At 30.4% G+C, this 57,671-nt stretch carries 50 protein-coding genes and 2 riboswitches (1 of these 52 running past the window's edge); of the genes, 43 read left to right on the top strand and 7 right to left on the bottom strand.

Going from position 1 to position 57,671, the window contains the following annotated elements:
• From EK368_RS12800 to tsaD, 20 genes are all read left to right on the top strand, one after another.
• Window positions 1-757 carry the end of a hypothetical protein gene (locus EK368_RS12800; protein ID WP_129600308.1) on the top strand. It extends 1,670 nt beyond the left edge of the window, so 757 of the gene's 2,427 nt are visible here — the last part of the coding sequence; its start codon lies off the left edge, out of view; the stop codon is at window positions 755-757.
• Between the two features lie 26 nt (window positions 758-783).
• Window positions 784-975 (top strand): hypothetical protein, encoded by a 192-nt coding sequence (locus EK368_RS12795; RefSeq protein WP_129600306.1) that lies wholly within the window; start codon window positions 784-786, stop codon window positions 973-975.
• Window positions 976-1,010: 35 nt separating this feature from the next.
• Window positions 1,011-1,496, top strand: coding sequence for a flagellar export chaperone FlgN (gene flgN, locus EK368_RS12790; RefSeq protein WP_129600304.1), 486 nt, complete (start codon window positions 1,011-1,013; stop codon window positions 1,494-1,496).
• 1,001 nt (window positions 1,497-2,497) lie between these two features.
• Window positions 2,498-3,025, top strand: coding sequence for a ribosome hibernation-promoting factor, HPF/YfiA family (gene hpf / locus EK368_RS12785; RefSeq protein WP_129600302.1), 528 nt, complete (start codon window positions 2,498-2,500; stop codon window positions 3,023-3,025).
• Between the two features lie 134 nt (window positions 3,026-3,159).
• A complete protein-coding gene (locus EK368_RS12780) occupies window positions 3,160-3,753 on the top strand; it encodes a DUF5317 domain-containing protein (RefSeq protein ID WP_129600300.1) in 594 nt (197 codons plus the stop codon).
• Window positions 3,754-3,815: 62 nt separating this feature from the next.
• On the top strand, window positions 3,816-6,494 hold the full coding sequence (gene secA / locus EK368_RS12775; protein ID WP_479722770.1) for a preprotein translocase subunit SecA: 2,679 nt from the start codon (window positions 3,816-3,818) through the stop codon (window positions 6,492-6,494).
• A gap of 17 nt (window positions 6,495-6,511) precedes the next feature.
• Window positions 6,512-7,610 (top strand): peptide chain release factor 2 gene (gene prfB / locus EK368_RS12770; RefSeq protein ID WP_129600296.1). Its coding sequence is split into 2 segments (ribosomal slippage): window positions 6,512-6,586 and window positions 6,588-7,610, totalling 1,098 coding nucleotides; the frame shifts between segments, so codons are not numbered across the junction.
• A 101-nt stretch (window positions 7,611-7,711) separates the two neighbouring features.
• Complete coding sequence (locus EK368_RS12765) at window positions 7,712-9,880, top strand: Tex family protein (RefSeq protein ID WP_129600326.1); 2,169 nt, start codon at window positions 7,712-7,714, stop codon at window positions 9,878-9,880.
• A gap of 1 nt (window position 9,881) precedes the next feature.
• Entirely contained in the window at window positions 9,882-10,523 is a 642-nt protein-coding gene (gene ppaX, locus EK368_RS12760; protein ID WP_129600294.1) for a pyrophosphatase PpaX, read from the top strand.
• Window positions 10,524-10,601: 78 nt separating this feature from the next.
• Window positions 10,602-11,762, top strand: coding sequence for an amidohydrolase (locus EK368_RS12755; protein ID WP_129600291.1), 1,161 nt, complete (start codon window positions 10,602-10,604; stop codon window positions 11,760-11,762).
• Window positions 11,763-11,844: 82 nt separating this feature from the next.
• Window positions 11,845-12,288 carry a hypothetical protein gene (locus EK368_RS12750; protein ID WP_129600289.1) on the top strand — a complete coding sequence of 148 codons (444 nt, stop codon included), beginning with the start codon at window positions 11,845-11,847 and terminating at the stop codon, window positions 12,286-12,288.
• A 70-nt stretch (window positions 12,289-12,358) separates the two neighbouring features.
• Window positions 12,359-12,476, top strand: a riboswitch (FMN riboswitch).
• 75 nt (window positions 12,477-12,551) lie between these two features.
• The gene (locus tag EK368_RS12745) at window positions 12,552-13,175 is read left to right on the top strand and encodes an ECF transporter S component (protein ID WP_243109421.1); all 624 of its coding nucleotides are present in this window, start codon (window positions 12,552-12,554) and stop codon (window positions 13,173-13,175) included.
• A 103-nt stretch (window positions 13,176-13,278) separates the two neighbouring features.
• Window positions 13,279-13,734: a tRNA (adenosine(37)-N6)-threonylcarbamoyltransferase complex ATPase subunit type 1 TsaE gene (tsaE, locus tag EK368_RS12740; RefSeq protein WP_129600287.1), complete on the top strand. Its 456-nt coding sequence runs from the start codon at window positions 13,279-13,281 to the stop codon at window positions 13,732-13,734.
• The gene (gene tsaB / locus EK368_RS12735; protein ID WP_129600285.1) at window positions 13,731-14,453 is read left to right on the top strand and encodes a tRNA (adenosine(37)-N6)-threonylcarbamoyltransferase complex dimerization subunit type 1 TsaB; all 723 of its coding nucleotides are present in this window, start codon (window positions 13,731-13,733) and stop codon (window positions 14,451-14,453) included. The genes tsaE and tsaB overlap by 4 nt, the downstream gene beginning before the upstream one ends.
• A complete protein-coding gene (gene rimI, locus EK368_RS12730) occupies window positions 14,434-14,880 on the top strand; it encodes a ribosomal protein S18-alanine N-acetyltransferase (protein ID WP_129600283.1) in 447 nt (148 codons plus the stop codon). Before tsaB ends, rimI begins: the two co-directional genes overlap by 20 nt.
• A 493-nt stretch (window positions 14,881-15,373) precedes the next feature.
• Window positions 15,374-16,612 carry an efflux RND transporter periplasmic adaptor subunit gene (locus tag EK368_RS12725; RefSeq protein WP_165000449.1) on the top strand — a complete coding sequence of 413 codons (1,239 nt, stop codon included), beginning with the start codon at window positions 15,374-15,376 and terminating at the stop codon, window positions 16,610-16,612.
• A gap of 1 nt (window position 16,613) precedes the next feature.
• On the top strand, window positions 16,614-17,327 hold the full coding sequence (locus EK368_RS12720) for an ABC transporter ATP-binding protein (RefSeq protein WP_129600279.1): 714 nt from the start codon (window positions 16,614-16,616) through the stop codon (window positions 17,325-17,327).
• Entirely contained in the window at window positions 17,324-18,538 is a 1,215-nt protein-coding gene (locus tag EK368_RS12715) for an ABC transporter permease (RefSeq protein ID WP_129600277.1), read from the top strand. The genes EK368_RS12720 and EK368_RS12715 overlap by 4 nt, the downstream gene beginning before the upstream one ends.
• Before the next feature lie 93 nt (window positions 18,539-18,631).
• Window positions 18,632-18,826 carry a hypothetical protein gene (locus EK368_RS12710; RefSeq protein ID WP_129600275.1) on the top strand — a complete coding sequence of 65 codons (195 nt, stop codon included), beginning with the start codon at window positions 18,632-18,634 and terminating at the stop codon, window positions 18,824-18,826.
• Between the two features lie 227 nt (window positions 18,827-19,053).
• Window positions 19,054-20,088, top strand: coding sequence for a tRNA (adenosine(37)-N6)-threonylcarbamoyltransferase complex transferase subunit TsaD (gene tsaD / locus EK368_RS12705; RefSeq protein ID WP_129600322.1), 1,035 nt, complete (start codon window positions 19,054-19,056; stop codon window positions 20,086-20,088).
• Between the two features lie 235 nt (window positions 20,089-20,323).
• Here tsaD and acpP read toward each other — a convergent pair whose 3' ends face one another.
• Both acpP and EK368_RS12695 read right to left on the bottom strand, forming a co-directional pair.
• On the bottom strand, window positions 20,324-20,554 hold the full coding sequence (gene acpP / locus EK368_RS12700) for an acyl carrier protein (protein WP_129600274.1): 231 nt from the start codon (window positions 20,552-20,554) through the stop codon (window positions 20,324-20,326).
• A gap of 152 nt (window positions 20,555-20,706) precedes the next feature.
• On the bottom strand, window positions 20,707-22,614 hold the full coding sequence (locus EK368_RS12695; RefSeq protein WP_129600272.1) for an ABC-F family ATP-binding cassette domain-containing protein: 1,908 nt from the start codon (window positions 22,612-22,614) through the stop codon (window positions 20,707-20,709).
• 193 nt (window positions 22,615-22,807) lie between these two features.
• On the opposite strand from EK368_RS12695, the gene EK368_RS12690 reads away from it, so the two are divergent.
• From EK368_RS12690 to EK368_RS12670, 5 genes are all read left to right on the top strand, one after another.
• Entirely contained in the window at window positions 22,808-23,446 is a 639-nt protein-coding gene (locus EK368_RS12690; protein WP_129600271.1) for a redox-sensing transcriptional repressor Rex, read from the top strand.
• Between the two features lie 471 nt (window positions 23,447-23,917).
• Complete coding sequence (locus EK368_RS12685) at window positions 23,918-25,057, top strand: acyl-CoA dehydrogenase (protein ID WP_165000448.1); 1,140 nt, start codon at window positions 23,918-23,920, stop codon at window positions 25,055-25,057.
• Window positions 25,058-25,103: 46 nt separating this feature from the next.
• Window positions 25,104-25,892 carry an electron transfer flavoprotein subunit beta gene (gene etfB / locus EK368_RS12680; protein ID WP_129600268.1) on the top strand — a complete coding sequence of 263 codons (789 nt, stop codon included), beginning with the start codon at window positions 25,104-25,106 and terminating at the stop codon, window positions 25,890-25,892.
• Between the two features lie 30 nt (window positions 25,893-25,922).
• The gene (locus EK368_RS12675) at window positions 25,923-26,972 is read left to right on the top strand and encodes an electron transfer flavoprotein subunit alpha/FixB family protein (protein ID WP_129600267.1); all 1,050 of its coding nucleotides are present in this window, start codon (window positions 25,923-25,925) and stop codon (window positions 26,970-26,972) included.
• Window positions 26,973-27,088: 116 nt separating this feature from the next.
• Window positions 27,089-27,553, top strand: a complete 465-nt coding sequence (locus EK368_RS12670; RefSeq protein ID WP_129600265.1) for a MarR family winged helix-turn-helix transcriptional regulator — start codon at window positions 27,089-27,091, stop codon at window positions 27,551-27,553.
• A 29-nt stretch (window positions 27,554-27,582) separates the two neighbouring features.
• On the opposite strand, the gene EK368_RS12665 is transcribed toward EK368_RS12670, so the two are convergent.
• Window positions 27,583-27,753, bottom strand: coding sequence for a DUF362 domain-containing protein (locus EK368_RS12665; protein WP_129600264.1), 171 nt, complete (start codon window positions 27,751-27,753; stop codon window positions 27,583-27,585).
• 171 nt (window positions 27,754-27,924) lie between these two features.
• Here EK368_RS12665 and EK368_RS12660 point away from each other — a divergent pair, with 171 nt between their 5' ends.
• The 3 genes from EK368_RS12660 to EK368_RS12650 all read left to right on the top strand — a co-directional run bounded on the left by EK368_RS12660 (window position 27,925) and on the right by EK368_RS12650 (window position 32,202).
• Window positions 27,925-28,758: an Asp23/Gls24 family envelope stress response protein gene (locus EK368_RS12660; RefSeq protein ID WP_129600262.1), complete on the top strand. Its 834-nt coding sequence runs from the start codon at window positions 27,925-27,927 to the stop codon at window positions 28,756-28,758.
• 243 nt (window positions 28,759-29,001) lie between these two features.
• A complete protein-coding gene (gene gdhA / locus EK368_RS12655; RefSeq protein WP_129600261.1) occupies window positions 29,002-30,363 on the top strand; it encodes an NADP-specific glutamate dehydrogenase in 1,362 nt (453 codons plus the stop codon).
• Between the two features lie 102 nt (window positions 30,364-30,465).
• The gene (locus EK368_RS12650) at window positions 30,466-32,202 is read left to right on the top strand and encodes a CAP and S-layer homology domain-containing protein (protein WP_129600259.1); all 1,737 of its coding nucleotides are present in this window, start codon (window positions 30,466-30,468) and stop codon (window positions 32,200-32,202) included.
• A 10-nt stretch (window positions 32,203-32,212) separates the two neighbouring features.
• Here the strand turns inward: EK368_RS12650 and cobT are convergent, their stop codons facing one another.
• A complete protein-coding gene (gene cobT / locus EK368_RS12645; protein ID WP_129600258.1) occupies window positions 32,213-33,241 on the bottom strand; it encodes a nicotinate-nucleotide--dimethylbenzimidazole phosphoribosyltransferase in 1,029 nt (342 codons plus the stop codon).
• A gap of 104 nt (window positions 33,242-33,345) precedes the next feature.
• Window positions 33,346-33,519: riboswitch (cobalamin riboswitch) on the bottom strand.
• Between the two features lie 133 nt (window positions 33,520-33,652).
• Here cobT and EK368_RS12640 point away from each other — a divergent pair.
• The 5 genes from EK368_RS12640 (at window position 33,653) to pepT (ending at window position 39,567) form a co-directional block, all read left to right on the top strand.
• Window positions 33,653-34,528, top strand: coding sequence for a DNA-3-methyladenine glycosylase family protein (locus tag EK368_RS12640; RefSeq protein WP_129600257.1), 876 nt, complete (start codon window positions 33,653-33,655; stop codon window positions 34,526-34,528).
• 41 nt (window positions 34,529-34,569) lie between these two features.
• Window positions 34,570-35,241, top strand: a complete 672-nt coding sequence (locus tag EK368_RS12635) for a Crp/Fnr family transcriptional regulator (protein ID WP_129600255.1) — start codon at window positions 34,570-34,572, stop codon at window positions 35,239-35,241.
• A 135-nt stretch (window positions 35,242-35,376) separates the two neighbouring features.
• Window positions 35,377-36,720, top strand: a complete 1,344-nt coding sequence (locus EK368_RS12630; RefSeq protein ID WP_129600254.1) for a M20 family metallopeptidase — start codon at window positions 35,377-35,379, stop codon at window positions 36,718-36,720.
• Window positions 36,721-36,732: 12 nt separating this feature from the next.
• Entirely contained in the window at window positions 36,733-38,250 is a 1,518-nt protein-coding gene (locus EK368_RS12625) for a YfcC family protein (RefSeq protein WP_129600252.1), read from the top strand.
• A gap of 96 nt (window positions 38,251-38,346) precedes the next feature.
• Window positions 38,347-39,567 carry a peptidase T gene (gene pepT, locus EK368_RS12620; RefSeq protein ID WP_129600251.1) on the top strand — a complete coding sequence of 407 codons (1,221 nt, stop codon included), beginning with the start codon at window positions 38,347-38,349 and terminating at the stop codon, window positions 39,565-39,567.
• A gap of 83 nt (window positions 39,568-39,650) precedes the next feature.
• On the opposite strand, the gene EK368_RS12615 is transcribed toward pepT, so the two are convergent.
• A complete protein-coding gene (locus tag EK368_RS12615; RefSeq protein WP_129600250.1) occupies window positions 39,651-39,965 on the bottom strand; it encodes a hypothetical protein in 315 nt (104 codons plus the stop codon).
• Between the two features lie 388 nt (window positions 39,966-40,353).
• On the opposite strand from EK368_RS12615, the gene EK368_RS12610 reads away from it, so the two are divergent.
• The 9 genes from EK368_RS12610 (at window position 40,354) to EK368_RS12570 (ending at window position 51,999) form a co-directional block, all read left to right on the top strand.
• Window positions 40,354-41,049, top strand: a complete 696-nt coding sequence (locus tag EK368_RS12610; RefSeq protein ID WP_129600248.1) for a DUF554 domain-containing protein — start codon at window positions 40,354-40,356, stop codon at window positions 41,047-41,049.
• 449 nt (window positions 41,050-41,498) lie between these two features.
• Window positions 41,499-43,031 carry a histidine ammonia-lyase gene (gene hutH, locus EK368_RS12605; protein ID WP_129600246.1) on the top strand — a complete coding sequence of 511 codons (1,533 nt, stop codon included), beginning with the start codon at window positions 41,499-41,501 and terminating at the stop codon, window positions 43,029-43,031.
• Between the two features lie 78 nt (window positions 43,032-43,109).
• Window positions 43,110-44,414 carry a Na+/H+ antiporter family protein gene (locus EK368_RS12600; RefSeq protein WP_341472798.1) on the top strand — a complete coding sequence of 435 codons (1,305 nt, stop codon included), beginning with the start codon at window positions 43,110-43,112 and terminating at the stop codon, window positions 44,412-44,414.
• A 75-nt stretch (window positions 44,415-44,489) separates the two neighbouring features.
• Window positions 44,490-45,329: a histidine racemase CntK family protein gene (locus EK368_RS12595; protein WP_129600242.1), complete on the top strand. Its 840-nt coding sequence runs from the start codon at window positions 44,490-44,492 to the stop codon at window positions 45,327-45,329.
• 131 nt (window positions 45,330-45,460) lie between these two features.
• A complete protein-coding gene (locus EK368_RS12590; RefSeq protein ID WP_129600240.1) occupies window positions 45,461-47,137 on the top strand; it encodes a formate--tetrahydrofolate ligase in 1,677 nt (558 codons plus the stop codon).
• A 17-nt stretch (window positions 47,138-47,154) separates the two neighbouring features.
• Window positions 47,155-49,191: a urocanate hydratase gene (locus tag EK368_RS12585; protein ID WP_129600238.1), complete on the top strand. Its 2,037-nt coding sequence runs from the start codon at window positions 47,155-47,157 to the stop codon at window positions 49,189-49,191.
• Window positions 49,192-49,204: 13 nt separating this feature from the next.
• A complete protein-coding gene (ftcD, locus tag EK368_RS12580; protein WP_129600236.1) occupies window positions 49,205-50,110 on the top strand; it encodes a glutamate formimidoyltransferase in 906 nt (301 codons plus the stop codon).
• A gap of 3 nt (window positions 50,111-50,113) precedes the next feature.
• Complete coding sequence (gene hutI, locus EK368_RS12575) at window positions 50,114-51,370, top strand: imidazolonepropionase (protein WP_129600234.1); 1,257 nt, start codon at window positions 50,114-50,116, stop codon at window positions 51,368-51,370.
• Window positions 51,371-51,381: 11 nt separating this feature from the next.
• Window positions 51,382-51,999, top strand: coding sequence for a cyclodeaminase/cyclohydrolase family protein (locus tag EK368_RS12570; RefSeq protein WP_129600232.1), 618 nt, complete (start codon window positions 51,382-51,384; stop codon window positions 51,997-51,999).
• Between the two features lie 66 nt (window positions 52,000-52,065).
• Here EK368_RS12570 and EK368_RS12565 read toward each other — a convergent pair whose 3' ends face one another.
• Both EK368_RS12565 and EK368_RS12560 read right to left on the bottom strand, forming a co-directional pair.
• Window positions 52,066-53,226 (bottom strand): dicarboxylate/amino acid:cation symporter, encoded by a 1,161-nt coding sequence (locus EK368_RS12565; RefSeq protein WP_129600230.1) that lies wholly within the window; start codon window positions 53,224-53,226, stop codon window positions 52,066-52,068.
• A gap of 117 nt (window positions 53,227-53,343) precedes the next feature.
• Window positions 53,344-54,132, bottom strand: coding sequence for a formate/nitrite transporter family protein (locus EK368_RS12560; protein WP_129600228.1), 789 nt, complete (start codon window positions 54,130-54,132; stop codon window positions 53,344-53,346).
• A gap of 281 nt (window positions 54,133-54,413) precedes the next feature.
• On the opposite strand from EK368_RS12560, the gene EK368_RS12555 reads away from it, so the two are divergent.
• Window positions 54,414-57,437, top strand: coding sequence for a BTAD domain-containing putative transcriptional regulator (locus tag EK368_RS12555; protein WP_129600226.1), 3,024 nt, complete (start codon window positions 54,414-54,416; stop codon window positions 57,435-57,437).
• The last annotated feature ends 234 nt before the right edge of the window (window positions 57,438-57,671 follow it).

Genomic DNA, 57,671 nt, shown 5'->3' with positions numbered 1-57,671 from the left:
AAAAGAAAAAATGGATAAACAAAATAAAGAGCAACATTTCAATGAATCTAAAGAAAATAGACATAGTTTGATAGAGGATATTTTATTGATGGAAAGGCAAGAAAATAAAATTATATCTTTATTGATGAAAAATAACCTAGATTTTTCATTAAAAGAAATCAATAAAATAGCATCCTTTTTAAAAAATCAAGATCAGATGGGTCAACAAATAGGAGAAATATTAAAAGTATTAGAAGATGCAGATCATCCTATATTAAAAGAATACAGAATGAAGCTAGAAAATCTATCTAAAACTTTTTCTCAAAAATTAAAAGAAGGAGTTTTTGAAGAAAAAGATTATGATGAGTTTATAGATGATATGAAAAATTTCTCTGAGAATATGAGCTTTGGGGAAGGTCATAAAGATTTAGACCAACATATGAAAAGAATGATAGAAATGATAGAGCTTCAAAAAAATTTAAAAAAGAATAATGTAGCTATTCAGGTACCAGTATGGATGAATCACGAATGCAAAAATCTTCAAATATATTCTACACAAAAGAATATAGACTCCAATAAGATACCACTTAGTACGTTAATTCAACTAGATACAAATACACTAGGGCAAATCAAAATGGAGATGTTTATTAAAAAAGATACAATAGATGTAAAAATTTATACGAATCAACAAGATAAATTTAAAAACCAACTTTCTTTTTTGAAAGATCATTTTAAAGAAGTAGGCTATGATTTAGGAGAGGTTTCTTTTATTATTTAGATATGAAAGTATAGGAGTATAAATGTATGGAAAAAAGAGATGTATTTTCTAAAATAAAGATCAATGAAAATAGATTAAGAAAAGCATATTTTTTAGAAAATAGTATACCTATAGAAGAAAATAATGAACAAAGCGAGGAAGAAAAAATGGATTTACCAAAGGATTTTTATAAAATTCTAGGGAAAATGCTTATTTTTGTTGAGAAAATAGATCGATGATAAAATAAGCTATTAAATAGTGGTGAGGGGATTATATGCATATAAACGATTTGATAGATATACTTGTAGAAATTTCAATCAAAAAAGAAGGAGTACTTAAGAAACTTCTACATTTAACTATTGCTCAAGAAACACTAAGTAAAGATGGAGATATAGAGAAAGTTAAAGATACCATTGAACAAAAGAAAAAGACAATTCATCAAATTCATCAAATGGATATAGATTTTTTAAGTAGTTATAGTAAGTTGAAAAATGAGTTAAAAGTAGAATCCTTAGCACAGATTCATACAAAAAAATATCCAGCTTTAAAGGAACTCAAAAGAAGCATAGAGGATATTACAGGATTTATAAAAAAAATTGAAGAAATAGATCAAAGGAATACAATTCAGATGAAAACTGATTTTGAAAAATTAAAAAAGGAAATGAAAGATTTAAATACAAAACAACAAGGATCTAAAATTGCGTCTATTTATGCAAAAAAATATGCTCAAATACAAAAAAATTTTCCTCCCAAGAAATAGATATTGAAAAATTCTTAAAAACAATGTATAATACTAAAGCATACTTTAGGTCTGTGGTTGAAAGTCCATGCCAGTCGCAGGCAAAGGGATCCACGTAAGGTAAGCTTTAAAAAAGAAGCTGCTGAGCATGGTGCGGCTTAGAAGTAAGACCTGCCAGATATTAAAATTTGAGAGAGGTAATAGTGATAGTAACCCTAGAGCGAACCCTCCAGCAGGCGAGTGTGGGGGCAAAGACCAGGTCAGCTAAATATGTAAAAAATCTTGATGATAAATCAAGATTTTTTTGTTTTTGGTAAAAATTTTAATGCAAATTTTGTAGATGAAAATTCTTTCAAAATTCTACAAAAATAATATGAAAAAATATGTTGTCAGTAAAAACTGCAAAATAATCAAGATGAAATATGTAAAATTATAAATAAATATGCTTCTGTTTATTGTATGATTCGTCAAAAAAATACTTGTCCACTTAAAACACACATTGTTTTCCACAGCTAGAATATTGAAATATAGGTTATCAACAATATTGTCCACATTATCCACAGAAAAATACTAAACAGGCACTGAATATGTTAATAACATGTGGATATTCACAAGTTTACATAGTATGTATAAAATTTAAGGAGAATTTTAAAAGTAAAAACAACAAGAAAATGAAAAATTAGAAAATTCTGTGGATAAAACAGTGGATACTGTTGAAAACTTTTATAAATAAAAAGACAAAATATTTGTTTTAGAAAATATAAGATGGGTAAAATATAGATATAATCGTTGTACTTAAATTTTCTATAATACACATTAAATTATATACTTAATTAAATGTAATATAAGTTTATAATTTCTGTTATTTATTTGAAAAAAGTATATTTATAAATTTTTAAAAGAAATACTTTTTTCAAATAGAGGAAATATCAGTGTGAATATAGAATAAATATAATAATAAGCAATGAAATTTGAGTTGATTTTAACTCATTCATTATATTTGCTGGAAGGAGCTGAAGTATATGATAGTAAAAGTAAGTGGAAAAAATTTAGAGGTTACAGATGCTTTAAGAGATATGATTGAAGGAAAATTAGAAAAATTCGGCAAATATTTCAAGGAAGATGTAGAAGCTCAAGCTACATTGAGTGTAGAAAAGAATAGACAAATTATAGAGATCACAGTTCCTATTAACGGATCTATGATTCGAGCAGAAGAGTCAACAGAAGATATGTATTCATCAGTAGATAAAGTTGTAGATAAACTCAATAGACAAATTAGAAAGCATAAGACAAAACTTCAAAAAAGATACAAAGGACATGACACGATTCGCTTTGAAAATATACCAACTTTAGAAGGAAATAGAGATGAAGCAAAAATTGTAAAAACAAAGAGATTTCCAGTAAAACCAATGGATCCAGAAGAAGCAATTTTGCAAATGGAGCTTTTAGGACATAGTTTCTTTGTATTTACCAATAGTGAAACTGAAGAAGTAAGTGTAGTATATAAAAGAAAAGATGGAAATTATGGATTGATAGAGCCAACCTTTTAAAAGAACAGCAAATGCTGTTCTTTTTTTTCTGGAGGAAACAAATAAAGATTGATTCCTATTGAGTAATAAGTTTATAATAGACTTATTCAACAATGTAAAATCACAATAGAGATAGGACTAGGGAGTGAGAGGATATGTTTGAAGGAGCATTAATCGGATTTTTATTAGGAAAGTTAAGGGGAGGAAGGTTATCAAATATTAGATTTTTACATATTAAATGGTGGCCTGTTCTTATTTTTGCCTTTGGATTGCAGATTTTAGGATTTTTATTTTCTGATTTTACGTGGGTATGTTATTATGGGGGGCTTTTAGACGTTGTATCTTTATTAGCTATAGCAGGGGTAGTAGTGCTGAATAGAGAGAAAAAAGGAGCTATAGCATTGTTTATAGGAGTGGTATTAAATTTATTGGTGATTTTTATTAATAAAGGAAGAATGCCGATTTCTATAGATGGTTTAGAATTTGCTGGGAATGAATTGTTGGCTGAGCAAATAAAAAAAGGAGAAATGATTCGATATATTGCATCTGGTGAAGCGGTAGGTTTTAGTAGAGGATTAGCAAAATATATTGTAGTACCAAAGCCTTATCCGTTTGCAAAGGTTTTGAGTATAGGAGATTTGTTTATGACTTTAGGGGTGATTCTTTTTATACAAAGGGAAATGTTAAAACTTAGATTTGGACAAAAAGTAGCTACTATGATAAAAATTCCTTATAAAGGGAAAGAATAAAAATAAGAATTATGGTACAATGAAATTTGGAGTATGATTTACTGTAGAGAGGATGGATAATTATGAATCTTTTAGAGAAGATTTTTGGAAATTTTAATGATAGAGAAGTCAAAAAACTATTTAAAATTGTTGATGAAATAGAATCATTTGAAGATTCTATACAAAAATTAAGTGATGAAGAATTAAAAAATAAAACAAATCAATTTAAAGATGAACTTGCAAAAGGAAAGACATTAGATGATATTTTACCAGAGGCTTTTGCTGTTGCAAGAGAAGGAGCATGGAGAACTTTAGGAATGAAGCATTTTCGTGTTCAATTATTGGGAGGAATCGTTCTTCATCAAGGAAGAATCGCAGAGATGAAAACTGGAGAAGGAAAGACATTGATGGCAACTCTTCCTGTATATTTAAATGCGTTAGAAGGAAAAGGTGTACATGTAGTTACTGTAAATGATTACCTTGCAAAACGTGATGCGGAATGGATGGAAAAAGTTTACAATTTCTTGGGGTTATCTGTAGGGTGTATTGTTCATGGAATTACGAATCAACAAAGAAAAGCTGCATATGAAGCGGATATTACTTATGGAACAAATAATGAGTTTGGATTTGATTATTTAAGAGATAATATGGTTTTATATAAAGAAGAGATGGTTCAAAGAGGTCAAAATTATGCGATTGTGGATGAGGTAGATAGTATATTAGTAGATGAAGCAAGAACACCTCTTATTATTTCAGGAGCAGGAGAAAAATCTACAAAGCTTTATCAAATTGTAGATCAGTTTATAGGGAATTTAAAAAAAGATGTAGATTATGTCATGGATGAAAAAGCCAATACAGTAGTATTGACAGATGAAGCAGGTGGAGGAGTAGAGAAAGCTGAAAAATTCTTTGCGATTGAAAACCTTGCAGATCCTGAAAATATGGAAATTTCTCATCATATTAATCAAGCATTAAAAGCTCATACTTTGATGAAAAGAGATAAAGACTATGTAATAAAAGATGGAGAAATTGTCATTGTAGATGAATTTACAGGAAGATTGATGTTTGGAAGAAGATATTCAGACGGACTTCATCAAGCTATAGAAGCAAAAGAAGGTTTAGAAGTACAAAGAGAATCAAAGACTTTAGCAACAATTACACTGCAAAATTATTTTAGAATGTACAATAAGCTCTCTGGGATGACAGGGACTGCAAAAACAGAAGAAGACGAATTTAAACATATTTACAATATGGATGTAGTTGTAGTTCCTACCAATAAATCTATTCAAAGACATGATTTATCTGATTCTGTTTACAAAACAGAAATGGGAAAATTTAAGGCAGTTATTGATCAAATTGTGGAAAAACACAAAAAAGGTCAACCAGTGCTAGTTGGTACTATTTCTATAGAAAGATCAGAATTACTTAGTAAGATGCTAAAAAAACAAGGTGTAGCTCATGAAGTTTTAAATGCAAAGCAACATGAGAGAGAAGCTGAAATAGTTTCCCAAGCAGGAAGATTTGGTGCTGTAACGATTGCTACGAATATGGCAGGAAGAGGTACAGATATTGTTTTAGGTGGAAATCCAGAGTTTATGGCAAAAAAAGAAATGAAAAAAAGAGGATATAGTGAATATATTCTTTCTATGGTGACAAGTTTTGCAAAAACAGAAGATGAGGAAATCATAAAAGCAAGAGAAGAATATAGAAAGCTTTATGAAAAAATCAAAAAAGAAACAGATGCAGAAAAAGATAAGGTGGTAGAGGCTGGAGGTCTTTGTATTTTAGGTACAGAAAGACATGAGTCAAGAAGAATTGACAATCAGTTAAGAGGTCGTTCTGGTCGTCAAGGAGATAAAGGATCTTCTCAATTTTTCATTTCTCTTGAAGATGATTTAATGAGACTATTTGGAAGCGAAAGAATTCAAGGGGTAGTAGAAAAACTTGGGATGGAAGATGATGAACCAATAGAAGCAAAACTTCTTTCAAAATCTATAGAGGGAGCTCAAAAAAGAGTAGAAGGCAGAAACTTCTCTATCAGAAAACATGTTCTTCAATATGATGATGTTATGAACAAACAAAGAGAAGTTATGTATAATGAAAGAAAGAAAGTATTAGAAGGAGAAAACCTCAAAGACCATGTGATGGGTATGCTAGAGGGTATTATAGATAGAAGTGTAGAAAATTACACAGCTGAAGCCAAATTTCCAGAAGAGTGGGACTTAAAAGGTTTAGAAGATTATCTTTCAATTTTATTTTTACCAAAGGGAAGTTTATCTTTTGATGATTTAGAAGAAATGACAAAAGAAGATTTGAAAAATAGAATTATAAAAATTGCAAATGATTTATATACTGCAAAAGAAGAAGAAGTAGGAGAAGAAAGAATGAGAGAGCTTGAAAGAGTGATTCTTCTTCGTATTGTAGATAACAAATGGATGGATCATATTGATGCTATGGATCAATTAAGACAAGGAATTGGACTTAGAGCTTATGGACAAGAAGATCCAGTAAGAGCTTATCAGGTAGAAGGATTTGATATGTTTGAAGCTATGACTTTGGCTATTCAAGAAGATACTATAAAACATTTGTTTAATGTAACTGTTCAAACAGAAACAGAAAGAAAACAAGTCGTTAAAGTAATAAAGGTTAGTGGAGGAGATGAACCACAAAATCAGACAGTTACTAAGGAAAAAGAAGTTGGAAGAAACGATATGTGTCCTTGTGGAAGTGGTAAAAAATATAAAAAATGTTGTGGACAATAAGAACCGAGGTGTGTAGGATGATACAGCTAGAGCAGTTAAAACATGAACTTAGTTTATTAAAAGATCCTCTTAAAGATTTGAGTGTTTCACTTTGACCTAGAAAATTTAAAAGAAGAGGAAGAAGATTTAGGTTATAAGGCAATGGATCCATCCCTTTGGGAGGATCCTCAAAATGCACAAAAAGTTTTACAAAGAGTAAAGCACATTAAAGATAAAATAAAAAAATATGAAGATATTTATGAAAAATATGAAGAACTAGACTTACTACTCGAGATGGCCATAGAAGAGGGCGATTTGTCTGTTGTAAAAGAAGCAGACCAAGAAGTTGTGTATTTAAAAGAAGCAATGGAGAATATGAGAATTGAAACTCTTTTATCAGGAGAATATGATAAAAATAATGCTATTTTATCTATTCATGCGGGAGCAGGAGGATTGGATGCTCAAGACTGGGCAGAAATGCTTCTAAGAATGTATACAAGATGGTCAGAGAAAAAAGGATATAAAATAAAAACTTTAGATATTTTGCCAGATACGGAAGCGGGTATTAAAAATATTACTTTTCTTGTAGAAGGAGAAAATGCTTATGGTTATTTAAAAGGAGAAAAAGGTGTTCATAGAATTGTTAGAATTTCTCCTTTTGATCCTTCTGGAAAAAGACATACTTCCTTTGCTTCTTTAGATGTAATGCCAGAGCTTGATGAAGACATTGTGATTGATATTAATCCTAATGATTTAAAGGTGGATACCTATAGAGCCAGTGGAGCAGGAGGACAGCATGTCAATAAAACAGATTCAGCAATTCGAATTACCCATATTCCTACAGGAATTGTAGTACAGTGTCAAAATGAGAGATCTCAACATAGCAACAAAGAAACAGCTATGAAGATGCTTACTGCAAAGTTGATAGAATTAAAAGAAAGAGAACATAAAGAAAAAATTGAGGATTTAAAAGGTGATTATAGTCAGATTGCATGGGGAAGTCAAATTAGGTCTTACGTTTTTCATCCATATAATTTGGTCAAAGATCATAGAACCAATGCAGAGATGGGAAATGTACAATCTGTAATGGATGGAGATATAGATTTATTTATGAATGAATACTTAAAGAGTTTGTAAAAGTAGCCGTTAGGCTACTTTTTTATGAATATTATTGCAAGAAAAAAAACATATCTATATAATGGAAATTATAAAGAGTTGAAAGGAGATTTTACAATTTGATGATACAACAATTACAAAAGGAATTTCAAATTAAGGCTTCACAAGTAAAAGCTACTATTGAACTAATTGATCAAGGAAATACGATTCCGTTTATAGCTAGATATAGAAAAGAAATGACAGGTGGACTCAATGATATTATTTTGAGAGAATTGTCAGAACGGCTGATTTATTTAAGAAATCTTGAGAGTAAAAAAGAAGAAGTGATAAGACTTATTGAAGAACAAGGAAAGTTGACAGAAGAAATCAAGGAAAAAGTACAAAATTCAACTACGTTGACAGAAGTAGAAGACATATATAGACCATTTAGACCTAAAAGAAGAACAAAAGCTACCATTGCAAAGGAAAAAGGATTAGAACCTTTATCTGACATGATTTTTTCCCAGGAAATATTCGACGGCAGTATAGAAGATATAGCTCGAAAATTTGTAGATGAACAAAAAGGCGTGAGCAATGTAGAAGAAGCAATTAATGGTGCTTTAGACATTATCGCAGAAAAAATTTCTGATGATGCTACATATCGAAAAAAAATAAGAAATATCACTTATGAAAAAGGTATCCTATTATCTCATGGGGTAGATCAAGAAGAAAAAACCGTTTATGAAATGTATTATGATTACAAAGAGCCTGTAAATAAAATAGCAAATCATAGAGTTTTGGCTATTAATAGAGGGGAGAAGGAGAAAAAACTAAAAATAAAGATAGATGTACCTATAGAAGATATTCTTTTCTTTTTACAAAAGTCTATATTAAAACCTAAAAGTCATACAAGAGAAATTTTAATTACTGCTATAGAAGATGCTTATAAAAGACTTATTGCGCCATCTATAGAAAGAGAGATCAGAAATGATTTAACACAAAGAGCAGAAGAAGAAGCCATTAAGGTATTTGCAAAAAATACAAAACCACTTTTATTAATTCCACCAATCAAAGATGTTAGAGTTCTTGCCATAGATCCAAGCTATAGAACCGGATGTAAAATTACTATTTTAGATGAAACTGGAAAATTATTAGATTATGCTACCATTTATCCTAATGCACCCCACCACAAAGTAGAAGAAGCTAAAAAGGTCATAAAAGAGAAGATTAAAAAGTATAATATAGATATCATTCCTATTGGAAATGGTACAGCATCAAGAGAAACAGAATTTATTGTAGCTGAGTTGTTAAAAGAAATAGATAAAAAAGTATATTATACTATTGTCAGCGAAGCAGGAGCTTCTGTATATTCTGCATCAAAGCTTGCAGCAGAGGAGTATCCAGATATAGATGTATCGATAAGAGGAGCTATATCCATAGGGAGAAGACTACAAGATCCATTGGCAGAGCTTGTAAAAATTGATCCTAAAAGTATAGGGGTAGGACAATACCAGCATGATCTAAATCAAAGCAAATTAGGAGAGAGTCTTAAAAATGTAGTAGAAGACTGCGTAAATAGTGTAGGTGTAGATTTAAATACAGCAACTCCATCTCTTCTTAAATATGTATCAGGAATTTCCTCATCTATTGCTAAAAATATTGTAGGGTATAGAGAAGAAAATGGAAAGTTTCAAAATAGAGAAGAGCTTAAAAAGGTAAAAAGATTAGGAGATAAGGCTTATGAGCAATGTGCAGGTTTTCTTAGAATATCTTATGGGGACAATCCATTAGACAATACAGCAGTTCATCCAGAGTCTTATCCTATTACTATAAAGCTTGTAGAAAAATTAGGATACTTAAAAAATGATATTGAGAATGGGAAATTAAAAGATATAGAGTCTAAAATACTAGAATATGAACAAGGAAATACATTAGAGCAAAATATAGAAAAAATAGCTTGTGAATTAGAAGTAGGTATTCCTACACTAAAGGATATTATACAAGAAATCAAAAAACCTGGTAGAGATCCTAGAGAAGAAATGCCAAAGCCAGTATTTAGATCAGATGTACTCAAAATGGAAGATTTAAAGATAGATATGATCATGATGGGAACTGTAAGAAATGTAGTAGATTTTGGAGCATTTGTAGATATAGGAGTCAAACAAGATGGGCTTGTTCATATTTCACAGCTGAGTGAAAAATTTATAAAAAGTCCTATGGATATAGTAGCAGTTGGAGATGAAGTAAAAGTAAAAATTATAGATTTAGACATAGAAAGAGGTAAGATTTCACTAACTATGAAAGGGGTATAAAATGGCTGTTAAAAATATATTATTTGATTTAGATGGGACACTACTAGATACAAATGAGCTAATTATTCAGTCCTTTCAACATACTTATAAGACACATTTAAAAAAGAATGTGCCTAAAGAAGAGATCATAAAGTCTTTTGGAGAAATATTAAAAGTTACATTGGATAGAGAGTTTAAGGATTTAAGTGATATAGCATTAAAAACTTATAGAGATTTTCAATTTAGTAGATTTGATGATTATATTACTATGCATAAAGGAGTAAAGGAAGGACTCAAAAGATTATATGATGAGGGGTATCGTTTGGGGGTAGTGACTTCAAGATTAAACGACTCTGCTAAAAGAGGATTAGACTTATTTCATCTAACTAATTATTTTGATGCTATTATTGGTGCAGATGATACAAATATTCATAAACCAGATCCTACTCCTGCTCTTTTAGCACTAGAGAAAATGGGTGCTAAGGTAGAGGAAAGTATGATTGTAGGAGATAGTCCCTATGATATTTTATGTGGAAAAAATGCAGGAATGATTTCTGTAGCCGTTGGGTGGAGTGCTCTTCCACGAGAAATGTATATAAAGCATAATCCGGATTATGTGGTGGAAAGTATGGAAGAATTGATAGAGATTATAAAAAGTTTATAGGGAAAGGATAAAAGACTTTTTATAGAGAACTATGAGTGCTATAATTGAAAGAAAATAACAAAAGTGGGGGGATTTCTTATGTTACTCATCAAAGATGCTACCATTTGGACCATGGAAGGTACAAATTATGAAAGAGCAAGTATATTGATAGAAGAAAGAAAAATAAAAAAAATAGGAGAAAATATAGACGTTCCTGCAAATACAAAAATAATAGATGCTACCGGGAAAATTGTTATGCCAGGATGTATTGATGCCCATTGTCATTTGGGCATGTGGGAAGATGCTATAGGTTTTGAAGGAGCAGATGGAAATGAAATGACAGATCCTGTAACACCACACCTAAGAGGTATAGATGCAATTAATCCTTTAGATAGAAATTTTGAAGAAGCAAGAGAGGGAGGTATTACTACTGTAGCTACAGGACCTGGAAGTGCAAACGTATTAGGAGGACAATTTGCAGCTATAAAAACTTATGGAGATCGTATTGATCATATGATTGTAAAGGAACCACTCGCACAAAAATGTGCTTTTGGAGAAAATCCAAAAAGAGTATACAATGGAAAAAAGCAAACTCCTATGACAAGGATGGCTACAGCTGCTATCTTACGAGATACTTTATATAAAGCAAAAAGATATAAAGAAAAATTAGAAGCTTCAAAAGATGATTTATCAAAAAAACCTCCTTATGATATGAAATTAGAATCATTACTTCCAGTACTAAGAAGAGAGATTCCTCTAAAAGCTCATGCGCATAGAGCTGATGATATTTTTACAGCCATAAGAATTAAAAAAGAATTTAATGTGAAAATGACTCTAGAACATTGCACAGAAGGACACTTAATTGTAGATGAATTAAAAGAAGAAGGATTATCTGCAATTGTAGGACCAAGTTTTGGAGAAAGACCGAAAGTAGAGCTTAAAAATACAACTTTTGAAACTCCAGGTATTTTAAATAATGCAGGAATAAAAGTAGCTATTATGACAGATCATCCTGTAATACCTGTACAGTATCTTCCTATGTGTGCAGCATTTGCAACAAAAGCAGGGATGAAAGAAGAAGAAGCTCTAAAGGCTATTACTATTTATCCAGCAGAAATTTTGGAAATTGATGATCGAGTAGGAAGTATCAAAGAAGGAAAAGATGCAGATTTAGTAATATGGGATGGACATCCATTTGACTTACAAACAAGGGTGAGTTATACAATTATAGATGGGAAAATTGTATACGAACAAAATTAAAACGTGTAGGGAACGCCCCCCAGTATCGTTCTATTTGTATGATTTTTTTAAAAGCAAAAGTAAATGTAAAGGAGGGTGATCTATGTATAATATGCCTATAAGTGTAGTGATTTTTGGTTCATTTCCAGAAGCAGTACTTATGTTATGGGCAGGGCTTTTATTGATGGGAGAAAGACCAAATGTGAAAAAAGTTGTAGTGGTAGGTATAATACAGGCAATTACTTGTTATTTTATTAAACAATATATGGATTTTGGGATATGTACAATTGTTTACATGATGACTTTTATTTTATATACTCATTGGATCATAAAGGTGAAATGGAGGATTTGCATTTTTGCTATATTAATTTCTAGTACAATCGTTGTGTTGCTAGAAGGGTCTTTGCTTATTTTTATGAATATCAATCCAACTTATTTATATTTTGTAGCATGGAAAAATATTTTGTTATTATTGCCTCATGAAATAGTATTTATGATTATTATTTATTTAGCTCATAAAAAAAATACTTCTTTAGTAAGTGAGTAAGCAAACTCCATAAGTATTGAAAAATAAAATGAATTCATGTATAATAAATATAGAATAAAATAAAATTATATGTAATCTTCAGGGCAGGGTGAAATTCCCGACCGGCGGTATAGTCCGCGAGTGGCGAAAGCTACTGAACTGGTGAGATTCCAGTACCGACAGTAAAGTCTGGATGGAAGAAGATGGATTGATTTGTGTGTTAATTTTGCCTGAAGATTATTCTTCGGGCTTTTTTGTGTACAAAATAAGAAGGAGGTTTTTATATGAATAGAACATCTGCTGTACAAAAAGGTTTTTTTGGATTTGAAGAAATGAAGACAGCTCGTGGATTAGTAAAAATTTCAATACTATCTGTTTTGGCTTACTTAATCATGTTTTTTGAAATGCCAATATTATTTTTCCCAGGCTTTTTAAAAATAGATGCAAGTGATTTACCAGCTCTTTTAGGAAGCTTTGCATTAGGGCCTGCAGCAGGAATTATGATCCAGCTTTTAAAAAATTTACTGCACTTAATGAACACGACTACAGGAGGAGTAGGAGAGCTTGCAAATTTTTTAATTGGTATTGCAATGATTATACCCGCTGGTATCGTTTATAGAAAAAATAAAACAAAGATGGGTGCAATGATTGGATTAATTTTAGGAACAATATGTATGTCAATAATAGGAGGAGTAACAAACTATTATATATTGCTACCTTTTTATGGGAAAGTAATGCCATTAGATCAAATTATTGCCTTTAGTGCTTCGGCTAATGGTGCAATCAAAGATGTAGATACATTAGTTTTTTATGGTATCATACCATTTAATATTGTTAAAGGAATGTTGTTATCTATTCTTACAATATCATTATATAAAAAGCTTTCTCCTATTTTAAAAGAAAGATAGGGCAAGGGAAACCTTGCTCTTTTTTATTTTTTTTGAGAAAATATATAAATGTAGTAGTATTTAGGGTAAAATACACTTAAGTAGATAAGATAGAGGTGCAAAAATGAAAATAATAAGTAATAGTGAACAAAAGACGTATGATTTAGGATATAATTTAGGTGAATTTTTACAAAAGGGTGATGTAGTTTGTTTAACAGGAGATTTAGGAGCAGGAAAAACTACTTTATCAAAAGCAATTGCAAAGGGTTTAGGAGTAGAGGAATGCGTAACGAGTCCAACCTTTACTATTATTCATGAATATGAAGGAAGAGTACCTTTGTATCATTTTGATGTATATAGAATTGGAGAAATAGATGAAATGGAAGATTTAGGATATGAAGAATACTTTTATGGAGAAGGAGTTTGTTTGGTGGAATGGGCATCTCAAATTGAAGAAATTATTCCAAAAGAACATTTATGGATTCAAATTACAAAAATAGACGATAGTACAAGAGAAATAGAAATAACAGGAAGTAGCAATCATTTTGATAATATCCTAGAGGAGTTGAAAGCATTATGAAAATTTTAAGCTTTGATACATCATCTATGGTAGCGACCATTGCTCTTATAGAAGATGAAAAATTAATAGGTGAATATATTATTAATCATAAAAGAACTCATTCTCAAAAGCTTATGCCTATGATTGATGAACTCTTAAAAAGCTGTGAAGTCAAAATAGAAGAGATTGATAAAATTGCAGTAGCAAAAGGACCAGGTTCTTTTACAGGAATAAGGATAGGAATAGCCACTGCAAAGGGGCTTGCTCATGCTCTTGATATTCCAGTAGTTGGAATTTCTACATTAGATGGACTTGCCTTTAATCTGTACAATAGCAATGGTTTGATTTGCCCTATATTAGATGCAAGAAGAAGTCAAGTCTATACAGCTATATATAAGTGGGATAATCTAAATTTAAATAGAATCGAGGAGCCTATAGCAGTCTCTATACAAAAGCTATGTGAAATCCTTTTAAAAAGACCAGAGCCTGTAATTTTTTTAGGAGATGGAGTACAAAGCAATAAAGAATATCTTTTAGAGGTATTAAAAGAAAGAGCTATATTTGCTCCAAATAGTCACAATATCACAAAAGCATCTTCTATTGGACAACTTGCTATGAAAAGCTCAGAAGATGAAAATTTTTATGAGTTGGTTCCTACTTATCTGAGAAAATCTGAAGCTGAAAGACAATATGAGGAGAAACAAAAAAGGTGTGAAGAAAATGAACAATGTAAGTGTTAGGTTCATGGAAGAAAAAGATGTAGAGGAAGTATTTGAAGTAGAAAGAAAGTGTTTTACAACGCCTTGGTCTAAAGAATCATTTTTACAAGAGATCAAAAACGAATTGGCTATTTATGTAGTTATAGAAAACAAAGAAAAGATCATAGGCTATGGTGGAATGTGGAAGATTGTAGATGAAGGACATATTACCAATATAGCTATAGATCCTATATATAGAAAAAAAGGGTATGGAGACAAAATTGTAAAAGCATTGATTCAAGTAGCAAAAGAAGAAAAAATAAATAGTATGACATTAGAAGTAAGAGATTCTAATGAGGCTGCTAAGAGTCTTTATGAAAAAAATGGTTTTTATTCATGCGGAGTAAGACAAAAATATTATGAAGATAATGGAGAGGATGCAGTGATTATGTGGGCAGAATTTAAATAAATTCTGCCCACATTTATGTTTTTGTTAAAAGTTTGAGAATAGACTCATAGTCCATTTTAGCTTGTAGACAAAGTCATAAAAAACGTCACTAAATTTTCAAATTTGGAAAATATATAGAAACGATCGAAAATAGCATTACAAACTTGCTATGCTCAAACAGTGTAATGCTAAGCATTTTCTCACTTATTCTATATTTTCACAAATTCTCAATAATTGTTCCTCATTTTTATGACTTTGCTAAAATATAGTTTGTCTTCAGTCTGGAATGGACTCATAGTCCATTTTTAAAATTTTTATACAATGATTGGAATTTATAGGATTGACATAAAAATTAGAAAGTGGTAATCTAATACTGTATCGATGTACTAGTTAGAGCATTACAAAAAGTACAATTAAACATACAAAATATTGATTGTATTTTTGAAAAATTTGCTGTATTATAAGGGAAAATATACACAATACATTTTATATGTATATGGAAGGGGCTTTAGGTATGACGAAAAAGAAAAAAATAATTTTCATTACACTCGGAATATTAATTTTAATAGGTATTGTAGGAACAACTATTGCAATGAAAAATAGAAAACCTAGTGCAATGATGGTTCAAACTACTTCTGTAAAAAAAGAAAATATAGAATCCCATATTCAAGCTACAGGAAAAATATTTTCTATGGACAAAAGAGAGATCGTTTCTGATGTGGAAGAAAAAATAGAAAAGATGTTTGTCAAAAAAGGAGATAAAGTACAAAAAGATCAGGTATTGATGAAATTAGAAGAAACTAATATTCAATATAAAATCAAAGATGCAAAATTAAGACTATCTATGGAAGAAGAAAATTTAAAGCAACTCAAAAAAGAAGGCAATACGGAGCTTGAAATTAGTTTGTCTAATTCAAAAATAAAATATGAAGATGCTAAAACTACATATGAAAGAAATAAAAATTTGTATGAAGGTAGTGTAATTAGCAAAGCAGATTTTGAAAAATCTCAAAATGATATGAATCAATTTTATAATGATTATCTTTTAGCAAAGGAAAATTTAAAAAATTCTAACCATGAAAATCAAATTGTTACACAAACACAAAAAGTAGAATTGGCAAAACTAGAAGTTCAAAAATTAGAAGAAGATTTAAAGAAGCATACGATTAAAAGTCCTATTACAGGTACTATTGTAGATACAAATATTTCAGAAAGTGGAATTATAGAATCTCATGTAACGTTGATGTCCATTCAAGATGTAGATCATCTAGAGGTCATAGTAGATATGAATGAATATGATGCAAGTAAAATAAAACTAGGAGATCCTGTAAAAATTACAGGAGATGCATTTGAGAAAAAAGAATATAAAGGAAAAGTAAAATATATAGGATCTATGGCAAAACAAATGGATGGCGGTCAAGGAAAAGAAGGAGTCATAGAAATAAAAATAGATATTGAGAATATTGATCAATTTTTGAAACCAGGTTTTTCTGCAAAAGTAGATATTTTAACTCAAAAGAAAAATAATGTATTAACTGTTCCTTATGAAGCTATATTTACTAGAAAAAATGGAGATAAAATTATATTTACTGTGAAAGATGGAAAAGTAAAAGAACATAAAGTAAAAATTGGTATAGAAAGTGATTTTTGTGTAGAAATTATAGGAGACATAAAAAAGAATGACGAAGTGATCTTAAATCCAACAGAAGATTTAAAAGATAAAGACCAAGTCATGTCAAATAAGGTGATGTAATATGATTAAAATAGAAAATTTGAAAAAAACATATAAAAATGGGAGCATTAGTGTAGATGCTTTGAAAAATATTTGTCTAGAAGTAAAAGCTAAAGAATTTGTATCCATTATGGGGCCTTCAGGATCTGGAAAATCAACACTTATGAATATACTCGGGTGTTTAGATAAACCAACGGAGGGAATTTATGAATTAGATGGGCAAAGTGTTTCAGGAATGGATGAAAATGAACTTGCTATGATTCGAAATAAAAAAATAGGTTTTGTTTTTCAATCATTTAATTTGCTACCTCGTATTAGTTCTTTAAAAAATGTAGAGCTTCCTATGATTTATGCTGGGATTCCTCCAAAGGAAAGAAGAGAGAGGGCTATTAAAGCTTTAGAAAGAGTAGGACTAAAAGAGAGAATAGATCATAAGTCTAATGAGCTTTCTGGAGGCCAAAGACAAAGAGTTGCGATTGCTAGAGCACTTGTTAATGATCCTTCTGTAATTTTTGCTGATGAACCTACAGGAAATTTAGATACAAAATCAGGAAATGAAGTTATGAGTATTTTTCAACAGCTCAATGAAGAAGGAGCAACTATTGTAATGGTTACTCATGAGCCAGATATTGCACAGCATACAAAAAGAGTAATTGTATGTAGAGATGGACAAATTATAGAAGATCGACCTGTTTGTGATCAAATTATTCTTTATAAACAGGGGGAGATTATATGAATATACTTGAAAGCATACAAGTGGCAATAGGTGCTATTTTTGTAAATAAAATGCGCTCACTCCTTACTATGCTAGGAATTATTATAGGAATATCATCTGTTATTACTGTAGTAGCATTAGGAGAAGGAAGTCAGAAGGTAATTGATAAAGAATTTGAGCAATTTGGTGCAGGACGTGCTTTTTTGATGGTCAATTGGAGAGAACAATATACCATGAAAGATTTACTTACCCATGATGATCTAGAAGCGTTGAAAAAAACTTTTGGAAATGATTTAGAAGCTATTATTCCAAATGTATCAGAAAGAGGAAAAATTAAATCTAAAAATGAAAAAATAGATGTAAATCTAACAGGTGGAGATGAAAACTATATAAAAATAGAAAAAGTAAATATGATTCAAGGTAGATATTTAATGGAGACAGATGTAAAGGGAAGAAGAGCAGTAGCTGTTGTAGATAAGGAAATGGCACTAGAGGTGTTTGGAAGAACGAATGTATTAGGAGATAGTATTCATATACAAATGGGAGATAGTACTATATCTTTTGTGATTATTGGTATTTATGAAAGGCCAAAGAGCACGCTTCAAAATATGGGAGGAAAAACTCTTGGAAATATTTTTGTACCCTTTACAACATTAGAAAAAATAATGGGAATGGGAGAACAAATTTGGGATGTTCAAATGAGTCTAAGAAAAGGAATAGATACAAATTTTATTACAGAGAAAATGATTCGTTTGATTGAAACAAGACATAATAATGAAGGAGAAAACAAATATATTATTCAAACAGCAGAAGGTGAAATGGAATCGATTAATAAAATTACTGGAATTGTAACGGCGGTTGTTGGAGCGATTGCAGCTATTTCTCTTTTGGTTGGAGGAATTGGAGTTATGAATATTATGCTTGTCTCTGTTACAGAAAGAACTAGAGAGATTGGAATTAGAAAAGCAATAGGAGCAAAGAGAAAAGATATTTTGCTACAATTCTTAGTAGAATCTGTAATTGTATCAGGAATAGGAGGAGTTATAGGAACAATCATTGGAGTGGGAATGGCATTTGTTGTTTCAAGTTTTATAAATATGCCTCCGAGTGTATCTATAAAAACAATTTCTATTGCTTGGATTTTCTCAGCAGGAGTAGGTATTTTCTTTGGTATTTATCCTGCAAATAAAGCATCTAAATTAGATCCTATTGATGCATTACGTTATGAATAATATTTGTAAATACTCTCTTTTGTATATTTTTTTTAAAATCTACAAATAATAAAAATAACCTTAAAGAATCTAAAGGTTCAAAGGAGGGTTTTTATGGCAAGTAAAGAACAACTTCAATTAGTAGCTCATAATTGTAGCCAGTATGATTCTAAAAGTGGAAATTCATTTACTTCTGCTGTAGAAAGTTCAATAAGTTGTGAAACATGTAAGCATTTTACAAAGAATCACAAATGTGATATTCATTTAGTAGATCCAATTCTATCAAGAATTAACAATGATGAGTGTTAAAAGAATAAAAAAAGTAAAAAGCCTAAAGATCTGTAAAAGATCTTTAGGCCTTTTGTTTTAAGACAAACACAAAAAAGCACCTATATTGCATATATAAAGAATAAGATAAAAAAGGAGATGAAAGAAAAAATTATTTGCAAAGGAAATAGACAAACTTTGCTATTTGGAGTGGTGTTGGATATAATATATACGATAAACAAAAGATAAGGAAGGTGCGTATTTTGAGTATAAAATCTCCTAAAAACAAAGAATATTATTTAACTCTTTCTATAGAGACAAGTTGTGATGAAACATCTGCTGCAGTTTTAAAAAATGGAAGAGAAGTTTTATCAAATATAGTTTCTACACAAATAGATATACATAAGAAATTTGGAGGGGTAGTTCCTGAAGTTGCTTCAAGAAAACATGTAGAGAATATTGATATCGTTATTGAAGAAGCGTTAAGTGGTGCAAAAATAAATTTAAAAGAAATAGATCATATAGGTGTTACCTATGGACCAGGACTAGTGGGTGCTCTTTTAGTAGGAATATCTAGTGCAAAAGCTATGGCCTATGCACTAGATATTCCATTAGTAGGTGTTAATCATATTGAAGGACATATCTGTGCAAACTATATAGAAGATAAAAATTTAAAACCTCCTTTTTTATGCTTAGTAGTATCTGGAGGACATACTCATCTTGTTCATGTAAAAGATTATGGAATTTATGATATTTTGGGACAAACTAGAGACGATGCAGTTGGAGAAGCATTTGATAAAGTAGCAAGAGCTTTAGGGCTTTCATATCCTGGAGGACCTGTCATTGATATGCTTTCAAAGAAAGGAAATAAAGCAGCTATTCATTTTCCAAGAATTTATTTAGATGAAGGAAGCTTGGATTTTAGTTTTAGTGGATTAAAATCTTCTGTTTTAAATTATTTAAATAGTCAAAGACAAAAGGAGCTACCTATAAAAGTGGAAGATGTAGCAGCTTCTTTTCAGGAAGCTGTGATAAAAGTTTTAGTAGATAAGACCATAAAAGCCGCAAAGCAAACAAAGGTAGATACTATTGTATTAGCAGGAGGAGTAGCTGCAAATAGTGGACTTAGAGAAGCACTTTTACAAGAGACCAAAAAAGAAAAATTTCATTTTAAATATCCCTCTTTAAAGCTTTGTACAGATAATGCAGCTATGATTGGTTGTGCTGCTTTTTATAATTATCAACAAGGAAAAATTTCAGATCTATATTTAAATGCAGTTCCAAATTTGAAATTAGGGAAATAGTAATCAAAGTGAGTAGATTGAAATTATTCAGAACATTTTGTGGATAAAATTGTGGATAATGTGGACAATAGTAAGAATTCTTTGAAATATATAAAAAAAACAATAAGAATTGTGGATAAATTTGTGAAAATTGTGGAAAAACTGTGTGTATATCTGGGTATAATTTTTATTTTCTATGTATATTTTCTGTGGATAGGATAGACAAAAGAAAAAACAAGCAGTTTGGATTTCCAAACTACTTGTTTTCTCCTACATAAGTTACAATATCTCCGATGTTTTTGAAACCTTCTGCATCTTCATCAGGAATTTCTAAATCAAATTCATCTTCGATAGCCATGATGATTTCTACTGCATCTAAAGAATCTGCTTCTAGATCTCCCATAAGAGAAGTTTCTAAAGTTATTTCTACATCATCATCTAATCCTAATTGATCAATAATAATCTCTTTTATTTTGTTAAATACCATATGTATACCTCCTAAATAAATATTCTTAGCCATCTATGTGGCTTTTTAACGTGATTATTTTACCACATCTAAATAGAAAATACTACAATAAATCTTACTTTCTATAGTTTAGCATATAAAAAAATTTTTATTCTAAATTTTAAACTCATTCTTTATTCTAAATAGTATTCCCACTTTTCATAAAGTATTTCTAATTCTTTTTTTAGATCGCTTGTTTTTTCATGAATTTTTTTACTTTCTTCTGGATTTGTATAGATTTCTTCTTTGCACATCTGAATTTCTAATTGTTTGATTTCTTCTTCTATGAAAAGAATATTCGCTTCTAATGATTCTTGTTCTTTTTTGATTTTTTTTTCTTCTTTTTGTTTTTCTTTCTCTTTTTTCTTTTCATCTTTTAATTGTGTTTTTGTTTTTTGATATTCTTTTTCTTGGTTATATTCTATGGATTCGTTTTTCTTTTCATGATAATATTCATAATTTCCTAGATATTCTTCTACTCCATCTGATGAAAGGACTAAAATTTTTGTAGCTACTTGATTTAAAAAATAACGATCATGAGAAATGATAAGTAAAGTCCCATCATAAGAGATGAGTGCTTCTTCTAAAGCTTCTTTAGATGCAATATCTAGGTGGTTGGTAGGTTCATCGATCAGTAAGAAATTTGCTTTTGAAAGCATAAGTTTTAAGAGTGATACTCTACTTTTTTCTCCTCCGCTTAATGTAGAAATTTCTTTAAATACATCTTCTCCTTGAAAAAGAAAAGAACCTAAAATTGTTCTGATTTGAGTTTGTGTAAAAGAAGTATTTTCTTCCCAGATTTCATCAATAATTTTATTAGAAATATTTAAGTCAGATTGTTCTTGATCAAAATAACCTATGTAAACATTATGACCTAATTTAATGAGACCTTCTTCGTAAGAGATCTTTTCTAGTAACATCTTAAATAAAGTAGATTTTCCAATTCCATTAGGACCAATTAAAGCCACTCTTTCACCTCGATAGATGGAGAAGGTGACATTTTTAAACAATTGATTTTGATCAAAGGATTTTGACAAATTTTCAACAAATAAAACATCTTCTCCGCTTTTGATTTGAGTTTCAAAATGAATTTTTGCTTTTTCTTCTAAATATATAGGTTTTTCTAATAAAGAGACATGATCTAGCCTTTTTTCTCTACTTTTTGCTCTTTTGGCTAGTTTTTCAGTACCATGTTGTTTGAACCTCCTTATTATTTCTTCTTGTTTTTGAATTTCTTTTTGCTGTGATAAATAAGCTTTTTTTTGTTGTTCATAATTTTCCTTTTTTCTTTTTACATAAAAGCTATAATTTCCAGTGTAAGGGGTAAGATTCCTATTTTCAATTTCATATATTTTCTCAACAACTTGATCTAGAAAATAACGATCATGAGAAATAAGGATAATACTTCCTTTATAAGATTTTAAAAAAGCTTCAAGCCACTCAATAGCATCCATATCTAAATGGTTTGTTGGCTCATCTAAAAGTAAAATATTGGGTTTTTTAAGAAGAAGTTTTGCAAGAGCTACTCTTGTTTTTTGTCCGCCACTTAAGTGATGAATAGGCATTTCAAATTCATCTTCTAAAAAACCAAGACCTTTTAATACTCCACGTATCTCACTTTTGTATCCATATCCATTTTTATTTTGAAATTCTTCTGATTTATGAGCATATAAATCCATTAATTTGTTTAAACTTTCAGAAGAAGTACTTTCTTTGCTAATTTGTATTTCTAAATTTCTTAATTCTTCTTCCATGTCAATGAGATGATGAAATACTTTTACAACTTCTTCAAAAATAGTATGAGAAGAATCAAAAGTACTGTTTTGCTCAAGATAACCTAAAGTTATATTTTTAGAAAGATAAAGTTCACCTTTGTCATAAGGATAAATTCCAGTAATAATTTTAAAAAGTGTAGATTTTCCAGCTCCATTTGAACCTACAAGTCCAATTTTATCTCCAGAACTTATGGTAAATGATATATTTTCTAATATAGATTCTATTCCAAAAGATTTATAAATTTCATTACAAGATAAAACAATCATAAGCTTCCTCCTTCATTAAATCTTTACCATTCTATTGTATCAAAAAAGAATAAAATATAAAATAAAAAGAGATTTTAAAGGGTAGATAGAGTCGATATATGAGAGAAAAACAAGGGTTTGCATAGATTGACATATTAATAACACAGTGATATAATTTTTTAACAAAATAATATATAGATAAGGGAGGATCCATATGCAAAAAGGAAACACAAAAATATCAATGGCGGTGATTAGAAGACTCCCTAAATATAGAAGATACTTATCAGAATTATTAGAAAAAAATATTCATCGAATTTCTTCTAGGGAGCTTAGTAAAATTATTGGGTTTACTGCTTCTCAAATTAGGCAGGATCTTAATAATTTTGGAGGCTTTGGGCAACAAGGATATGGATATAATGTAGCTGCTCTTTATGAAGAAATTGGGAAAATACTAGGATTAGATACAATATATAAAACCATCATTATAGGAGCAGGAAATTTAGGACAGGCAATTGCTAACTATACAAATTTTGGAAAATCTGGATTTGTTCCTATGGCAATGTTTGATATCAATCCTAAATTAATAGGCTTAAAAATTAGAGATATTGAGATTATGGATTCAGATGAAATGGAACAGTACATAAAGGATCAAGATATTGATATTGGAATTATTTGTACAAATAAGGAACAAGCACAAGATGTAGCACAGAGATTAGTAAAGAGTAATATAAAAGGAATTTGGAACTTTGCACCTACAGATTTAGATGTACCAGAGAATATTATGTTAGAAAATGTACATTTAAGTGAAAGTTTATATACCTTATCTTTTTTATTAAAGCATAGAGATGAATAGTGATTTTGTATAGAAATAAATTGTAAAAATTGTATCAAAAAATGAACAGTGTATAAGAAATAAGACGAATTGATATGGAATTAACAATGGGAACTAGTATATTTAATAAAAAATAAGAAGGATATGTACAATTTTACGTACATACCCTTTTTATTTTTTGCTGTAAAAACAGGACACTATCCAAATTAATCTATTTAAAGGGAAAATGTGTATAAAATATCCAATGAAATAATAAATTATCAATATTGCAAAAATTTTAAAAATGTTATAAACTTGTAAATGGACATAGGGTATATGTTTATATTGCTAAGGTATATGCAATATTTTTCAAAAATAATATAAAAATTGAAAAATAAAGTAATACATAAAATTGATAATTGTTATTGAAATATTGGCATGTTTTGTGCTAATATAGTAATGGTGTTGTGAAAAAAATATCAATTTTTTAAATATAAAGAGGAGGGAATTAATGTGAATTTTCAATTAACCAAAGAACAAGAAATGGTTAGAAAGATGGTTAGAAGCTTTGCTGAAACTGAAGTACAACCTTTAGCAGCAGAAGTAGATGAAACAGAAAGATTTCCATGGGAAACAGTTGAAAAAATGGCTAGATATAGCATGTTAGGAACTTTCGTTCCAAAACAATATGGTGGAGCAGGAGCTGACGAAGTTGCTTATGCAATTACTGTAGAAGAGCTTTCAAGAGCTTGTGGTACAACAGGAGTTATTTGTTCAGCACACAGTTCATTATGTGCATGGCCAATTATGAAATATGGTACAGAAGAACAAAAACAAAAATATTTAGTTCCTCTTGCAAAAGGAGAAAAATTAGGAGCATTTGGTTTAACTGAGCCAAACGCAGGTACTGATGCAGCAGGACAACAAACTACAGCAGAGTTAGATGGAGATGAGTGGATTCTTAATGGATCAAAAATCTTTATCACAAATGGTGGAACAGCTGAAACTTATGTAGTTATGGCTATGACTGATGCTTCAAAAGGAACTAAAGGAATTAGTGCATTTATCGTAGAAAAAGGAACTCCAGGATTTAGCATTGGTAAAAAAGAAGACAAATTAGGAATCAGAGGATCTGCTACTACAGAATTAATTTTTGAAAACTGCAGAATCCCTAAAGAAAATCTTCTTGGAAAAGAAGGACAAGGATTCAAAGTTGCCATGACAACTCTTGATGGAGGAAGAATTGGTATCGCATCACAAGCTCTAGGAATTGCACAAGGAGCAATGGATGAAACAATTAAATATACAAAAGAAAGACAACAATTTGGTAAGCCACTTGCTAAATTCCAAGCATTACAATTTGAAATGGCTGATATGGAAACTAGAATCCAAGCAGCTAGACATTTAGTATATAATGCAGCATTTAGAAAATCTCAAGGATTACCTTATGCAAAAGAAGCTGCTATGGCAAAATTATTTGCAGCAGAAACTGCTATGTATGTAACAACTAAAGCTGTTCAATTACATGGTGGATATGGATATACTAGAGAATATCCAGTTGAAAGAATGATGAGAGATGCAAAAATCACTGAAATCTATGAAGGTACTTCAGAAGTACAAAAAATGGTTATTGCAGCTAGTATATTAAGATAATAAGCTCGGAAAAAAGCTATCTAGGTAAAATAAAGGAGGAGAAAACATGAAGGTAATTGTTTGCGTAAAACAAGTTCCTGATACAAATGAGGTTAAAATAGATCCTGTAAAAGGAACTCTTATTCGTGATGGTGTTCCAAGTATTTTAAATCCAGATGATGCAAATGCATTAGAGGAAGCATTAGCATTAAAAGACAAACAAGAAGGTGTTCATGTAACAGTAATTACAATGGGACCACCTCAAGCAGATGAAATGTTAAGAGAATGTCTAGCTATGGGTGCAGATGAAGCAATTTTATTAACAGATAGAGCTTTTGCTGGTGGGGACACATGGGCAACATCTAATGCATTAGCAGCAGCTATTAGACAAATGGGTGAATATGATATCATATTTGCTGGTAGACAAGCTATTGATGGAGATACAGCTCAAGTAGGACCACAAATTGGAGAAAGGCTTGGAATCCCACAAGTAACTTATGTACAAAACTTTGAAGTAAAAGGTAACGAAGTTTGTGTACAAAGACAATTAGAAGATGGATATGAAGTAATCAAAGTAAAAACTCCAGTATTATTAACTGCAATCAAAGAATTAAATAAACCAAGATATATGTCTGTACAAGGAATCTATGATGCTTTTAGAGAAAAAGAAGTAAAAGTTTGGAACTTTGATGTATTAGGAATTGAAAAAGAAGAAGTAGGACTTAAAGCATCTCCAACAAAAGTATATCGTTCATTTGTTCCACAACCAAAAGGAAAAGGAACAATGCTTGATGGTTCAGTAAAAGATATGACTGAAAAATTAGTAGTAGCTTTAAAAGAAAAACATATTATCTAGTGATATAATATAGAAACGGGAGGGAATACTATGCCAATAGTAAAAGATACTTCTGCATACAAAAATGTATGGGTATTTGTAGAACAAAGAGAAGGCAAAATTATGCCTGTAGCTATAGAACTTCTTGGAGAAGGTAGAAAATTAGCTGATCAAACAGGATCACAGCTTTGTGCAATCATTTTAGGAAAAGGGATTGAAGGATTAACTCAAGAGTTAATTTCTTATGGCGCAGAAAAAGTATATGTTGCAGAACATGATTTATTAGACAAATTCACAACTGATGGATATACAAAAGTAATTAGTGATGCAATCAATGAAGTAAAACCTGAAATCGTTTTAGTTGGAGCTACACATATCGGAAGAGACTTAGCTCCAAGAATTGCTGCTAGAGTAGATACTGGACTTACAGCTGACTGTACAAAATTAGCTATTGATGAAGAAGACAAAAAAATTCTTCAAACTCGTCCTGCTTTTGGTGGAAATATCATGGCTACGATCGTTTGTCCAAACCATAGACCACAAATGTCTACAGTAAGACCTGGAGTTATGGACAAAGCAATTAAAGACGAATCTAGAAAAGGCGAAGTTATTAAACTAGATGTAAAATTAGACCAAGCTGATGTTCGTACAGAAGTTGTTGAAATAGTAAAAACAACTAAAGAATTAGTATCTTTAACAGATGCTGATGTAATCGTAGCTGGTGGACGTGGACTTGGAAAAGCAGAAGGTTTTGAAATGCTTAAACAATTAGCTGACAAATTAGGTGGAGTAGTTGGTGCATCTCGTGCAACAGTAGATGCTGGATGGATCGATCATTCTCACCAAGTAGGTCAAACAGGAACAACTGTTAAACCACAATTATACATTGCTTGCGGTATTTCAGGCGCAATCCAACATTTAGCAGGTATGCAAGAGTCTGATATCATCATTGCAATTAATAAAAATTCAAATGCTCCAATCTTTGATGTTGCAGATTACGGTATTGTAGGAGATATATATGATGTAGTTCCTGCATTAATCGATGCATTAGATAGAGCAGATGATTTAGCAGCAGCATTAAAAGAAGTAGCAGGAAAATAATATTTTTTAATAACATTTACGGGCAACTGATCTTTAGGACAGTTGACCCGTTTTTTTATTGTAATAAATGATCAACGATGATATAATAGCAACAGACTAAAAATTAGGTGATAGAAATGGCAAATTATTATCCACAAATCAATAAAATGATTGATAAACTCATGCATCAAGTATTAATTTACGATAGAAAAGGATTTAAAATAGGAAGTAAATTAGAAAATCTATCTCTATTAGATATTCATACTTTAAGAAAGATAGAAGAAAAAGAGGATACCAAAATTTATGAGTTAGTAGAAGAGTTAGAGATTGATCGGGGTATTATTTCTTCTGTTATTAAAAAATTAATACAAAATGGTTATATTGTAAAAGAAAAAAGCAAAGAGGATAAAAGAGTATATATATTAAAGCTTACAACAGAAGGAAAAGAAATGTGTACAAAGACTATGGAAATTCAAAAAAAATTACTAGGCTTTGTATTAGAAGATATGAGTTTGAATGAAGAAAAAGCAATTCTTAAATTTTTAAGTAAAATCAATCAAACTACATTATTAAAAGATAAAAAAAATAATAATACCCTATAGTATAGGGCATTATTATTTATGTAAGCTTACTAAGCTTGAACTGGTGCGTCTACTGGACAAACATTAGCACAAGCACCACAATCGATACATGCTGATTCATCGATTACATATTGTCCATCTCCAGAGCTGATTGCACTTACTGGACATTCAGGTTCACAAGCACCACAACTAATACAAGCATCTTTAATTACAAAAGCCATAATAAAATCCTCCTCTAAGTTTCAATTTTATTTGATATTTTTATATAATTTCTTAAGATGTTTATATTTTAACAAAAGAAAAATAATTGAACAATAAAAAAATAAAAAAATCTATTAAAAAACAAAAATATATAATGATAATCATTCTAAATTTAAAAAAGGAGAAGGAATATGAATGTAGTGGCTTTAGTAGGAGCAAGTGGAACAGGAAAAAGCTATAGAGCAATTGGAGTAGCTTCTGAAAAAAAAATTGATTATATTATAGATGATGGGCTTTTAATTAAGAAAAATAAAATCATTGCAGGAAAATCAGCTAAAAGGCAAAATACTTCTATCGCAGCAGTAAAGACAGCTCTTTTTAGCCATGATGATCATAGACAAGAAGTAATAGATACCATAAAAAATGAAAAACCAAAAGGAATTTTAATTCTAGGAACCTCTAAAAGAATGGTGGAAAAAATAGCGAATCATCTAAAGCTTAATTCTATTGATGAGTATGTATATATAGAAGAAATTTCTACAGAACAAGAAAGAAAAATAGCAAAAAAACAAAGACATGAACTAGGAAAACATGTTATTCCAGTACCAACTTTTGAAATCAAAAAAGATTTTTCAGGATATTTTATAGATCCTTTAAAGATTTTAAGAAAGAGAGAAAATCATTCTATGCAGATATCTGAAAAATCTATAGTAAGACCCACTTATAGCTATATGGGTAAATATACAATATCTGATAAAGTCATTTTTGATTTGATACAATATGGTGTGAAAGAAATAAAAGAAGTTTATAAAGTATTGGCTATTGATATAAAAAACTATCCAAATGGTATAGTTATTCATGTAGATATATGCGCGATATATGGAACCACTCTTGGCAAATTGGCCTTAAAAATTCAAGAACAAGTAAAAAAAGAAGTAGAATATATGACAGCTTTAAATATTATTAGTATAAACGTATTTATAAAAAAAATAATAGTGGACTCAAAAATGAAGAAGAATATATAAAAGTTATATTTAGAAAGAATAAAAAAATAAGAATCTGTTCTGAATTTTATCAATTCCAAACATTCAGAAAAAACGACTGCTTATGAGGTATATTTACAATAATATATGAGTATGTTATAATCACCTTAACGTGATGGAAAAGAGGAATTATTTAGAAAAGTTAAAAGAGAATAAAAGTTATTTTGTTCTACATATTCTTCTGATTAAGTACATCATATATTTATTTTTAAGGAGGTCTTTAATATGTCAAATCAAAATGCTCAAAATTATATTAATGAGGTAATTGAGAAAGTAAAAAAGACAGATGCTGATCAACCTGAATTTATTCAAGCGGTGGAAGAAGTACTTCCTACTTTAGCACCAGTTATGGAGAAACATCCAGAATACATAAAAGCAAACATTTTAGAAAGATTTGTTGAACCAGAAAGACAAATTGTATTTAGAGTGCCATGGGTGGACGATAATGGAAATGTACAAGTAAATCGTGGATTTAGAGTCCAATTTAATGGAGCAATAGGACCTTACAAAGGAGGATTAAGATTACATCCTTCTGTATATCTTGGAATTATTAAGTTTTTAGGATTTGAACAAGTTCTTAAAAATTCACTAACAGGTCTTCCAATTGGTGGAGGAAAAGGTGGTTCAGATTTCGATCCAAGAGGAAAATCTGATGGAGAAATTAGAAACTTCTGTGAAAGCTTTATGACAGAATTGTATAGACATATTGGACCAGATGTAGACGTTCCTGCAGGAGACATTGGTGTTGGAGCAAGAGAAATTGGATATTTATATGGACACTACAGAAGAATTAGAGGAGCATTTGAAAACGGTGTCATTACAGGAAAAGGAAGATCTTATGGTGGAAGTATCATTAGACCAGAAGCAACAGGATTTGGTGTAACTTACTTCTGTAATGAAATCTTAAAGCATGAAGGAGACACATTCGACGGGAAAACAGTTGCAATATCAGGATTTGGAAATGTTGCTTGGGGAATTTGCCAAAAGGTTGCTGAGTTAGGTGGTAAAGTTGTAACACTTTCTGGTCCAGATGGATATATATATGATGCAGATGGAGTAGTAACTGAAGAAAAAATCAATTATCTACTAGAAATGCGTACATCAGGAAGAGATAAAGTACAAGATTATGCAGATAAATTTGGAGTACAGTTTTTCCCAGGAGAAAAACCATGGAATGTAAAAGTTGATATCATCATTCCTGCTGCAACACAAAATGATATTCATATTGAACATGCAAAACAAATTGTTGCAAATGGTATTAAATATGTTTGTGAAGCAGCAAACATGCCTACTACAAACGAAGCTATAAAATATTTAATGGACAATAAAGTATTAGTAGGACCATCAAAAGCTGCAAATGCTGGTGGAGTTGCAGTATCAGCTCTTGAAATGAGCCAAAATAGTATGAGATATTCTTGGACAGCAGAAGAAGTAGATGCAAAACTTCATCAAATTATGGTTAGCATCCATGACAATGCTATGAATGCTGCTGAAGAATATGGATTTGGATACAACTTAGTTGCAGGTGCAAATATTGCTGGATTCCTTAAAGTTGTAGACGCTATGTATGCACAAGGAATTTACTAAAAATAAAAAACCCCCTAATTTAGGGGTTTTTTTATTACAATTTAAAGACAATTGATATAATTTATGGAATTTATATTACAATATAGATAAGGAGGGATAATTGTGAAAAATAAAATTTATTTTATAATTTGTATACTTCTTATCTGTATAGGAGTCAAGGGATCTATAAGCTATGGACAAGATACAATAGGATATTTTCCTCCACAGCCTAAAGATATAAATGTGTTAGTAATGAGGCCGAATATTAGTATGCAGTTGATTGTAAATGATCATAAAGTACAAGAAATAGATATGAAGCTCAATGGAAAAAAAGTGGATGCTAAATATGATCAAAACAACCAAATTGTATTTTATCAATCAGATAAAAATTTAACTCCAGGATTTTATAAAGTAGATCTTCGTATTGTGATAGAAGGATTTAAACCTATTGTTCAAAGTTGGCAGTTTGCAATCGATAAAAATGCAGTCAAAGAATTACAGGAATCCTCTGATGAACAAAAAAGAGTCATAAATTATTTAAATCGATATAGAAAATTTTTAAAATTACCAGAATTTCAAGTAAGTGATGATTTAAATGCTTCAGCTATGGCACACTCTAACTACATGTCTATCAATAAAAAATTGACTCATAATGAATTTAATAACGATAAAGGTTTTACAGGAATAGAACCATATAAAAGAGCAGGAGCTTTTGGATATATGGGAAGCTATATAGGAGAAAATATAGCTTTCGGACAAAAAAATTATCAAGAGGCTATTGATGGTCTGATAGATGCTCCTTATCATAGATTAAGCTTTATTCATCCAGATTTTATTCATCTAGGGTATGGAAGAAAAGATACATATTATACCTTTAATTTTGGAGGAAAGAAAAAATGTGAAGATGTAATAAAGGTATATCCTATGGAAGAGCAAAAGTATGTAGATTTATCATGGAGTGATGAAGAAATACCAAATCCTTTAAGAATACATAGTAAAAAAGGAAAGGTAGGGTATCCTATATCTTTATCTTATTTTGGAAAAAATAATATTAAAGATATAATTATTGAAAAAGCTACTCTTAAAAATAAAAACAATAATTTAGTAGAAATTTATTTAAATACTCCACAAAATGATGATAAACTTTCTGATAGTATATTGATCATTCCAACTAAATCTTTAGAAAAAAACGGAAAATATCATGTACATGTAAAAGGTAAAATAATATTTCAAGATGGTAAAAGTAAGGAGATTGAAAAAAAATGGAGTTTCCAAACAGTAGGAGAAGAAAAAGATAAAAATAGTTGGATGAGATATTTTATGTATTATGATATAGAAAATCATTGGGCAAAAGATTTTATTATAGAACTTGGAGAAAAAGAGATTGTATCTCCGAAAAAAAACAAACTATATAAGCCAGATGATTTTATAACAAGAGGAGAATTTGCTGAGTTTATTGTGAATGCTTTAGAAATTTCTATAAAGCCGTATAAAGGCATTTTTAAAGATGTGAGAAAAAATACTCAAAAAAATTCATATATTGAAGCAGCTTTTCACAATGGAATTATTAAGGGCATGGGAGATGGAGCATTTCATCCAAATGATTTTATTACAAGAGAAGAAATGGCAGTGATGATTGTAAAAGCTTATGAAAATAAAAACAAAAATATACAGACCAAAAGGTCTTCCTTTGTATTTAAAGACGAAAAAAAGATCAGTGCTTGGGCACGTAAATATGTAAGAACAGCTTATGAATTAGGGATTATTAAAGGAAAAGATAAAAAAGAGTTTGCTCCACAAGATTTTGCATCAAGAGCAGAAGGAGCAGTTATGATTAAAAAATTATTAGAAGTACTTTAACACGAAATAGCTACGATCTAGTAGCCATTTCGTGTATCATAAATGTGGAAGCTTCTATAAAGTTAAAGGCAAGAATTGCTCCAGAACCTTCTCCGAGACGAAGTCCCATATCAAACATAGGAGTAAGTCCTAAAAGTTCTATAGCTTTTTTACCACCTTTTTCAGCTGTATAATGAGAAGGTATTAAAAAGTCTTTTACTTTAGGTTCTATCGTAATAGCTAAAAGGGCAGCAGCCATTGCGATAAATCCATCTACTACTACAGGAACTCTATAAGAAGCAGCTCCTAAAAATACTCCTGCCATACCTCCAATTTCAAAACCTCCTACCTTGGATAAAATATCAATTCCATCTTTAGGATTAGGATTATTGATATGGATAGCTCTTCGAATGACATCTGCTTTATGAGATAATTTTTCGACAGGAAGACCTGCACCTACTCCTACAATATCTAAAGGGTCTATGTTTCCAATGACAGAAAGAATAGCGGTACTTGGGGTTGTATTTGCAATACCCATTTCTCCTGGAGCTAATAGGTTTTTTCCTTTTTTTATTTGTTGTTGTGTAATTTCTATTCCAATCTCTAGACACTTAATAGCTTCTGCTCTTGTCATAGCAGAACCTTTTGCCATGTTGTTTGTCCCATATCTTATTTTTCTTTGAATGACATCTGGATCCAAAATATCTTCAGCAACTCCTATATCTACTACGATTACATCTGCTCTTGCTTGTTTTGCTAAAGCACATACACCTGTTACTCCTTTTGCAAAGTTTGGTGTTTGAAGGGCAGTAATACTTTGTGGATCTGGTGCTACACCTTCTTCATAGACACCATGATCTGCTGCCATGACAATAACACCCTTTTGATCTACCTTTGGAAAAGGATTTTTTGTAATACCTGCTAAGTGTATGGCGATTTCTTCGAGTCTTCCAAGACTTCCAAGGGGTTTTAAAAGATTATCGATATATTTTTTTGATTTTTCCATAGAGATTCTATCTAATGTACCAATTTGAGAAATTGTTTCGTTTAGTAATTTCATAGGAACTCCTCCTTTGTAATATGTTTTTGATTTTATAGTATAATTAAAAAAGTCCATGGTTTGCTGACATATTAAGCAAACCATGAACTTTTCCATCATTCATGAAGTATCAGCAGTTATAGGCAGGTCTCCTGGCTTTGCATCATCATTTGACAAACCTTCCCAGAAATATCCAGTGGTATATTTTATCAAATTCTGCTTTACAGTGGTGGGACCGCTGAAGAATTGAACTTCATTCCCTATTCTCCCAAATGGGCACCTATAACCTTATATAGTTGATTTAATTATAAAGTAAATTTTATATTTTTTCAATGTTTACACAAGATATTATAGAAGGATTTGACACTTATAAAAGGAATAAATAAATATGAAAAAGAAAATATAAGGAGCTTACAAGGAGGAGAAAGACGATTGTATAAAATTACACAATCTGATGAAAAGATCATTATAAAAGGAATCAAAGATTTTGATCCTATCCATACATTTGAGTGTGGACAATGTTTTAGGTGGAATAAAGAAGAGGATGGAAGTTATACAGGAGTAGTAAAAGGAAAAATCTTAAATGTTAAAAAAGATGGAGAATATATTATTTTTGATAAAACTACGAAGGATGATTTTATAAATTTATGGATGGATTATTTTGATTTAAAAAGAGATTATAATCTCATAAAAGAAAAATTATCTAAAGATTCTATTTTAAAAGAAGCAATTCAGTATGGAGAAGGTATTAGAATTTTAAATCAAGATGAATGGGAGACGACAATATCTTTTATTATTTCTTCTAATAGGGGAATTCCTATCATTAAAAAATCTATTGAAGCATTATGCAAAAAATATGGAACATATATTGGAGCATATAAAGGAAAGCGGTATTATGATTTTCCAAGTTCAAAACAACTATTTAAATGCTCAGAGGAAGAAATCAAAGAAAGCTATACAGGATATAGAGCCAAATATATTGTAAATACTACTTGTATGATAGAAAAGAATCAAGTAGATCTTTATGATCTGAAAAAATTATTTACCTATGATGCAAGAAGTGAATTGTTAAAATTAAGTGGTGTAGGGCCTAAGGTAGCAGATTGTATACTGCTTTTTTCTATGGAAAAATATGATGCCTTTCCAATAGATGTCTGGGTAAAAAGAGTGATGGAATATTTCTATATTCATGAGGAGACTTCTCTTAAAAAAGTACAATTATTTTCACAAGAAAAATTTAAAGATCTAGCAGGATTTGCTCAACAATATCTTTTCTATTATGCAAGAGAATTAGGAATAGGAAAATAAAGAAAAAATATATTAGGTTTATAGAATAAAGGGGAATTATTATGTATGAAAAAATATTTGATCAAGATATAGAAAAGAAGATGGGTAATTTTTTTGTTCAAGATCTAGCTCGATATGGTAAAATTGAAACTTTCAAAAAAGGAGAATTGATCAATCCAAATCATCCTGACAATATATATATTATTGTTAAGGGAGAAGTTAATCAAGTGATGTATTCTAAAAAAGGTGATGAAATTATTTTTTATAGGATGACAGAGGGAAGTATATTTGGAGAAATAGATTTTTTTGATCAAAATAGAACTTTTGTAGTTATAAAAGCTGTAACAGATGGGATATTATCTGTAGTCAATAGAGAAATTGTAGAGAATAAAATAAAAGAGAATCCTGAAATCTATCATTATTTTTTAAGTAGTATTATAAGAAAATACAGAATTGTGACGGTGGAATTAGCAAACTTTCAATTTAATGATTCTCTGGGAAAATTAGCTGATTTTTTTATTAGACTATATTGTACAGAAAGTATTAATTCAAAAAATAATATAAGTATTGTACTGACTCATGAGGAAATTGCTAATAGAATAGGACTTAATAGAATTACGGTTACAAATGGAATCAAGGTATTTAAGTATAAAGGATTTATAGAAATAAAAGATAGAAAAATTATTATAAAAGATATAGAAGGACTTAAAACACTTACCAATATACCTATATAAAAATCAGGAGAAGCTCCTGGTTTTTTTGTATGTAAATGAATTTAAAAAATGTAATCTAGACTACAGAAAAAAAAACTATTTTTATGTAAAATTTTGATAATACCAAAAAATAAATAATTAACAGGAGGATAAATCATGAATGAAGTAAATGAAAAGATTCAAATCAGTTTTGATGAATTTGTAAGTGATCTTAAAGCTTTAATTAAAATACCAAGTGTATATGAAGAAGATGAAAGTTCTTATCCATTTGGGGAAAATATTGATAAAGCTTTAAAAAAAATGTTAGAGATAGCTGAAAAATTAGGATTTAAAACCTTCTATGATTCTAAAGGCTACTATGGATATGCTGATTATGGAGAAGGAAGTGAAATGATTGGGGTGTTAGGACATTTGGATGTAGTTCCACCAGGGGATTTAAAAAAATGGAATACAAACCCTTTTGATCCTGTTATAAAAGATGGTAAATTATTTGGTAGAGGAACTCAAGATGATAAAGGGCCTACTTTGGGAGCTATGTATGCATTAAAAGCTATTATTGACAGTGGGTTTGCAGTAAATAAAAAAATTAGATTTATATATGGGACTGATGAAGAAAATCTTTGGAGAGGAATTCATGAGTATAATAAAAAAGAACAGATTCCTGATTATGGATTTACTCCAGATGCAGATTTTCCGTTGATTTATGCTGAAAAAGGACTGTTACAATTAGATTTAATTGCAAAGAATGAAACAGATATAAGAATTAAAACAGGAGATGGATACAACCTAGTACCTTCACAAGCAGTTTATGAAGGAAGAGATTTAGATAAACTTATAAAAGCATTGAAAAAGCTAAATTATGAGTACGAAAAAGAAAATGATAAAATTGTAGTTATGGGAAAAAGCGCACATGCTAAAGACTCTGAAAAAGGAATCAATGCAATTTGTAGGCTTTTAATTGCAATGAATGAAATTGGAATGAATTCAAAATGCATTCGTTTCATTGTAGAAAATATTTTAGAGGATGCATTAGCTACTTCTATATTTGGAGAATGTAAAGATGAAGTATCAGGTAGTTTAAAATTTAATATAGGACAAATACATATGAATGAAAATGAAGAAATTTTACATATAGATATAAGAATACCAGTAACAGTAGATAAAGATTTTGTAGTTAATAAATTAAATGAAGTAATAAAACAGTATGGTTTTGAAATGAGAGAACATGATTATTTAAGATCTATCTATACAAGTTTAGATTCAAAGCTTGTAAAGACATTGATGGAGGCTTATGTAGAAGTGACAAAGGATGACAAAAGTGTACCTATATCAACAGGAGGTGCAACTTATGCAAGAGCTATGGACAACTGCGTAGCTTTTGGGGCAGCTTTTCCATATACAGAGGAAACAGAGCATCAGCCTAATGAATATATATGCTTAGAAGAAATGAAAAAAGCAATAGAAATTTATTCATGTGCTTTATTAAAATTATTAAAATAAAGGAGAATTAATATGGAAGCTAATGTGAAAAAGAAAAAAAGAAGTTTTCCAACGGCTTATACGGTATTATTTATTGTTTTAATTTTTGCAGCTATTTTAACTTATGTTGTTCCAGCAGGTTCTTATTCTAAATTGATGTTTGATAGTGAAAAACAAGTATTTGTAATAACGTCACCTGATGGAGAATCAACCCAGGAATATGAAGGGACACAAGCTACACTAGATCAACTTGGAGTAAAGGTAGATATTACAAAATTTACAGATGGAAGTATTTACAAAGCAATTGCTATTCCTGGAACTTATGAAAAATTAGAAAGCAATCCACAAGGAATTATTCAAATCATAAAAGCTCCTATAGAAGGGCTTTATGATACAGTAGACATTATTATGTTTGTATTTATTATAGGTGGAATTATTGGAGTTTTAAATAATAGTGGTGCTTTTGATGCAGGATTTGCAAGTTTATCAAGAGTAACAAAAGGTAGAGAATATTTACTGATTGTAATTGTTACTTTTATAATTTCATTAGGTGGTACAACTTTTGGATTGGCAGAAGAGACTATTGCTCTTTATCCAATATTGGTTCCAGTGTTTATGGTGGCAGGGTATGATGCTATTGTCTGTATTGCAGCTTTATATATGGGCTCATCTATAGGTACAATGTTTTCAACAGTAAATCCTTTTTGTTCTGTTATAGGATCCAATGCGGCAGGAATATCTTTTACAAATGGTCTGGTATTAAGAGCGATTGGGCTTTTTATTGCTACAACAGTAACTGTAATTTATATTGTAAAATATGCTGAAAAAATCAAAAAAAATCCAGAAGCTTCTTTGATATTTGATCAAAAGGAAGATATAGAAAATAAATTTTTAAATAGAAATGCAGAGGTTCCAGAGTTTACTTTTAGAAGAAAATCAATGATTTTAATATTTGCACTTGCTTTTGGAGTTATGATTTGGGGTGTTTCATCTCAAGACTGGTGGTTTATGGAAATGACAGCTTTATTCTTCTTTATAGGAATTGTTATTTGCGCAATCTCTGGTATGGGTGAGAAAAAAGCAGTTCATGAATTTGTAGCAGGAGCAGCTGATCTAACAGGGGTAGCCCTTACTGTTGGAGTTGCTAGAGCGGTAAATTTGATTATGGATAATGGATTAATTTCTGATTCTATTCTTTATGGAGCAACTAATGTTGTTAGTGGAATGAATGCAGGATTATTTTCTATATTGATGCTTATTATATTTTGTGTGTTAGGATTCTTTATTCCATCTGCATCAGGTCTTGCAGTATTATCTATGCCTATTATGGCACCACTTGCAGATACAGTAGGACTACCAAGAGATGTAGTAGTAAGTGCTTATCAATATGGTCAAGGACTGATGGCATTTATCACTCCAACAGGGTTGATACTAGTAACTTTGTCTATGGTAGATGTAACTTATGACAAATGGTTAAAATTTATTATGCCTTTGATGGGCATTATTGGAGGATTTGCAGCAGTTATGTTGTTGATTCAAGCATTAATTTAAAACAATATGGAGGTTATCATCAAAAGAAAAAATTTTCTTTTGAGATAGCCTCCATGTTATAATACTATATTTTATAATTAGATAGGAGGAAATAAAATGGAAAAGGCTTATGAAAGATTACTCAGATATGTAAAGATTAATACAAAATCAGATGATTATTCAGAAACGATACCTAGTACAAAAACTCAATTTGAACTGGCTAATTTATTGGTAGAAGAATTGAAAAACATGGGAATTGAAGATGCACATGTAGATGAGAATTGTTATGTAATGGGTACACTTAAGAGAAATATAGAAAATATACCTTCTATAGGACTAATTTCCCACTTAGATACAAGTCCAGAGTTCTCAGGTGAAAATGTTAAAGCAAATATGATTAAAGATTATGATGGAGAAGATATTATTTTAAATAAAGATTTAGGAATTATTATGAAGGTATCAGATTTTCCATATTTAAAAGATTATAAGGGAAAAACTCTTATTACTACAGATGGAACAACACTCCTAGGAGCAGATGACAAAGCTGGAATTTCAGAAATTATGACTGTTATTGAATATTTTACCAATCATCCAGAAATTCAACATGGAGATATAAAAATTGGGTTTACACCAGATGAAGAAATTGGGAGAGGTGCAGATTGCTTTGACATAGAAAAATTTGGAGCTGATTTTGCTTATACAATAGATGGTGCTTTTCTTGGAGAAATAGAATATGAAAACTTTAATGCAGCGTCTGTGTATATTAAAGTAAACGGATCAAATATTCATCCAGGATCAGCAAAGCTTAAAATGAAAAATTCTATGTTAATTGGGATGGAGCTTAATGGACTTTTACCAACCTTTGAAGTTCCACAATATACAGAAGGATATGAAGGGTTTTATCATTTAGACAAATTTGAAGGATCTGTTGAAGAAACAAATATGGAATATATTATAAGAGATCATGATATGAAAAAATTTCAAAATAAAAAAGATTTTATGAAAAAAGCTTGTGAGTTTATCAATAGAAAATATGGTGAAGCTACAGTAGAAATTAAAATAGAAGACTCATATTTTAATATGAAAGAAAAAATATTGCCAGTAATACATATTGTAGATTCAGTAGTAAAAGCTATGGAAAAAGTAGGGGTAAAACCTCTTGTAAAAGCTATAAGAGGAGGTACAGATGGAGCAAGATTATCTTATATGGGACTTCCAACCCCTAATATATTTACAGGAGGCTTTAACTTTCATGGAAAATTTGAAGCAATATGTGTAGAAGATATGGACAAAGCAGTGGAGACTATAATTGAAGTGATAAAATCTTATGTAAAATAAACAACCTATTGAAAGAATAAAACTTATAAAAAATGTCGTTAACTCCCAATTAAGCAAAAATTATGAGAGCTAAACGACATTTTTTATTTAATTATTTTTAGATGGTCTTTTATATCAAATACATCTTCTTCTGTTTGGTGAAGTTTGTGTTTTATAAATTTTACTTCTTTATCAATAGTTTTAAGCTGAGAGAAAGCATCCATATGTCTTGTTGCATTTTGTGAATCAAGTTGAATAAGGTGATTTTTGATTTCTTGTTGACCTTGCTCTAATTTAGTTTGACCTTGTTCTAATTTAGTTTGACCTTGCTTTAGATCTTTAATGTCAGATTCCATGTGATCAAGGCGTTGATTTATAGTTTTCATTTCAGTAAGTATTTGTTGTAATACTTTTTCCATAATATTCATCCTTTCGATACACTAAGCTTATATTATTTATATTTTATCATCAGAAAGGTTTTTAGTCACTATATTTTAAACTTATAAAACACATTTTTGAAAAATATCTAAATCAATAAATTTCAATTCAATCATCTCAATCTTATGAAATTATATGGGGAGTTAGTCGCAAAAAAATAAATGATAATAGTAGGACTGGATAAAATACTCATAGAAGCTAAAAATTTAGAATTTAAGATGATAAGCATACTGTTATTTTTGATTGTGATTATATTTATAGATTTTAAAATATATACATCAAAAGATAAGTAATAAAATATGGTTAGTGAGAAGGAAATTTCTCTTTAATCTAGAATACTAGATTTCTATAGACAGAGGAGGAATTTTTATGCTAGGGACTATTGTAAATACATTAGCAATTATAGGAGGCAGTTTGTTAGGATTATTATTCAAAGGAGGAATTCCAAAGAAGTATAATGAAACTGTTTTAAAAGCTAATGCTTTAAGTGTAATACTTATAGGGATTATGGGGGCTGTAAAAACGCAAAACATACTTCTTGTTATTTTTAGTATGGTCATTGGAAGTGTTTTAGGAGAATTTTTAAATATTGAAGATAATCTAGATAAGTTAGGAAAATACATAGGAAACAAATTAGGAGATCAACAAGGAAGTATTGCAAAAGGTTTTGTGACTTCAAGCTTACTCTTTTGTGTAGGATCGATGGCGATTGTAGGAGCGTTAGAAAGTGGATTGACAGGAAATCATCAAACTCTGTTTGCAAAATCTACATTGGATGGAATTACTTCTATTGTTTTTACTTCTACTTTAGGAATTGGAGTGATTTTTTCTGCTGTTTCTGTATTTTTATATCAAGGAATTATTACTTTGTTGGCGATTTATATGAAGGATGTGCTTACTGCTGAAGTGATCAGAGAAATGTCAGCTATTGGAGGACTTCTGATTATGGGACTGGGTTTTAATTTACTTGAGTTAAAAAAACTCAAGGTAGGAAATATGCTGCCAGCGATTTTCATTCCCATATTATATTACATAGGAAAAATAATTTATTTAAAAATAATTTAGAGGCAAGTAATTGTCTCTTTTGTATTTTTTGGAAAATGACTATTTTTAATATATATGGGAAAGATATATTTTATAAAACAAGAATTGTTAAAAAATATAATATAAGAAGAATGAAATTTTTTATAATCACAATTTCATACCTTGTGAAAATAAGAACTTTATAATGGATAAATATTACAAAAAAGAAATGAAGTGAAAGTAAAAAAAGAATAAAAATGCATAAAAATGCATAATTTTGAAAATAAAAATAAATGAGATAGTTTTTTTAAAAAAGCATATGCATATTTGAAATTCAACAATGCATTATTACTGTAAAGCGTTATCACTTTAATAAAAACTAATATTTATAAAATAAATTGACAAATTATGCAGAAAAGAATATAATAAAGTTAAAATTCTAAACATTTATAAAAATAACAAAAATAAATTTCAACTCAGGAGGGAATTTCATGAACAAAATATTAATTGATGGAAATAGTTTAACATTAGAGGATGTAGTAAAAGTAGCAAGAGAGGATTTTGAAGTAGCTTTAACTGAAGAGGCATTAGAAAAAGTAAAAAAATCTAGAGCTTTTGTAGATAAATTAGTAGATGAAGAAAGAACTGTATATGGTATAACTACTGGATTTGGTAAGTTTAGCGATGTAGCAATCTCTAAAGAAGAATCAAAGGATCTTCAAAAAAACTTAATTATGAGTCATGCATGCGGAGTAGGAAAACATTTTTCTGAAGATATTTCAAGAGCTATTATGCTTCTTAGAGCAAATGCGTTGTCAAAAGGTTTTTCAGGTATTCAACCAAAAACTCTTCAAACTCTTATTGAAATGATTAATAAAGGAGTACATCCTGCTATTCCAGAAAAGGGATCTTTAGGAGCAAGTGGAGATTTAGCACCATTATCTCATATGACATTGGTGTTAATAGGTGAAGGGGAAGCGTATTACAAAGGAAAACTTATGACAGGAAAAGAAGCTATGGAAAAAGCTGGAATTGAGCCTGTGGTTCTTACATCGAAAGAAGGATTGGCATTGATTAACGGAACACAAGTGATGACTGCTGTAGGAGCACTTACTGTACATGATTCCATTAATATATTAAAAACGGCAGATATTGCAGCTGCACTTACTGTAGAAGGATTAAATGGAATTGTAGATGCATATGATAAAAGAGTACATGAAGTAAGACCTCATAAGGGACAAATGATTACAGCTAAAAATCTTTTAAGACTTGTAGAAGAAAGTCAAAGAACTACTAGACAAGGAGAAATTAGAGTACAAGATGCTTATACATTAAGATGTGTACCTCAAATCCATGGAGCGAGTAAAGATGCCATTTCTTATGTACTAGACAAAATCAATATTGAAATTAATGGAGCTACAGACAATCCTTTGATCTTTACAGAAGATGAATCTGCTATATCAGGAGGAAATTTCCATGGACAGCCTATGGCTTTAGCTTTTGACTTTTTAGGAATTGCATTATCGGAAATTGCAAATGTTTCAGAAAGAAGAATTGAAAGACTAGTAAATCCTCAGTTAAGTGGACTGCCTGCATTTTTAACAGAAAAAGGAGGACTTCATTCAGGGTTTATGATTGCTCAATATGCAGCAGCAGCATTAGTATCTGAAAATAAAGTATTGGCTCATCCAGCTAGTGTAGATTCTATTCCTTCTTCTGCAAATCAAGAAGATCATGTAAGTATGGGTACTATTGCAGCAAGGAAAGCAAAAGAAATTTGTGAAAATGTAAAAAATGTTTTAGCTATAGAGTTGATGGCAGCAGCTCAAGCTATAGATTTTAACAAAGGAAAGCATTTAGGAAAAGGAACAAAAGTAGCTTATGAAAAAATTCGTCAAGTTATAGAAACATTACATGAAGATCGTATTTTGTATAAAGATATTAATAAATGTGCAAAATTAATTTGTGAAAGCAATATGTTAAAAGAAGTAGAGGAAACAATAGGAGATTTGGAATTACAATAAAAAACTACTTCCATTTATCGATTTAATGTGATAAAGTATTAAGTAAAAATAAAAGGAATTATAAAAAGGAGGGGAATTATGTTAACAAATCCAGTTGTGCTTTCGGTAGTGATTATGAGTGTGCTTTGTCTTTTAAAGCTAAATGTTATCATTGCTCTTTTGGTGGCAGCTATTGCTGGAGGACTTATTGCAGGGATGCCTATTAAAGAAGTGATGGATATTCTTATTGGTGGAATGGGAGGAAATTCAGAGACTGCTTTGAGCTATATTTTACTTGGGGCGTTGGCAGCAGCAATTCACCATACAGGTCTTGCTAGTATTTTATCTAGAAAAATAGCAGGAATGATGCAAGGAAAACAAAAAACACTTTTGATTTTGATAGCGCTGATTAGTTGTTTTTCTCAAAACTTAATACCTGTTCACATTGCATTTATTCCTATATTGATTCCGCCGCTTCTTGGAATTATGAGTAAATTGAAACTAGATAGAAGAGGAGCAGCTTGTGCTTTAACATTTGGACTAAAAGCCCCTTATTTGGCGCTTCCAGTAGGTTTTGGATTGATATTTCATGGAATTGTTGCAAAGGAAATGACTGCAAATGGTATAGCTATGGCAAATACAGATGTTTGGAAAGGAATGTGGCTTCCTGGGTTTGGGATGTTAGTGGGGGTTTTAGTAGCTATATTTATTACCTATAGAAAACCTAGAGAATACAAAATAGAGGAAAATCCAGCAGAAGAAGTGGTAGAAGAAAAAAATATTGAGTTAAATACATCTCATTTTGTAGCATTAGCTGGAGCATTAGCAGCATTAGTTATTCAGCTTACAGTAGGATCATTACCTTTAGGAGCTTTAGTAGGTCTTGGAATTATGGTTTCGTTTAAAGCTATTGAATGGAAACATATAGATAGTCTTATGGATAGTGGAATTGGTATGATGGGATTTATTGCATTTGTTATGCTCGTAGCGTCTGGATATGCTAGTGTAATTAGAGAAACAGGTGGAGTAGAAGGATTGGTAAATGCAGCAGCAAGTTTAATGGGTGGTAGTAAATTGATTGCAGCATCTATCATGATCTTATTAGGGTTGATTATTACTATGGGGATTGGAACATCGTTTGGAACAATTCCAATTATTGCAGTAATATATGTACCTTTGGCTTTGAAGATGGGATTTAGCCCATTGGCTACAGCAGTGCTTATTGGAACAGCGGCAGCTTTAGGAGATGCGGGTTCACCTGCATCAGATAGTACATTAGGGCCTACAGCAGGACTTAATGCAGATGGACAACATGATCATATTTGGGATACTTGTGTTCCTACCTTTTTACACTTTAATATACCACTTATGATTTTTGGGATAATTGGAGCTATGATCTTTTAAAAACCAACAAAGCACTCATCTTGATTGCAAACTATTAAGATGGGTGCTTTGTTTATTAAAAAAGGAGGAGTGAAGATGAAGCTACATTTTGCAAAGGTAAATCCGACAGAAAACATGACTGTGTTTATTAGAAATCAACTACCTAGAAGCTGTTATATAGAAATAGCTAATAAGATAATGGCATATGGGAATGTTTATGCAGAGCAAGTTGGATTTATAGAAAAAGCACAAGATGGAGAATGTGTAAGATTACAGATGATGGGTGGAGAATTTTGTGCAAATGCAACTCGAGCATTAGCAGCATTATTAGCTTATGAAGATCATAAGAGTGTAATAAAAAAAGATAGAAAAATGAATATTCCAATAGAAGTATCTGGAATGGAAAAAATTATATATTGTCATGTTGAAGAAACAAATGATCCTATAGAATTCATTTCAAGTATTGATATGCCTCTACATAAAAATATAAAGAATTTGGATATAGAGATAGATGGACAAAATTATCATATGCAATTAGTTGAATTTCCAGGAATCGTTCATGTTGTATTGAAAAATGAAAAAATTAAAGACAAGACCAATTTTTTCTTGAAAGTAAAAGAAAAATTAAAAGATTTAGAATATGAAGCTTTGGGTATGATATTTTATGATGAAGCAAATACTTTTATAGAGCCTTTGATTTATGTGAAGGAAACAGAAAGTCTTGTTTTTGAGAGAGGATGTGGTTCTGGTACAGCTGCATTAGGAGTAGCTCTTTCTTATGAACATCAAAACGATATGAATTTAAAAGTAAATCAACCAGGAGGAGTTTTAGAGATTTCAACGATATGGAAAAATAATACTATTGAAAAAATTTATCTAAAAGGACGAGTAAAAATTGTAGCAGAGGGAATTGTATATATTAGTAGAAACTTTTAATTGTTGCAATAAAAGAAAAAATATAAAATAATTTATTGATTTAATAAAAAATTAAAAAAATTTAATCTATATAGACGTTTTAATGACGAAAGTATTTTATAATAAAAAAAACGACAAAAGGAGTGGAAAAAATGAGTGTATTAAGTGATATAGAAATTGCACAAAAAGCGAACATGGTACCAATTTCTGAAGTAGCAGAAAAATTAGGTGTTTCAGAAGATGAATTAGAGCTATATGGTAAATATAAAGGAAAAATCTCTTTAGATATTTTTAAAAGATTAGAGGATGAAAAAGACGGAAAATTGATTCTTGTAACAGCAATCAATCCTACACCTGCGGGAGAAGGAAAATCTACTACAGCTGTTGGCTTAGGACAAGCATTGAATAAAATAGGCAAAAAGGCAGTAATTGCTTTAAGAGAACCATCATTAGGTCCTGTCTTTGGAGTAAAGGGAGGAGCAGCAGGAGGAGGATATGCTCAAGTTGTTCCTATGGAAGATATCAATCTTCACTTTACCGGAGATATGCATGCGATTACAACAGCAAACAATCTATTAGCTGCAGTAATTGATAATCATATTCATCAAGGTAATGCTTTAAGAATAGATTCTAGACAAATTATATGGAAAAGAGTTCTAGATATGAATGATAGAAATCTTAGACAAGTTGTTGTAGGTCTTGGAGGAAAACCAAATGGTTTTACTCGTGAAGATGGATTTATGATTACAGTAGCATCAGAAGTAATGGCGGTATTATGTTTGGCAACAGATTTAATGGACTTAAAAGAAAGATTTGGAAGAATGGTAGTTGCTTATAATATGGATCAACAACCTGTAACAGCAAGAGATCTAGAAGTACATGGAGCTATGGCACTTCTATTTAAAGATGCTATCAAACCAAACTTAGTACAAACCTTAGAAAATACACCGGCTCTTATTCATGGAGGACCTTTTGCTAATATTGCTCATGGATGCAATAGTATTATGGCTACAAAATTAGGTCTTAAATTAGGAGATTATTTAGTTACAGAAGCAGGTTTTGGTGCAGATTTGGGTGCAGAAAAATTCTTAGATATAAAATGTAGGTATGGAAATCTTACTCCAGATGGAGTTGTAGTTGTAGCTACTATAAGAGCATTAAAAATGCATGGAGGAGTAAAAAAGACAGAATTAGGAGCAGAAAATGTAGAGGCAGTAGGAAAAGGATTTGAAAACTTAGAAAAACAAGTTGGAAATATTAGAAAATTTGGTTTGCCAGTAATGGTATCTATCAACAAATTCATACAAGATACAGAAGCAGAAATTGATATGTTAAAGAAAAAATGTGCAGAAATAGGAGTAGAAGTATCTTTAAATGAAGTATGGGCTAAAGGTGGAGAAGGTGGAGTTGATATGGCTCAGAAAGTAGTTCGTATGGTAGAAAATGAAAAGCCAGATTTTAAATTCCTTTATGACATAAATGATTCTATAGAACAAAAGGTTAATAAAATTGTGACAGAGATTTATGGAGGAAAAAGAGCAGTATTTACAGGACCTGCTAAAAAGCAAATGAAAAAACTAGAAGAATTGGGCTTTGACAAATTGCCTATATGTATGGCTAAAACACAATATTCTTTATCTGACGATAAGGATTTATTAGGAGCACCGAAGGATTTTGAAGTGACAGTAAGAGAATTAAAAGTATCTGCAGGAGCAGGGTTTATAGTATGTCTTACAGGAGATGTAATGACTATGCCAGGACTTCCAAAGGTACCATCATCTAGCAAAATGGATATAGATCAAGATGGAAATATTATAGGATTATTTTAAAATAGGGAGGAATTTTTATGAATTTAAATCAATCTATTGCAAATAACATGACCATTAAATTAGAATCAGTACTTCCTGAGTACCCTGAATTTGAAAAAGGAATTAGACGTGCTCCAAGAAGAGATTTGACTCTTACTAAAGAAGAAACAGAATTAGCTCTAAAAAATGCTCTAAGATATATTCCAGAGGAACTTCACGAACAATTGATTCCTGAATTTTTAGACGAACTTGTGACAATGGGAAGAATTTATGGGTATCGTTTTAGACCAAAAGGTAAACTAAAAGGAAAGCCTATTGATGAATATAAAGGACAATGTGTAGAAGGAAAAGCATTTCAAGTTATGATTGACAACAATTTAGATTTTGATATTGCACTTTATCCATATGAATTAGTTACCTATGGAGAGACAGGTATGATTTTTCAAAACTGGATGCAATATAGATTGATTAAAAAGTATTTAGAAGTTTTAACACAAGATCAAACTTTAGTAATACAATCTGGACATCCTGTAGGACTATTTCATTCAAAACCAGATTCACCAAGGGTAATCGTTACCAATGGGCTTATGATTGGTATGTTTGATGATTTGGACAATTTCAATAGAGCAGCCGCATTAGGAGTTGCCAATTATGGACAAATGACTGCAGGAGGATGGATGTATATAGGTCCTCAAGGAATTGTACATGGAACTTATAATACAATTTTAAATGCAGGAAGATTAAAATTAGGTATTCCACAAGATGAAGATTTAAAAGGAAGATTATTTATTACATCAGGTCTTGGAGGAATGAGTGGTGCTCAAGGTAAAGCTGTAGAAATTGCAGGTGGAGTAGGAATTATAGCAGAAGTTGATGAATCAAGAATAGAAACTAGATATACTCAAGGATGGGTAAGTAAAGTTGCAAAAACTTGTGAAGAAGCTTTTGATTTAGCTAAAGAATATATGAATAAAAAAGAGCCTTGTGCCATTGCTTTTCATGGAAATATAGTAGATTTACTAGAATATGCATTAGAGAAAGATATTCATATAGATCTTTTATCAGATCAAACCTCTTGTCATGAAGTCTATACAGGAGGATATTGTCCACAAGGAATTACTTTTGAAGAAAGAACAAATCTTTTAGCAACAGATCATAAGAAATTTCACAAATTAGTAGACGAGACACTTAAGAGTCATTTTGAAGTAATCAAAGCATTGGTTGATAAAGGAACTTACTTCTTTGATTATGGAAATGCTTTTATGAAAGCTATTTATGATTCAGGAATCAAAGAAATCTCTAAAAATAAAAGAGATGATAAAGATGGATTCATTTGGCCTTCCTATGTAGAAGATATTTTAGGACCTCAATTATTTGATTATGGATATGGTCCATTCAGATGGGTATGCTTAAGTGGAAAACATGAGGATTTATTAAAAACAGATCATGCAGCTATGGAGTGTATTGATCCTGATAGAAGATATCAAGATAGAGACAACTATATATGGATTCAAGATGCAGATAAAAATAAATTAGTAGTAGGAACTCAAGCGAGAATTCTTTATCAAGATGCATTAGGAAGAACAAAGATTGCTCTTAAATTTAATGAAATGGTAAGAAACGGAGAAATTGGACCGGTAATGCTAGGTCGCGATCATCATGATACAGGTGGAACAGATTCTCCGTTTAGAGAGACTTCTAATATTAAAGATGGAAGTAATATTATGGCAGAAATGGCAACTCATTGTTTTGCAGGAAATGCAGCAAGAGGAATGAGTCTGATAGCTCTTCATAATGGTGGAGGAGTAGGAATTGGAAAATCCATCAATGGAGGATTTGGTATGGTGTTAGATGGCAGTCAAAGAGTAGATGATATTTTAAGAGCTTCTATGCCATGGGATACTATGTGTGGAGTTTCAAGACGTGCATGGGCAAGAAATGAAAACGCTGTTACTACTTGTATAGAATACAATGAAATTATGAAAGGTAAGGATCATATTACACTTCCATATGTTCCGAGGGAAGAAGCTGTAAAAAATGCAGTGGATCAAATATGGGAAAAAATAGAGAAATAGGGGGAAGAAGATCATGAGTGAAGTTAAAAAAATAGTAGAGTGTGTTCCAAATTTTAGTGAAGGAAGAGATTTAGAAAAAATAGAAAAAATTGTAGCACCTCTAAGAGGAAAAGAAGGAGTAAAGCTTTTAAATTATGAAGCAGATAAAGATTATAATAGAGTAGTAGTAACAGTAATGGGAGAGCCTCAAGCTGTAAAAAAAGCAGTAGTAGAAGCTATTGGAGTAGCTACAGAGTTAATTGATATGACAAAGCATGAAGGAGAGCATTCTAGAATGGGTGCAACGGATGTAGTTCCGTTTATTCCTATTAAGAATATGAGCATGACAGAAGTAGTAGAACTTGCAAAAGAGACAGCAAAAGAGATTAATGAACAGTATGATATTCCTATATTTTTATATGAAAAAGCAGCTACTATTCCAGAAAGAGAAAATCTTGCAACGGTTAGAAAAGGCCAATTTGAAGGAATGGCAGAAAAGCTTCAAAAGGCTGAATGGAATCCTGACTTCGGAAAAAGAGAAATTCATAAAACTGCTGGTGTAACTGCTGTAGGAGCTAGAATGCCACTTGTAGCATATAATATCGATTTAGATACAAAAGATATAGAGATTGCCAAAAATATTGCAAAGGTGATTCGTCATTCAAATGGAGGCTTTAGATATATTAAAGCTGGTGGAGTGGAAATTAAAGAAAGAGGGATTACTCAAGTAACTATGAATATTACAGATTATACAAAAACATCTGTATATAGAGTCTTTGAAACAGTAAAAATGGAAGCAAAAAGATATGGTGTCAATGTATTAGGAAGTGAAATCATAGGATTAGTTCCTATGGAAGCATTAATAGATAGTGCAGGATATTATTTAGGACTCTACGGTTTTTCTATGGACAAAGTAATTGAAAGCAATTTAATGGAGTAGCCTATGAAGAATATAATTATTAAAAATGCTTCTCAAGTTGTAACGTGTAGTGGATTCTCTAAAAAGTCAGGAAAAGAGATGTCAAATCTACATGTCATAGAAGATGGAGCAGTGATCATAAAGAACGGAAAAATTCATGCCGTAGGAAAAAATGAAGAGGTCCTAAAAGATGTAGAGTTTGATAAATATGAAGTTATTGATGCTAGTGGAAAAGCTGTATTACCTGGTTTTGTAGATTCTCATACGCATTTTGTATTTGGTGGATATAGAGCGGAAGAATTCTCTATGCGCTTAAGAGGTGCAAGTTATATGGAAATTATGGAAAAAGGAGGAGGAATTGTAAGTTCTGTTGAAAAAACTAGAAAAGCATCTCATGAAGAATTGGTATATTTAGGTAAAAAAAGATTGAATGATATGCTTTCCTTTGGAGTAACGACAGTTGAAGGAAAGAGTGGATATGGATTAGATGAAGAGACAGAAATAAAACAATTGCAAGTAATGAAAAAGTTAGATGAGATTCATCCTATAGATATAGCAAAAACCTATATGGGAGCTCATGCAGTACCAAAGGAATATAAAGGACGAGAAGATGAGTTTATTGATGATATTATTGAAAATACATTACCTAAAGTAGCGAAAGAAAATTTAGCAGAATTTTGTGATGTATTTTGTGAAAAAAATGTATTCTCTGTAGATCAATCTAGAAGACTTTTATTAAAGGCTAAAGAGCTAGGTCTGAAAGCAAAAATTCATGCAGATGAAATTGTTCAATTAGGAGGTGCGGAATTAGCTGCAGAGATTGGTACAGTATCTGCAGATCATCTTCTTTCTGCATCGGATGAAGGAATTTTAAAAATGGCAGAAAAAGGAGTTGTAGCAACGCTACTTCCTGCTACAGCCTTTAGTTTAAAAGAAGATTTTGCAAGAGCTAGATTTATGATTGATCAAAATTGTGCAGTAGCACTAGCTACAGATTTAAATCCTGGAAGCTGTTTTACAGAATCTATCGCTTTAGTTATGGCACTTGCGACACTTTATATGAATATGACTACAGAAGAAGCAATTACTGCTATGACTATCAATGGAGCAGCAGCACTAGGAAGAGAAAACGAAATTGGAAGTATTGATGTAGGTAAAAAAGGAGATGTAATTATACTAGAATATCCATCTTATCATTTTATTCCTTATCATATAGGAGTAAGTACAGTAGAGACAGTAATCAAAGATGGACAAATAGTATTTGATAAATCAAATCGTTAGGGGGATAAAATATGTTAGCAGATAAAAATTTAAAAGAATTTTTAGATGAGACAGCATCTAATGCTCCTGTACCGGGTGGTGGAAGTATAGCGGCCCTTAGTGGAGCAGTAGGAGCAGCACTAACTGAGATGGTTGCAAATTTGACCATAGGAAAAAAGAAATATATAGATGTAGAGGAAATAATGAAAGAAGTTGCACAAAAGTCAAAGGAATATAGAGATGACTTTATTAAAGATATAGATGAAGATGCTGATTCTTTTCATGAAGTAATGAAGGCTTTTAAGCTTCCAAAAGAAACAGATGAAGAAAAACAAAAGAGAAATGAAGCGATTGAAGAAAATACGAAAAAGGCAGCACAAGTACCTTTAAAAGTGGCTCAAAATGCTTATCAAATGATGCAGGTCATAGAATCTGTAATAGATCAAGGAAATAAAAATGCTATTACAGATGGAGCGGTAGCTGCTATGATGGCAAGAACAGCTGTTTTGTCTGCTTTATATAATGTAAAAATCAACTTAGGTGGAATTAATGATCAAGCTTTTGTAGAAAAGTTATCTAAAGAAGTAAAAGAAATAGAAGAAAAAACTATACAAAAAGAAAAAGAACTTTTAGCAAAAGTTGTATTATAAAAAAAGAAAAACCTTAGCCAATAAATAGTTTGGCTAAGGTTTTTAGTATTAAAAGAAAAAATCTAATTATTTAATTTCCTTATATAAGCCTGTTAGTATAAGAGCTATGGCTCCATCTCCTGTAATGTTACATGCAGTTCCAAAGCTATCTTGAATGGCAAATATGGCAAGCAAAAGACCTATTCCTGATTGATCAAATCCAATAATACTCGTAACAATACCTAAGGATGCCATTACTGTACCACCAGGTACGCCAGGAGCTCCTACAGCAAAGATTCCAAGCAGGATAATGAAGGTAATCATTGTACCAACTGTAGGTAAAGTGCCATATAAAACTTTAGATACAACCATGATAAAAAAAGTTTCTGTGAGTACTGATCCACATAAATGAACAGTAGAACCAAGAGGAATAGCAAAGTCTACAATTTTTTTGTCTAATACTTTTGATTTTCTTGCACAGCTTAAAGCTACTGGCAAAGTTGCTGCACTTGACATAGTTCCTACTGCTGTTAAATATGCAGGACCATAGTTTTTGAAAACCTCAAAAGGATTCTTTTTAGAAATTATTCCTCCTAACCCATAAAGTAATGCAAGCCAAATAAAATGACCAATAAGAACAAGTACAATTACTTTTAAAAAGATAGGAAGCTGTTTTGTAATGCTACCATTATAAGATAGTGTTGAAAAAGTTGTTGCAATGAAAAAAGGAAGAATAGGGATAATAACTTTATGAACTACTTGTAGCATCATATTTTGAAAATCATCTAGAATTTTTTCGAAAGATTCAGATTTTGCCCATATTACAGAAAGACCTACCAAAAATGAAAGAACTAAAGCACTCATTACAGACATAACAGGTGGAATGTTTAATTCGAATGCAATTTCTGGAAGCTTTTTTAATGCTTCTGCTTCACTGATAATATTTAAATGAGGAATGATGGAATATCCAGAGATGACTGCAAAAGCTGCGGCTCCCACAGATGAAGCATAAGCAATCAAAACAGTAGTGCCAAGCATCTTACTAGCATTTGCTTTAAGTTTTACAATAGAGGGAGTAATAAAGGCTAAGATAATTAAAGGAACACAAAAGAAGATGATTTGTCCTAGAAGATATTTAACACTTACCATAAATTTCATCATATCTTCAGATGATTGTATTCCAATAATGATTCCTAGTATTACTCCTAATGATAGTTTAAAAATTAAATTATCTGTTATTTTTTTCATTGTACACCTCCTAAATAATATTATAAAAATCATAATCTATATTTTTATAATATATAAATTATGATTTTTATACAAGTAAGATTTTACTATAAAATTATGACTGTATAAATATATTGCTTATGAAAATTTCTGATGATCATTTTTTATATACACAAAGAAATAAAATAGAGGAATGATCAGTGCTCCACCTATTAAATTTCCTATTGTTACAGGAATAAGATTATAAACCCACATATCAAACCAAGAAATATCAGCTCCTAAAAATTTTCCCATAGGTATAAAAAACATATTGGCAATACTATGTTCAAATCCGCATAAAACAAATAGCATCACAGGAGCCCAACAAGCAAATAATTTACTGATTAAATCTTTTGCACCGCTACCCATCCATAGAGCTAATGCTACAAGTATATTACATAATATGCCTCTTACTATTAATTCTGTGATAGGTATATTTACCTTAGAGATAGAAAGAGACAACATCATTTCTTTGATAGGACCATTTGCTAGACCACTATAGATAATCATTTGAGCAAAAAAAATAGAGCCGATGAAATTTCCAAAATAAACCACTATCCAATTTCTGAGTACTTTTTTCATAGAGTACTTCCCAGAGAATACACCTAAACACATAAGGTGATTTCCTGTGAACAACTCTGCACCGCAAGTTACTACCAACATAAGTCCAACTGGGAAAATCATCGCAAATAAAACTTTAGATAATCCAACATCAATAGCACTTATACGTTGACTAATAGTAAGAGCACCAAATCCACCAAAACTAATATATATTCCAGCTAATATACTTAAACTGATCATTTGAATATATGATAAATTTGTCTTTGTTATACCTGTTTGTAGCATAGAATGAGCAATTTCTTTTGGTGTTAATATATTGTTAGACATAAAAATTCCTCCTCTTAGTATTTTTTAGTTTGGGAAAAATTACAAGTGCTACATAAGAATTGTAAAATATTTGGACTAAATGAGTGAGTATTTACATTTTAATAAGAACTTAATTGTATGAACTCTTAGATTATAATAAATGAACGTCTATAAAATGTCAATTACACAACATATGGGTAAAAATGAATATATTCTAAATAAATTTAAATCTATATATTTGTACAATATAAAGGAAATTCGATATAATAAATTTATAATGAAGATGAGGTTAAGGTGAGGAAATGAATGATATATATGTAAAATTAATAGGGATTCCTTCTGTTATTCAAGATGAAAAAAGTATTATTTTTCCATTTAAAAAGGCAGAAGCATTGTTTTATTATTTGTTAGTTTATAAAAACACTAGTCGAGATATTTTAGTAAATTTATTATGGGGAGAAGTAGATGATCAAACAGCTAAAAAAAACTTAAGACAGACTATGTACAAGATTAGAAAGACTTTTGGTATAGATATCATTATTTCCCCTAAAAAATCTATGGTTATGTTGAATCCAGATATAAACATAAGAGTAGATTTATATGATTTTTTAAAAGATGAAAACAAAGTAGACGGATATGAAGAATTTTTAAAGGGGTTTTATGTAAAAGATGCAGAAGAATTTCAAACATGGACTGTTCAATATGATAGCCATATAAAAGAATTATATATGAAAAGACTTACTCGAAAAATAGAGCAAAGTATATCAAATGAAGAAATTTCTTCTATTATTTATTATGGCAATTTATTTATGGAAATAGACCCTTTACATGAAAAAGTTTGTATGATTTTAATGAGAACATATATGAAAAAAGGAGAGATTCACAAATCTCTTAATATTTATCATGAGTTTTGCAAAAGATTTTATAATGAATTAGGTATTGATCCAGGATTGGAGATGAAAGAACTTTACGAAGAAATTTTAATTTATAGAAAAAATGAAGAGAAAAGAAAAAAAAGAGACTTTTTTTATGGGAGAGAGAAAGAAATTTTATCGATTCAAAAAGAATATGATTGTTTTAAAAAAAATAAAAAATTTAAATCTTTTATTGTATTTGGAGAAGCAGGGGTAGGAAAAAGTAGATTGAAAGATGAATTTTTAGAAACTATTGATGATGGAATTATTTCTTTACAAACTACTTGTTATCAAGCTCAAAGAGAATATTTACTCAATCCTTTTCATGATTTATTTATAAAGTTAGAAGATCTTATCAAAAAAGAAAAAATAAATATCCCTATTTTATGGACAAATACTATCAATCATATATTCCCAGATTTTATGCAACAAGATCATCCTGCAGTAAATCCAATAGAGAATATGGATAATATCACCCAACAAGTTATTGAAGAAACTTTAGTGGCGGTATTAAAAAAGGTTTCTAAAAAAAGAAAAATGATACTTATATTTGAAGATATTCAATGGATGGATGATTTAAGTCTATTTCTCTTAAATCATTTATTTGTAGTGGAAGATATACTTTTGATTATGACTTGTAGAAGTGGAAGCGAAGAGAGAATATATCAATTTATGCATTCAGGAATTGGACTAAGAAAACTTCAAAAAATACATATCAACCGTTTTGAATTTTCTGAAGTAAAAGAATTTATCACATTGACTTTACCCAAATATGCTTGGAACGAAGAAATTTATATAAATATTTACAAAGAAACAGGAGGAAATGCATTTTTCTTAAAAGAAGTAGTAAACAGTATAAAAGAAAGTGGAAAAATTACAAAATTATCCCATAAAACTCAAGACCTATTAAGAAGTAGATTTTTAGATATTTCTAATGAAGAAAAAGAGTTATTAAATATATTATGTATGTTTTTCGATCCGGTAAGTTTAAATTTATTAGAAAGTCTAATACAAAAAAATACAGATGAAATGATAGATGAGTTAGAAATATTACAGGAGAGAGGAATTATCAAAGAAGCTTATGATCATGGAGAAATTTATTTTGAATTTACACATCAAAAGCTTAGAGAATTTCTTTATGACGAACAATCTAATATTAGAAAAAGGAAACTTCATGAGAAAATTGCTAATCTATTGCAAACAAAATTACTTCATGACAAAAGAGATCAATATCTTTATCCAAAACTAATTTATCATTTTGAAAATAGCGGAAATTACTTATATGCATTAAAATACAAAATGAAAAATTTAGATGTGTATTTTAATTTTGGACATGAATTATTTCCAATTTTAAGAGATGGAAATATTTATGAATATGCTAGAAGTTATTTGACCGCTGAAGAAGAAAGTGAGCAACTCAAAAACATTGAAAGAGAACTTTTAAAGATAATGAACAATAATTCTTATCAAGAACAAATAAGAATTTTATATATGGATTTTTTACATATGAGAGGGAGATACCTTATTAGAGAAGGTATGTATGAAGAGGGTGTTGAAGATATAAAGAGTATGATAAAAGAAGCACTAGCTATTACAAATGTAGAGTATGCATTAAAAGGATATAGACAAATGATCTATTATGGGATTCAGACCTATAATATGAACGGAATGAAAAAATATATAGAAGATGGATTAGATATTTCTAAAGAATGGAATAAAAAGAAGGATGTGGGAATTCTCTTGAGATTAAAGGGTTTACAAAAAATTATGGAAGGGGATCATCAAACAGCGGAGAGTTTATTACAAGAATCTATTGAAATATTTAATCAAATTAATACTTATGAGGGAAAGTACACTTTAAATATAGCAGCAGCATATAATTATATGGGAGAGATTAGAAGACAAAATCTAAAATTCATGAGTGCTTTAAAATATTATAATGAGGCTATAAAGCTATGTACGAACCAAAAAATAATTGGAGGTCTGACAATTTTTTATACGAATGCAGGACAAGCTGCACTAGATATGGGTGATGATGATGGTGCTATAGAGTATTTTTCAAAAGCATTAAATTTATATGATCAATTTAATACATTATGGAAAAGATCTACTGCACAGGGGTATATGTCTCTTTTATTAGTGAAAAAAGGACAGTATCATGAAGCGTTGTTATCATTACAAAGAGCAGAGGATTATGCAAATAAACTAAAAAGTCCCTATGAATTAGGACTACTCTATAGAGTTAAAGCACAGATCAAGGTATATATGAAAGATAACCTTCGTTTAGAATATGTATTTAAAGAATATTTAAAAGAAGATATTCAGTCATATTGTGAACAAGGGGTGAATATATTAAAAAAATTAAAAGATCCTTATGAAATATATATATTAGATGTACTCAAAAACAATTAAACCTCCATGATAGGAAGTTAGATTGTAACCATTTTCAACCTTGTGCATAACATGATCATAAAGTAAAAAACATAACAGGAGGAATTGAGAATGGAAAATATAAATAATTATGAAGTAGAACAAATGAATGAAGTAAATGAAATAAGTTCACACCAATTTGGACCAGGAACAGGCTTTGGACCAGGAACAGGCTTTGGACCAGGAACGGGCTTTGGACCAGGAACGGGCTTTGGA

The organism is Anaerophilus nitritigenes (genome assembly GCF_004138215.1).
In the GTDB taxonomy this organism is placed as follows: Bacteria; Bacillota; Clostridia; order Peptostreptococcales; family Thermotaleaceae; genus Anaerophilus; species Anaerophilus nitritogenes.
This window is presented reverse-complemented; position numbering and strand designations above follow the sequence as displayed.

Coding starts and splice junctions, on each gene's coding strand:
- EK368_RS12795 (WP_129600306.1), top strand. CDS start 784: ATGGAAAAAAGAGATGTATTTTCTAAAATAAAGATCAATGAAAATAGA.
- flgN (WP_129600304.1), top strand. CDS start 1,011: ATGCATATAAACGATTTGATAGATATACTTGTAGAAATTTCAATCAAA.
- hpf (WP_129600302.1), top strand. CDS start 2,498: ATGATAGTAAAAGTAAGTGGAAAAAATTTAGAGGTTACAGATGCTTTA.
- EK368_RS12780 (WP_129600300.1), top strand. CDS start 3,160: ATGTTTGAAGGAGCATTAATCGGATTTTTATTAGGAAAGTTAAGGGGA.
- secA (WP_479722770.1), top strand. CDS start 3,816: ATGAATCTTTTAGAGAAGATTTTTGGAAATTTTAATGATAGAGAAGTC.
- EK368_RS12765 (WP_129600326.1), top strand. CDS start 7,712: ATGATACAACAATTACAAAAGGAATTTCAAATTAAGGCTTCACAAGTA.
- ppaX (WP_129600294.1), top strand. CDS start 9,882: ATGGCTGTTAAAAATATATTATTTGATTTAGATGGGACACTACTAGAT.
- EK368_RS12755 (WP_129600291.1), top strand. CDS start 10,602: ATGTTACTCATCAAAGATGCTACCATTTGGACCATGGAAGGTACAAAT.
- EK368_RS12750 (WP_129600289.1), top strand. CDS start 11,845: ATGTATAATATGCCTATAAGTGTAGTGATTTTTGGTTCATTTCCAGAA.
- EK368_RS12745 (WP_243109421.1), top strand. CDS start 12,552: ATGAATAGAACATCTGCTGTACAAAAAGGTTTTTTTGGATTTGAAGAA.
- tsaE (WP_129600287.1), top strand. CDS start 13,279: ATGAAAATAATAAGTAATAGTGAACAAAAGACGTATGATTTAGGATAT.
- tsaB (WP_129600285.1), top strand. CDS start 13,731: ATGAAAATTTTAAGCTTTGATACATCATCTATGGTAGCGACCATTGCT.
- rimI (WP_129600283.1), top strand. CDS start 14,434: ATGAACAATGTAAGTGTTAGGTTCATGGAAGAAAAAGATGTAGAGGAA.
- EK368_RS12725 (WP_165000449.1), top strand. CDS start 15,374: ATGACGAAAAAGAAAAAAATAATTTTCATTACACTCGGAATATTAATT.
- EK368_RS12720 (WP_129600279.1), top strand. CDS start 16,614: ATGATTAAAATAGAAAATTTGAAAAAAACATATAAAAATGGGAGCATT.
- EK368_RS12715 (WP_129600277.1), top strand. CDS start 17,324: ATGAATATACTTGAAAGCATACAAGTGGCAATAGGTGCTATTTTTGTA.
- EK368_RS12710 (WP_129600275.1), top strand. CDS start 18,632: ATGGCAAGTAAAGAACAACTTCAATTAGTAGCTCATAATTGTAGCCAG.
- acpP (WP_129600274.1), bottom strand. CDS start 20,554: ATGGTATTTAACAAAATAAAAGAGATTATTATTGATCAATTAGGATTA.
- EK368_RS12695 (WP_129600272.1), bottom strand. CDS start 22,614: ATGATTGTTTTATCTTGTAATGAAATTTATAAATCTTTTGGAATAGAA.
- EK368_RS12690 (WP_129600271.1), top strand. CDS start 22,808: ATGCAAAAAGGAAACACAAAAATATCAATGGCGGTGATTAGAAGACTC.
- etfB (WP_129600268.1), top strand. CDS start 25,104: ATGAAGGTAATTGTTTGCGTAAAACAAGTTCCTGATACAAATGAGGTT.
- EK368_RS12675 (WP_129600267.1), top strand. CDS start 25,923: ATGCCAATAGTAAAAGATACTTCTGCATACAAAAATGTATGGGTATTT.
- EK368_RS12670 (WP_129600265.1), top strand. CDS start 27,089: ATGGCAAATTATTATCCACAAATCAATAAAATGATTGATAAACTCATG.
- EK368_RS12665 (WP_129600264.1), bottom strand. CDS start 27,753: ATGGCTTTTGTAATTAAAGATGCTTGTATTAGTTGTGGTGCTTGTGAA.
- EK368_RS12660 (WP_129600262.1), top strand. CDS start 27,925: ATGAATGTAGTGGCTTTAGTAGGAGCAAGTGGAACAGGAAAAAGCTAT.
- gdhA (WP_129600261.1), top strand. CDS start 29,002: ATGTCAAATCAAAATGCTCAAAATTATATTAATGAGGTAATTGAGAAA.
- cobT (WP_129600258.1), bottom strand. CDS start 33,241: ATGAAATTACTAAACGAAACAATTTCTCAAATTGGTACATTAGATAGA.
- EK368_RS12635 (WP_129600255.1), top strand. CDS start 34,570: ATGTATGAAAAAATATTTGATCAAGATATAGAAAAGAAGATGGGTAAT.
- EK368_RS12630 (WP_129600254.1), top strand. CDS start 35,377: ATGAATGAAGTAAATGAAAAGATTCAAATCAGTTTTGATGAATTTGTA.
- EK368_RS12625 (WP_129600252.1), top strand. CDS start 36,733: ATGGAAGCTAATGTGAAAAAGAAAAAAAGAAGTTTTCCAACGGCTTAT.
- pepT (WP_129600251.1), top strand. CDS start 38,347: ATGGAAAAGGCTTATGAAAGATTACTCAGATATGTAAAGATTAATACA.
- EK368_RS12615 (WP_129600250.1), bottom strand. CDS start 39,965: ATGGAAAAAGTATTACAACAAATACTTACTGAAATGAAAACTATAAAT.
- EK368_RS12610 (WP_129600248.1), top strand. CDS start 40,354: ATGCTAGGGACTATTGTAAATACATTAGCAATTATAGGAGGCAGTTTG.
- hutH (WP_129600246.1), top strand. CDS start 41,499: ATGAACAAAATATTAATTGATGGAAATAGTTTAACATTAGAGGATGTA.
- EK368_RS12600 (WP_341472798.1), top strand. CDS start 43,110: ATGTTAACAAATCCAGTTGTGCTTTCGGTAGTGATTATGAGTGTGCTT.
- EK368_RS12595 (WP_129600242.1), top strand. CDS start 44,490: ATGAAGCTACATTTTGCAAAGGTAAATCCGACAGAAAACATGACTGTG.
- EK368_RS12590 (WP_129600240.1), top strand. CDS start 45,461: ATGAGTGTATTAAGTGATATAGAAATTGCACAAAAAGCGAACATGGTA.
- EK368_RS12585 (WP_129600238.1), top strand. CDS start 47,155: ATGAATTTAAATCAATCTATTGCAAATAACATGACCATTAAATTAGAA.
- ftcD (WP_129600236.1), top strand. CDS start 49,205: ATGAGTGAAGTTAAAAAAATAGTAGAGTGTGTTCCAAATTTTAGTGAA.
- hutI (WP_129600234.1), top strand. CDS start 50,114: ATGAAGAATATAATTATTAAAAATGCTTCTCAAGTTGTAACGTGTAGT.
- EK368_RS12570 (WP_129600232.1), top strand. CDS start 51,382: ATGTTAGCAGATAAAAATTTAAAAGAATTTTTAGATGAGACAGCATCT.
- EK368_RS12565 (WP_129600230.1), bottom strand. CDS start 53,226: ATGAAAAAAATAACAGATAATTTAATTTTTAAACTATCATTAGGAGTA.
- EK368_RS12560 (WP_129600228.1), bottom strand. CDS start 54,132: ATGTCTAACAATATATTAACACCAAAAGAAATTGCTCATTCTATGCTA.
- EK368_RS12555 (WP_129600226.1), top strand. CDS start 54,414: ATGAATGATATATATGTAAAATTAATAGGGATTCCTTCTGTTATTCAA.